At 51.6% G+C, this 57,671-nt stretch carries 55 protein-coding genes and 1 pseudogene (2 of these 56 running past the window's edge); 13 read left to right on the forward strand and 43 right to left on the reverse strand.

The features are described 5' to 3' along the window. The 12 genes in view from ACI1P1_RS05535 to ACI1P1_RS05590 are tightly spaced (at most 27 nt apart) and all read right to left on the reverse strand, a layout consistent with a single transcriptional unit that may run on beyond the window. Positions 1 to 1,424, reverse strand: partial view of a radical SAM protein gene (locus ACI1P1_RS05535; RefSeq protein WP_416215378.1) — the 5' portion only. 154 nt of this gene lie to the left of the window's left edge; the window shows 1,424 of its 1,578 coding nt (coding positions 1-1,424); it begins with the start codon at positions 1,422 to 1,424; its stop codon lies beyond the left edge, outside the window. After that, positions 1,408 to 2,925 (reverse strand): class I adenylate-forming enzyme family protein, encoded by a 1,518-nt coding sequence (locus tag ACI1P1_RS05540; RefSeq protein ID WP_416215379.1) that lies wholly within the window; start codon positions 2,923 to 2,925, stop codon positions 1,408 to 1,410. Before ACI1P1_RS05540 ends, ACI1P1_RS05535 begins: the two co-directional genes overlap by 17 nt. Next, a complete protein-coding gene (locus ACI1P1_RS05545) occupies positions 2,926 to 3,174 on the reverse strand; it encodes an acyl carrier protein (RefSeq protein WP_416215380.1) in 249 nt (82 codons plus the stop codon). Continuing rightward, complete coding sequence (locus ACI1P1_RS05550) at positions 3,167 to 4,084, reverse strand: hypothetical protein (protein ID WP_416215381.1); 918 nt, start codon at positions 4,082 to 4,084, stop codon at positions 3,167 to 3,169. The genes ACI1P1_RS05545 and ACI1P1_RS05550 overlap by 8 nt, the downstream gene beginning before the upstream one ends. A 17-nt stretch (positions 4,085 to 4,101) precedes the next feature. Continuing rightward, complete coding sequence (locus ACI1P1_RS05555) at positions 4,102 to 5,241, reverse strand: nucleotidyltransferase family protein (RefSeq protein WP_416215382.1); 1,140 nt, start codon at positions 5,239 to 5,241, stop codon at positions 4,102 to 4,104. After that, positions 5,238 to 5,900 (reverse strand): dTMP kinase, encoded by a 663-nt coding sequence (gene tmk / locus ACI1P1_RS05560; protein WP_416215383.1) that lies wholly within the window; start codon positions 5,898 to 5,900, stop codon positions 5,238 to 5,240. Before tmk ends, ACI1P1_RS05555 begins: the two co-directional genes overlap by 4 nt. A gap of 4 nt (positions 5,901 to 5,904) precedes the next feature. Continuing rightward, positions 5,905 to 6,903 carry a pyridoxal phosphate-dependent aminotransferase gene (locus tag ACI1P1_RS05565; protein ID WP_416215384.1) on the reverse strand — a complete coding sequence of 333 codons (999 nt, stop codon included), beginning with the start codon at positions 6,901 to 6,903 and terminating at the stop codon, positions 5,905 to 5,907. A 2-nt stretch (positions 6,904 to 6,905) separates the two neighbouring features. Beyond that, the gene (locus ACI1P1_RS05570) at positions 6,906 to 8,132 is read right to left on the reverse strand and encodes a TrpB-like pyridoxal phosphate-dependent enzyme (RefSeq protein ID WP_416215385.1); all 1,227 of its coding nucleotides are present in this window, start codon (positions 8,130 to 8,132) and stop codon (positions 6,906 to 6,908) included. Next, positions 8,116 to 8,967 (reverse strand): inositol monophosphatase family protein, encoded by an 852-nt coding sequence (locus ACI1P1_RS05575; RefSeq protein ID WP_416215386.1) that lies wholly within the window; start codon positions 8,965 to 8,967, stop codon positions 8,116 to 8,118. The genes ACI1P1_RS05570 and ACI1P1_RS05575 overlap by 17 nt, the downstream gene beginning before the upstream one ends. A gap of 27 nt (positions 8,968 to 8,994) precedes the next feature. Further along, positions 8,995 to 10,848 carry an S-methyl-5'-thioadenosine phosphorylase gene (gene mtnP / locus ACI1P1_RS05580; protein ID WP_416215387.1) on the reverse strand — a complete coding sequence of 618 codons (1,854 nt, stop codon included), beginning with the start codon at positions 10,846 to 10,848 and terminating at the stop codon, positions 8,995 to 8,997. Then, positions 10,838 to 11,446, reverse strand: a complete 609-nt coding sequence (locus ACI1P1_RS05585; RefSeq protein WP_416215388.1) for an orotate phosphoribosyltransferase — start codon at positions 11,444 to 11,446, stop codon at positions 10,838 to 10,840. The genes mtnP and ACI1P1_RS05585 overlap by 11 nt, the downstream gene beginning before the upstream one ends. A 3-nt stretch (positions 11,447 to 11,449) precedes the next feature. After that, entirely contained in the window at positions 11,450 to 12,955 is a 1,506-nt protein-coding gene (locus ACI1P1_RS05590) for an IMP dehydrogenase (protein ID WP_416215389.1), read from the reverse strand. A gap of 347 nt (positions 12,956 to 13,302) precedes the next feature. Here ACI1P1_RS05590 and ACI1P1_RS05595 point away from each other — a divergent pair, with 347 nt between their 5' ends. Further along, entirely contained in the window at positions 13,303 to 14,064 is a 762-nt protein-coding gene (locus ACI1P1_RS05595) for an AraC family transcriptional regulator (protein WP_416215390.1), read from the forward strand. Between the two features lie 5 nt (positions 14,065 to 14,069). Beyond that, positions 14,070 to 14,327 (forward strand): acyl carrier protein, encoded by a 258-nt coding sequence (locus tag ACI1P1_RS05600; protein ID WP_416215391.1) that lies wholly within the window; start codon positions 14,070 to 14,072, stop codon positions 14,325 to 14,327. A 3-nt stretch (positions 14,328 to 14,330) separates the two neighbouring features. Here ACI1P1_RS05600 and ACI1P1_RS05605 read toward each other — a convergent pair whose 3' ends face one another. After that, positions 14,331 to 15,233, reverse strand: a complete 903-nt coding sequence (locus tag ACI1P1_RS05605) for a hypothetical protein (protein WP_416215590.1) — start codon at positions 15,231 to 15,233, stop codon at positions 14,331 to 14,333. 410 nt (positions 15,234 to 15,643) lie between these two features. Between ACI1P1_RS05605 and ACI1P1_RS05610 the strand changes: the two genes are divergently transcribed. The 3 genes and pseudogenes from ACI1P1_RS05610 (at position 15,644) to ACI1P1_RS05620 (ending at position 16,469) form a co-directional block, all read left to right on the forward strand. After that, positions 15,644 to 15,844: a hypothetical protein gene (locus tag ACI1P1_RS05610; protein WP_416215392.1), complete on the forward strand. Its 201-nt coding sequence runs from the start codon at positions 15,644 to 15,646 to the stop codon at positions 15,842 to 15,844. Between the two features lie 37 nt (positions 15,845 to 15,881). Further along, positions 15,882 to 16,205 (forward strand): annotated as a pseudogene (locus ACI1P1_RS05615) (transposase); the annotation flags it as partial. Positions 16,206 to 16,211: 6 nt separating this feature from the next. Next, the gene (locus ACI1P1_RS05620) at positions 16,212 to 16,469 is read left to right on the forward strand and encodes a transposase (protein ID WP_416215591.1); all 258 of its coding nucleotides are present in this window, start codon (positions 16,212 to 16,214) and stop codon (positions 16,467 to 16,469) included. A gap of 586 nt (positions 16,470 to 17,055) precedes the next feature. On the opposite strand, the gene ACI1P1_RS05625 is transcribed toward ACI1P1_RS05620, so the two are convergent. From ACI1P1_RS05625 to rpiA, 3 genes are all read right to left on the reverse strand, one after another. After that, a complete protein-coding gene (locus ACI1P1_RS05625; RefSeq protein WP_416215393.1) occupies positions 17,056 to 17,598 on the reverse strand; it encodes a hypothetical protein in 543 nt (180 codons plus the stop codon). Between the two features lie 194 nt (positions 17,599 to 17,792). Beyond that, on the reverse strand, positions 17,793 to 18,536 hold the full coding sequence (locus tag ACI1P1_RS05630) for a nucleotidyltransferase family protein (protein WP_416215394.1): 744 nt from the start codon (positions 18,534 to 18,536) through the stop codon (positions 17,793 to 17,795). After that, positions 18,533 to 19,222, reverse strand: coding sequence for a ribose-5-phosphate isomerase RpiA (gene rpiA / locus ACI1P1_RS05635; RefSeq protein ID WP_416215395.1), 690 nt, complete (start codon positions 19,220 to 19,222; stop codon positions 18,533 to 18,535). The genes ACI1P1_RS05630 and rpiA overlap by 4 nt, the downstream gene beginning before the upstream one ends. A gap of 204 nt (positions 19,223 to 19,426) precedes the next feature. Between rpiA and ACI1P1_RS05640 the strand changes: the two genes are divergently transcribed. Together ACI1P1_RS05640 and ACI1P1_RS05645 are read left to right on the forward strand one after the other, a co-directional pair. Continuing rightward, positions 19,427 to 20,401, forward strand: a complete 975-nt coding sequence (locus ACI1P1_RS05640) for an HD domain-containing phosphohydrolase (protein WP_416215396.1) — start codon at positions 19,427 to 19,429, stop codon at positions 20,399 to 20,401. Positions 20,402 to 20,420: 19 nt separating this feature from the next. Continuing rightward, complete coding sequence (locus ACI1P1_RS05645; protein WP_416215397.1) at positions 20,421 to 20,963, forward strand: GNAT family N-acetyltransferase; 543 nt, start codon at positions 20,421 to 20,423, stop codon at positions 20,961 to 20,963. A gap of 35 nt (positions 20,964 to 20,998) precedes the next feature. Here ACI1P1_RS05645 and ACI1P1_RS05650 read toward each other — a convergent pair whose 3' ends face one another. Genes ACI1P1_RS05650 through ACI1P1_RS05665 form a run of 4 tightly spaced genes read right to left on the reverse strand, consistent with a single transcriptional unit; the run spans position 20,999 to position 23,645 of the window. After that, positions 20,999 to 21,556, reverse strand: coding sequence for a YdcF family protein (locus tag ACI1P1_RS05650; protein WP_416215398.1), 558 nt, complete (start codon positions 21,554 to 21,556; stop codon positions 20,999 to 21,001). Positions 21,557 to 21,567: 11 nt separating this feature from the next. Further along, on the reverse strand, positions 21,568 to 22,026 hold the full coding sequence (locus ACI1P1_RS05655; protein WP_416215399.1) for an NUDIX domain-containing protein: 459 nt from the start codon (positions 22,024 to 22,026) through the stop codon (positions 21,568 to 21,570). A 38-nt stretch (positions 22,027 to 22,064) separates the two neighbouring features. Then, positions 22,065 to 22,748 carry a rhamnogalacturonan acetylesterase gene (locus ACI1P1_RS05660; RefSeq protein WP_416215400.1) on the reverse strand — a complete coding sequence of 228 codons (684 nt, stop codon included), beginning with the start codon at positions 22,746 to 22,748 and terminating at the stop codon, positions 22,065 to 22,067. Between the two features lie 36 nt (positions 22,749 to 22,784). Next, positions 22,785 to 23,645: an SDR family oxidoreductase gene (locus ACI1P1_RS05665; RefSeq protein WP_416215401.1), complete on the reverse strand. Its 861-nt coding sequence runs from the start codon at positions 23,643 to 23,645 to the stop codon at positions 22,785 to 22,787. Positions 23,646 to 23,841: 196 nt separating this feature from the next. Here ACI1P1_RS05665 and ACI1P1_RS05670 point away from each other — a divergent pair, with 196 nt between their 5' ends. Together ACI1P1_RS05670 and spoIIP are read left to right on the forward strand one after the other, a co-directional pair. Next, entirely contained in the window at positions 23,842 to 25,119 is a 1,278-nt protein-coding gene (locus ACI1P1_RS05670; RefSeq protein WP_416215402.1) for a hypothetical protein, read from the forward strand. Between the two features lie 412 nt (positions 25,120 to 25,531). Next, positions 25,532 to 26,815 (forward strand): stage II sporulation protein P, encoded by a 1,284-nt coding sequence (gene spoIIP, locus ACI1P1_RS05675; RefSeq protein ID WP_416215403.1) that lies wholly within the window; start codon positions 25,532 to 25,534, stop codon positions 26,813 to 26,815. A gap of 144 nt (positions 26,816 to 26,959) precedes the next feature. Here the strand turns inward: spoIIP and ACI1P1_RS05680 are convergent, their stop codons facing one another. From ACI1P1_RS05680 to ACI1P1_RS05765, 18 genes are all read right to left on the reverse strand, one after another. Beyond that, the gene (locus ACI1P1_RS05680) at positions 26,960 to 27,832 is read right to left on the reverse strand and encodes a carbohydrate ABC transporter permease (RefSeq protein ID WP_416215404.1); all 873 of its coding nucleotides are present in this window, start codon (positions 27,830 to 27,832) and stop codon (positions 26,960 to 26,962) included. 5 nt (positions 27,833 to 27,837) lie between these two features. Continuing rightward, positions 27,838 to 29,367, reverse strand: coding sequence for an extracellular solute-binding protein (locus ACI1P1_RS05685; RefSeq protein ID WP_416215405.1), 1,530 nt, complete (start codon positions 29,365 to 29,367; stop codon positions 27,838 to 27,840). A 48-nt stretch (positions 29,368 to 29,415) separates the two neighbouring features. Next, positions 29,416 to 30,372, reverse strand: a complete 957-nt coding sequence (locus ACI1P1_RS05690) for an ABC transporter permease (protein WP_416215406.1) — start codon at positions 30,370 to 30,372, stop codon at positions 29,416 to 29,418. Positions 30,373 to 30,556: 184 nt separating this feature from the next. Next, on the reverse strand, positions 30,557 to 32,842 hold the full coding sequence (locus ACI1P1_RS05695; RefSeq protein WP_416215407.1) for an AraC family transcriptional regulator: 2,286 nt from the start codon (positions 32,840 to 32,842) through the stop codon (positions 30,557 to 30,559). Between the two features lie 294 nt (positions 32,843 to 33,136). Beyond that, a complete protein-coding gene (locus ACI1P1_RS05700) occupies positions 33,137 to 33,826 on the reverse strand; it encodes a DUF7002 family protein (protein ID WP_416215408.1) in 690 nt (229 codons plus the stop codon). A 785-nt stretch (positions 33,827 to 34,611) separates the two neighbouring features. Further along, positions 34,612 to 35,361 (reverse strand): AAA family ATPase, encoded by a 750-nt coding sequence (locus ACI1P1_RS05705; RefSeq protein ID WP_416215409.1) that lies wholly within the window; start codon positions 35,359 to 35,361, stop codon positions 34,612 to 34,614. Between the two features lie 405 nt (positions 35,362 to 35,766). Continuing rightward, positions 35,767 to 36,651 carry an alpha/beta hydrolase gene (locus tag ACI1P1_RS05710; RefSeq protein ID WP_416215410.1) on the reverse strand — a complete coding sequence of 295 codons (885 nt, stop codon included), beginning with the start codon at positions 36,649 to 36,651 and terminating at the stop codon, positions 35,767 to 35,769. A gap of 108 nt (positions 36,652 to 36,759) precedes the next feature. Continuing rightward, positions 36,760 to 37,479: a class I SAM-dependent methyltransferase gene (locus tag ACI1P1_RS05715; protein WP_416215411.1), complete on the reverse strand. Its 720-nt coding sequence runs from the start codon at positions 37,477 to 37,479 to the stop codon at positions 36,760 to 36,762. A 14-nt stretch (positions 37,480 to 37,493) separates the two neighbouring features. Beyond that, entirely contained in the window at positions 37,494 to 37,706 is a 213-nt protein-coding gene (locus ACI1P1_RS05720; RefSeq protein WP_416215412.1) for a hypothetical protein, read from the reverse strand. Between the two features lie 174 nt (positions 37,707 to 37,880). Then, on the reverse strand, positions 37,881 to 38,450 hold the full coding sequence (locus ACI1P1_RS05725) for a hypothetical protein (RefSeq protein ID WP_416215413.1): 570 nt from the start codon (positions 38,448 to 38,450) through the stop codon (positions 37,881 to 37,883). Positions 38,451 to 38,523: 73 nt separating this feature from the next. Beyond that, on the reverse strand, positions 38,524 to 39,621 hold the full coding sequence (locus ACI1P1_RS05730) for an AI-2E family transporter (protein WP_416215414.1): 1,098 nt from the start codon (positions 39,619 to 39,621) through the stop codon (positions 38,524 to 38,526). A 132-nt stretch (positions 39,622 to 39,753) separates the two neighbouring features. Then, a complete protein-coding gene (baiCD, locus tag ACI1P1_RS05735) occupies positions 39,754 to 41,691 on the reverse strand; it encodes a bile acid Fe-S flavoenzyme BaiCD (RefSeq protein WP_416215415.1) in 1,938 nt (645 codons plus the stop codon). A 182-nt stretch (positions 41,692 to 41,873) separates the two neighbouring features. Continuing rightward, positions 41,874 to 42,458: a TetR/AcrR family transcriptional regulator gene (locus ACI1P1_RS05740; RefSeq protein ID WP_416215416.1), complete on the reverse strand. Its 585-nt coding sequence runs from the start codon at positions 42,456 to 42,458 to the stop codon at positions 41,874 to 41,876. An 87-nt stretch (positions 42,459 to 42,545) separates the two neighbouring features. After that, positions 42,546 to 43,730: a Gfo/Idh/MocA family protein gene (locus tag ACI1P1_RS05745; protein WP_416215417.1), complete on the reverse strand. Its 1,185-nt coding sequence runs from the start codon at positions 43,728 to 43,730 to the stop codon at positions 42,546 to 42,548. 69 nt (positions 43,731 to 43,799) lie between these two features. Then, positions 43,800 to 44,186 carry a D-ribose pyranase gene (gene rbsD, locus ACI1P1_RS05750; protein WP_416215418.1) on the reverse strand — a complete coding sequence of 129 codons (387 nt, stop codon included), beginning with the start codon at positions 44,184 to 44,186 and terminating at the stop codon, positions 43,800 to 43,802. Then, a complete protein-coding gene (locus ACI1P1_RS05755) occupies positions 44,183 to 44,392 on the reverse strand; it encodes a hypothetical protein (RefSeq protein ID WP_416215419.1) in 210 nt (69 codons plus the stop codon). The genes rbsD and ACI1P1_RS05755 overlap by 4 nt, the downstream gene beginning before the upstream one ends. A 297-nt stretch (positions 44,393 to 44,689) precedes the next feature. Further along, on the reverse strand, positions 44,690 to 45,865 hold the full coding sequence (locus tag ACI1P1_RS05760; protein ID WP_416215420.1) for an aminotransferase-like domain-containing protein: 1,176 nt from the start codon (positions 45,863 to 45,865) through the stop codon (positions 44,690 to 44,692). A gap of 715 nt (positions 45,866 to 46,580) precedes the next feature. Beyond that, positions 46,581 to 48,056, reverse strand: a complete 1,476-nt coding sequence (locus ACI1P1_RS05765; protein WP_416215421.1) for an FAD/NAD(P)-binding protein — start codon at positions 48,054 to 48,056, stop codon at positions 46,581 to 46,583. A 301-nt stretch (positions 48,057 to 48,357) separates the two neighbouring features. Here ACI1P1_RS05765 and ACI1P1_RS05770 point away from each other — a divergent pair, with 301 nt between their 5' ends. Beyond that, positions 48,358 to 49,440, forward strand: a complete 1,083-nt coding sequence (locus ACI1P1_RS05770; RefSeq protein ID WP_416215422.1) for a Gfo/Idh/MocA family protein — start codon at positions 48,358 to 48,360, stop codon at positions 49,438 to 49,440. A gap of 550 nt (positions 49,441 to 49,990) precedes the next feature. Here the strand turns inward: ACI1P1_RS05770 and ACI1P1_RS05775 are convergent. The 3 genes from ACI1P1_RS05775 to ACI1P1_RS05785 all read right to left on the reverse strand — a co-directional run bounded on the left by ACI1P1_RS05775 (position 49,991) and on the right by ACI1P1_RS05785 (position 52,873). Further along, the gene (locus ACI1P1_RS05775; RefSeq protein ID WP_416215423.1) at positions 49,991 to 50,443 is read right to left on the reverse strand and encodes a hypothetical protein; all 453 of its coding nucleotides are present in this window, start codon (positions 50,441 to 50,443) and stop codon (positions 49,991 to 49,993) included. 93 nt (positions 50,444 to 50,536) lie between these two features. Then, a complete protein-coding gene (locus tag ACI1P1_RS05780; RefSeq protein ID WP_416215424.1) occupies positions 50,537 to 52,363 on the reverse strand; it encodes a glycoside hydrolase family 13 protein in 1,827 nt (608 codons plus the stop codon). A gap of 48 nt (positions 52,364 to 52,411) precedes the next feature. After that, entirely contained in the window at positions 52,412 to 52,873 is a 462-nt protein-coding gene (locus tag ACI1P1_RS05785; protein ID WP_416215425.1) for a GNAT family N-acetyltransferase, read from the reverse strand. Between the two features lie 125 nt (positions 52,874 to 52,998). Here ACI1P1_RS05785 and ACI1P1_RS05790 point away from each other — a divergent pair, with 125 nt between their 5' ends. Together ACI1P1_RS05790 and asnB are read left to right on the forward strand one after the other, a co-directional pair. Next, positions 52,999 to 53,142 carry a hypothetical protein gene (locus ACI1P1_RS05790; protein ID WP_416215426.1) on the forward strand — a complete coding sequence of 48 codons (144 nt, stop codon included), beginning with the start codon at positions 52,999 to 53,001 and terminating at the stop codon, positions 53,140 to 53,142. A 163-nt stretch (positions 53,143 to 53,305) separates the two neighbouring features. Then, positions 53,306 to 55,150 carry an asparagine synthase (glutamine-hydrolyzing) gene (asnB, locus tag ACI1P1_RS05795; RefSeq protein ID WP_416215427.1) on the forward strand — a complete coding sequence of 615 codons (1,845 nt, stop codon included), beginning with the start codon at positions 53,306 to 53,308 and terminating at the stop codon, positions 55,148 to 55,150. Positions 55,151 to 55,574: 424 nt separating this feature from the next. On the opposite strand, the gene ACI1P1_RS05800 is transcribed toward asnB, so the two are convergent. Beyond that, entirely contained in the window at positions 55,575 to 56,207 is a 633-nt protein-coding gene (locus ACI1P1_RS05800; RefSeq protein WP_416215428.1) for an XTP/dITP diphosphatase, read from the reverse strand. A gap of 6 nt (positions 56,208 to 56,213) precedes the next feature. Then, positions 56,214 to 56,966 (reverse strand): ribonuclease PH, encoded by a 753-nt coding sequence (gene rph / locus ACI1P1_RS05805; protein WP_416215429.1) that lies wholly within the window; start codon positions 56,964 to 56,966, stop codon positions 56,214 to 56,216. 367 nt (positions 56,967 to 57,333) lie between these two features. Here rph and ACI1P1_RS05810 point away from each other — a divergent pair, with 367 nt between their 5' ends. Next, a protein-coding gene (locus ACI1P1_RS05810) for a TetR/AcrR family transcriptional regulator (RefSeq protein WP_416215430.1) crosses the window boundary here: on the forward strand, positions 57,334 to 57,671 show its 5' portion. The gene runs 292 nt beyond the window's last position; only the first 338 of its 630 coding nucleotides appear in the window; the start codon lies at positions 57,334 to 57,336; the stop codon falls past the right edge of the window.

Raw genomic sequence — 57,671 nt, forward strand, 5'->3', positions numbered from 1 at the left:
TAAGAAAACCTAAAATCGGGCACGCAAACACTTTCGTATATACCAAAAAGCAACTTATCTATACATTTTAAAGCTTCTTGTACGTCCATACTGCAATGCTTCCAATTGTACCCTGCTCCTTGAATAGCCAATTTCCTTTTGTCACGTTCGACAGGTGCTAATGAAGAATAAAACCACAGCAAAGGAATAACAAAATCCGGCTTCGTCTCATTAATAAAATTGATGGTATGATCTATAGAGCAATGATCCTCACCCGGAAATCCAATAATTAGTGAAGCAATTGTCATAATATCATATTGCTTTAATAGCTGAATTCCTTGTCTGTAATCACTCACACTTACTCCCTTATTCATTCTGTCGAGCATGTCCTGATCTCCTGATTCTATGCCCAAGTAAACCCCTCTGCACCGAGCTTCCTTCATGAGCTTAACGGTTTCTTCATCTAGATATTGGCATCTAATAAAGGAAAACCAGTGGAATTTGTACTTTTTTTGAATTATTAATTGTAATATCTCCTTAAACCTTGATAGAGGGACATTAAATGTATCATCAGAGAAAAACACAGTATTAACATTGTTGCATGCTGCTATACTATTCAGTTCATCTTCAACATTTTTTATGCTGAGCGATCGATGGGAGCTCTTCCTTCGAGGGTGTGAGCAAAATGAACAGGAGAAGGAACAGGATGCCGATGCCATAGTAAAAATCGGTCCATGCAATTGGTCCGTAAACAATCTCCAATCGACTCTGCGAGAATAAGTCTCATTTTCTATATTCACTAAAGAGGATTTGACAAAGTGCCCATTTTCTTTGTAGAAGACATTGTTACCATGACCTAATGCCTTTTGTTGTACGACATGCTCTATAATTTCACCGATAGCTCTTTCAGGAGAATGTTCCGCAACATAATAATCTCCCCCTAAACTGTTTAGTACCGATTGCACATAGTGATCAGGCTGACTATGATTGGTTTCATTAATAATTACATTCCCGGATAAAATAATCGGCACATGAAACGAATGGGTTTTAAAGAAGGAAATCATATCACGAATCGGAATGATCGAATGATACATGTCGGTAGGAATGAGGATCGTATGAACATGCTTTTTAGCAAGGATATCGATAATATATTGTTTTTGACGTTGGAAGGAATCAATCATTTCAATCTGAAACTCTTTTTCATAGAGATAGGTAGCTATAGAAGCTATTTCTCTAGGAATACTATCGCATTCACTGTATGGCATACCTAAATATCTACTGCTGAATTCTCCCAATGAATAGGGATTGTTTTCAATATAAGCACAGTTTTTTAAATTATATTCATACTCGCTAGTGCTGCCACCTTTAAGCCGGATATAACTTAAATGTCTGGCTACGTCCATTTCATTACATCCGACAATCAGACAATTAATGGAGCTTTTCATGCCGATCCTCCAAATCACACATGGCAGAATATAGTTCCTTCCGTAAAAGCTTGCCTGAGGCATTCCGGGGAAGATGGTCTACAATAGCAATTTCATCTGGCCACTGATAAGGCTCCAGTTTTTTACGGCATATTGCTAAAATATCACCATTATTCAACTGGCCTTTTACTTGCGGTACACATGCTATACAAACCTGTTGGCCATACTTCGGATTGGAACGTCCCCATGCTGCAATCTCCTTGATCTCTGCACATTCCAACAATGCATTTTCAATTTCCTGAGGATAAATATTCATTCCTCCACGTATGATCATTTGATCCATTCTACCGACAATGAACAAAAAGCCATCCTCATCTTTATAGGCTAAATCACCCGTACGCAAGTATCCGTTAACCAATTTAGAATGTGTTAGTTGCTTGTCTCTCCAATATTCCAACATAACGTTTGGCCCCGCCACCATTAATTCCCCTATCTGGCCTGTCTCAGCAGTACTGCCATCCTCGCTACAGATATTTACAGTTACACTTTTTAAAGGTAATCCAACTGAACCTTGCTTGCTTTGAAACAAAGCCGGCTCTAGATAAGCCACTCTTGGCGAAGCTTCAGTAAGTCCAAAGACATTATAAAAGTCGACACCTGGAAAGCATTCTAGCAGCCTATCAGCAATTTGTGGAAGAAGACTCTCCCCACTGACCACAATCTTATTTATAGATATTTCGTCTTGCTGTTTCCTAAAAACGGACAAATTATACAGCATGGTTGGTGTTCCGCACATGACTGTGCACTTTCTCTGCTTCATTACAGATAATAACCGTTTTGGATTAAACCCATCATCGTAAAAGGTTACTTTACATCCGGATAGCAATGCATGTAAAAATTCACCAGTCATGACTGCCGCATGATAGAGAGGTCGGCAAATTAAGATTAAGTCATCCTCATTCAAACAAAAGTAGTCCGCAATATCAGCTAAATTGGAAATGATATTATGATGACTTAACATGACTCCTTTAGGCGAACCGGTTGTGCCCGATGTAAACATAATCATAGCCAGTTCGTTTTCAGCCATTTCTTCCTCCGGTTGTGCTAATAACTTAGATGGTGTGGATACAGCATCATCATGAAAAGAGAGGATCTTAATTTCCTTTTTGGCTGTTAATTTTATGATTTCAGGTGGTAAAACAGCCAAATCCGATAAGATAAGATCTAACTCTGCCTTATCAATGACTTGGCAACAGTTCAAGATTCCGTAATGCAAAGACATGGGAACTACTGTGCAGTGGGCTGCCAGAATTCCTAAGGTGCTAATAGCATCGGTGTAGGAGCGTGAATGTAAGAAGCCAATCCTGCTGCGCGGCGAGGTGGTCATGGAAATCTGAATTGCTAATGATTCAGCCTTATTCAATATCTCCCCATAAAGCAGTACCTCCCCCTTATCCAAAATTAAAGCTTCTCTGTATTCATAAAGCTTAAGTCTCTCCTTCAGGACCGTCCATAAACTCACTTATGCCCCCTCCAGCGACTTGTTAATCAGTAATAGAAGATCTCCTACATTTTGTAGTCCACTTGGATTTAAATCAGATTCATCAAATGTAATATCAAACCGTTCTTCTAGTGAAATCATGATATCCACAAGTCTAAGTGAATCCAGTCCCAATTCATTCCTTAAGGAAGTGCTTGCTCCAACTTGGAGTCCCTTTGCTCCGATAGCTCGACTTTCAATCACTTCTACTACTTGCTCTATATTAGCCATGTATACCCTCCTCATTTAACTTTATAATCCAGGCCATTTCCAAGTTCACCATTTCCTCGAATTGGTCATTTATGAATTTGTAATTAATCTTGTTTCTTAATCTGTACATTTCAACCATGGCATACAACCGGTCAAGACTATTAATTACTGTAGCCAGATCCTCTTGTATCCCAACGATTCTTATACCGTATTCACCGGCAAGCCAATGAAGCCACGCTATTATTCGCCTTCTGGATATTCTGACAATACCTAAAGCGTCACGAAGATAAACAATACTCTTTTCATCAAATTGAAGCATATCGTCTATGTTCCAGTAAGGTAGGCGTTTACTTTGGCTTGCAATGAATTTCATTTGATCTCTGCACTTTTCTAAATACGAAGATCTATTCAAGCCGGCAAGTAGCTTGAGTTCAATCACGGTACCTTGATAGGCCTCATGAACAGCTTCATAGGAGAGTTCAATTAATCGCCGCGGTACATCATCAAGTGCATATATTGTCTTTTGCTCTAATCCATAAAGAGCTATAAAATGATCCTCTCTCCATGGTATTATTTCGCCACTGCGAGGTAGTTTTTTGGGATCAACATGAATAAAGATAGGACACCCTCGGTGAATAGAATGTTCCAGTGTAATTAACATGTTGCTAAAACTTTCTTCCTGACTGTTTATCTCAGCAAAATCCAATTTGCTGCTAACAACCTGAACACGGTCCAAACCTTTATAGTAGGAATATTCTATTTGTAATTTATAAAAGGACAAAACGGTATCATACAAGTCGATATAACTTTCGACATAAGCAGCCTGATAGGGTGCATTCAAATACTTAAGTGCAGAGATAAACTGATTTTCTATACACGTTATTCCATAAGTATTCTGCAGTAAGTCTATAGAATAGTTGAGGCGGCTCATAGCAGCTCCTTCTAGAATCAGACACGTATAAGACTATCAGCCCGCTTCATATCAAAGAAACGGTCTAATAAGTTCTTTTCCCATCTGTATCGAATACCTGGATTAGCAGCATCTACAATTTCATTGAGATATGAAAGATCATCAGGCTTGATTAGCTGCAGCGCTCCTATAAAACCAACATCATCATTCAAAACCGGAAAGAATAATCGGGTATACTCCAGTGCATAATAGCATTCCTTACTAATTTCATAGTTTACTGCAATTCGAACAAACTGACCCCAGTCGATCATTAAATCAGGGGCTGTAATAAAGCCATAGATATCTGTAAACTTATACAAACTCAAGTCCCTTTGTCCTTGGACCCATTCCAGAACATATGCTTCCTTGTATAAGTGAACACATAGATGCGCAAGGAAAAATTCAGTTTTTAGCGATTTAATACTTTGCCCCACATCCAGACTATAATCTTCCGTCTGGTTCAAAAAAGCAGCAACAGCTTCACCTGTACCTTCAGACACCCAATCCAGAGAGAAATTAATATCAATTTCAATAACATTCAGCCCTGGTTCGTCCGTTTTTTTGAGAAACGGTACAATCTCCCCATAATTCATGCGATAGTTCAAGATTTCTTTTCGGGTGGCAGACCTAATCTCGTTTCTTGTACGATCGAAGAAGCCTTGAATAAAGCCCAACTCTTTTAGTATGTTTCCGCATTGTGTCAGATCATCTGAATTTACCAGCAAATCGATATCATTGGAAACTCTACAACCGGGTGCATAAATAGAGTGGGCTAGAATGGATCCCTTAAGAAATGCATGAGGTAAGCCATTGGCGACCAGCTTTTCTGCTACTTCGCACAATACCTGTCTACAAACAGTTGTTCTAATGCTTTGCATCTCTTGAATCATGTACAATCCAAAACGGAACTCTCTATTGAATACAGCTCCAACTTGAGAGATGCACATTTTGACCACATCATAAGCGATTCCAGCAACCCTGTTATACGTCAAGTGGCCCATAACTGCTGCCCAGTCGGTTCTGTTATCTTTTAATTCACAAATCCGCTCAATTGCAGGATTACGAAAATTGACCAATTGCATGACTAACTCTTGTTCTTGTGTCAGCTCAGCATAATGATTTTTTGGCATACATTTCATTTTATTCCTCCTGTTTTGACCAAATCTAACTTCTGGTTAATGACCAGTTGGATTTGTCCAAAAGCCACCTGCGGATCCTGTTTCGAAGTATCTATCCGTTTTATATCCGCCTCATTCAGAAGTCCTCTGAACTCATTCTGGTATTTGGTCAAATGCTCCCGCTCCACATAAGCATCCTTCCATTCCTTACGGACTCTAATCCTTTTTTCGACCAATTCATATGGAGCATCGAACAAAAAGGTAATATCCGGCTCAACAATATGCCTGCAAAGATCAAAAACCCAGCCTTCATCTCTGTACCCCCGGGCTCGCATAGTAGCAATCATTGTAAATATATACCTGTCTGTTATTACGATCTTCCCAGCTTCCAGTGCAGGAAGGATAATTTCATGAATGTGCTGCAATCGGTCTCCCATTAGCAGGCACATCAACGCTCTGTAATCTATCTTGCTACGCTCTTCCGGGTGAAAGATATAGCGTTCGAACAAAGGTAACTCCCGACTCTCTTGTGTAGGCTGCTTGGTTAGCAAGACTGGCAGGCCCTTTGATGATAAATACTGCTGCATCAAGTCAATTTGCGTCGTCTTACCTGTACCGTCAGTACCGCAAACAGCGATTAGCTTACCGGGTAAATTGTGTTTCTTAAATGTGATTTGCATTTTTCTACCTCCGGGATACCAGTAGTTTCAGTGCATTGATCAGCAATTCATTTTCTTGTCTTCTGCCGATCGTAATTCGAATAGCCTCACAATCGGATTCTATTAACCTCTTTACTTTGATTCCATGCTGTTCTAGCATACTCTGCAGCCAACTTTCCGTATCCCACACATAAATAAAATTAGTTAAAGTCGGCACTGCTTTGTAACCTAACTGGCTCAGTTGTTCATAGACCCATACTCTTTCAAGATGGACCTGATCACGAACTTGGTTAAAATAGGTGAGATGCTCCAGACAACTTTTTGCTGCTGCCTCAGCGATCCGGTTAATGTTCCAGTTGGGGAGCTTGCTTTGAAGCCATGAGGCTGTTTCCTCCGTACCAACGGCAAATCCCATCCGTAAAGAAGCCAAGCCATAAAGCTTGGAAAATGACCTGACCACCAATAAGTTGCTCCATTGATTGACAAGGGTCAAAGCAGTATATTCCTTATTATTGGGAACATAGTCCATATATGCCTCATCGACCAACACTAAAACATTGTCTGGAACCTTGGACATAAATTCATTTAATTCTTTGCTTGTAAAAACAGTACCTGTCGGATTATTAGGGTTACAAAGTATAATCAGCATGGTTTCCCTGTTAATATGATCTACAATAGCCTGTAAATCCACTTTGTAATTTCGGTCCAATGGCACTCTGCAAGCAGGTGAGCCATGAATGTTTTCCAACTCGCTGTACAGAACGTAGGAGGGCCATGGGTAAATTGCCTTTCCGTTTTCACCCAAATAATCCATATAAATGCGTTGAATCAATTCGGAGGAACCGTTGCCCAACACTAGCTGATTCTCATGGAAGCCCAGCCAATCTGCCAATACTTCCTTTAATTCTTTATATTCCATATCTGAATAAAGGCTTGTCTCATTAATATGATTTACCAGTCCGGCGAGAACAGGAGAATCAGCATATGTAAACAGATTTTCGTTCAAATGCAATCTGGTTGTCATGATTAATCTTCATCCCTGATAAATTTTCCATATGCATCAAGATCAAGATGCCCGCAACCGGTAACAAGGGCCAATATGACTTTTCCTGTTCCATGATAGGTTTTCGCTGTTTCCATGACTGCTTGGATCGTATAGCTGGATTCCGGTGAGACAAGAAATGACTCCAGTCTGGATAACTGTATCGCTGATTTCATGGAAATTTCCTCGTCATAAGCAACGGGGCGAATCCGCTTTTTATGAACTAAGTAAGAAATAATGGGTGATGCAGCATGATATCGGAGTCCCGAAGCATGCATATGCGAGGGTTGATATTGGTGTCCCAGCGAATACATTAACAACGGATTGCTCTCTCCTTCACCATCAGCATAATCATACTTGTATTCACCTTTAGTTAAGGTAGGAATGGCGGCCGATTCGGTAGCGATGATTTCGGTAGAATCGCACAAATCAATAAAGGGTACAGCCAAACCTCCAAATGAACTGCCACCACCAACACAACCTATCACAGTGTCTGCCTTTATGCCCATCTCTTTCAGTTGAGCAATACTTTCCAATCCGATAACGCTGTTATAAGTCAATGTAAAATCCAACAAGCTGCCCGCTATATTCATTCCGTTATCAATCTTTGAGAGAACCTCAAAAACCTCTGAGGTTGCTTTGGCAATGGATCCTGAGTCATTCCCCATTGCCAGTTGCTGCTTTCCATATTGAGTAATCTCTGATGGAGAAGGATAGACCTTAGATCCATATACCTCCATAAGCTTGCGTCGCAGCGGCTTTTGATTAAAGCTTGAACGCACCATAAAAATCGTTGATTTCATGTGAAATAAACAACTTGCCAATGAAGCAGCAACTCCTGTTTGCCCAGCCCCTGTTTCCGTTATAACTTCCTTTCGGCCTTCAATAGAACCAAAATAAGCTTGTGGGATAGCCGAGCTAATTTTGAAGCTCCCGTTTGGTAGTAAATCTTCTCGTTTGAAAAAAATTTTACAATCCGTACCCAAATACTCTTCCAGTTCCTTTGCCCTCGTGATAGGAGTGGGCCTTCCCAACATGTTGTAGACCCGGTTTACTTCTTCTGGGATATCGATATACTTATCCGTGCTTTCCCAATGGCTCAATACGTGTTCCGGGTAAAGCCACAAACTGTCAGAAAACTTCTCATATTTGTAAATACGATCCAAATCTGCTTTGTTCACAAGTGATCTTGAATTAAACCAGCTCTTCATTATAACGCATCTCCATATCCATACAGGTATTGTATGCAAAATCGTAGATACTTGTATTAGCCGCTCCCAGCACCTGAAATTTGCTTTTAAAAACGGCATCGCTTAAGCTTGTACTTTTAGACGGTATATCCGTAATCGGGATACCTATCAAGCTGGTAACCAATGCCCCAGCTTCCTCAGCGATGAACGAAGATGCCAGCACGTCCACTAATTTTGCGGTATAGCTCAAGTCAAGAAATAATCCACAATTCCCAATAGCCAAACAACACAAATCAAGTGAGGCACAGCCCATAGCCCGAAAACTCTTTATTCGCTGCGTGATGGCAGACAAGCAGTTTAATTCGGTCACATTCCGAGATAGGCCAACGTAAATAGCATCAACTTCCCGTATACTTGATTGCTTCCTGGTATAGAATCTGGAGCCGTTACATAAGGCACCCTTACCCTTTACGGCGCTGTAGTAATTACCGGAGACCAGGTTAACCACATAAGCTGCTTCTACTTCCAGATGTGGATTTAACACAGCTATCGTAACTGCATAATAAGACAAGCCCATCTTAAAATTTTGTGTGCCGTCTAAAGGGTCAACAATCACAATATAACCCTCATTTCTCAACTGGATAATACCTGATTCTTCACTATAGATAGATTGAACAAACGGCTCCTTGGCAAGATGCTTAATAATAATGTCTTCAAAGAGTTTGTCAATGTATAACGACATCTCCCCATAAGCATTGACCTCGTTGGTTGTTTCGATCAGTTTTCGGGAACGACAAGATACATGCCGGAGCTCTGAACTCAAGACAGATAGATTATTGATAAATTTTTCAAACAAATATGGTCACCTCTTATCTTAGTACGTTTAAAAATGGCAAAAACATCTTTCGCCGGATAAAGCTACATTAATGTGCAATGAATTGAATGTTTTGATAATCTCCATATCATTGGTTGCACCACCGGGCATAATAATCCATTCTATCTGATGATCGGCTAGCAATTGAGATGGATTTTCGAAAGGAAAATTACCATCTGTAGCCATAATACTACCTTTTATATTCGTAAAATCCCTGTAACGAGAGCTTGCTCTATAGAGAGCAAGCTCTACAGCAGAAATTCCATCTTGATTACCTGCGCTAACAGCAAGTACATGTTTGCTGTTAACAATGACAGCGCTGTTAGTTCGGCTGTTAACAGTCAAATACCATGCAAACAACATATCGCTCTTTTGTTCTCCGGTGAGGATGGTCTCATCACCGGTACAATAAAAGCTAAAATCCCCAATAGTTTGCACTCTGCTGGTGAACGGATCCTCCTCAGCATAAGAACCATTGCAAAATGTATACCGTTCCAAGTAGGTAGCAGGCGTATCTCTGAAAGTCGATATTTCCTGCGTACTGCTTATCGAGACTAGTCTTGGAGTTGCCCGCGATACAGTATTGCTATTAGTCATGAATGCCAAGGCATCAGGCTCCCATTCCGCTGCAGCAATCACATCAAACCCATGTTGCAAGATAACTTGGAGAAGGCTTGCATTCATCTTGCGGTTTATAGCAACTGTGCCTGTACGGGCAGCTGCAGGATCCGCCTGTAAAGCCTTCATGTAGAGCATTTCAAGTGGTTCTTCACCATAGCTAGCCCCTGTCACTAAGCCATGCTTGATGATCACTACAGCCGGATTCAGCTGATATTTAAGAATTCTGGATGCCTTATCTATGTTTTGAAGGTCGGTTAAAGACAACATATTCTGTTTCTCATGGGAAGACGATACGAGAGTCCATCTGGGCAAACCTGAATCATTCCATCTTGCGACCTGATGGGGGTTATGCCCATAGCGCAACTGCTTTTCACTCTGTTCATCGAATAGCTGCACTTTGTTGGAGCTTGCAACAAGCTCGGAGTCTGCTCTGGCTGATTCGAGACCCACACTACATTGGCAACCTTTTTGCTTAGGGATGGCAGCTATCGTCCACTCAATCAACCTAACCAAATTTTCTTTATGCTTGGCGTATGCTTCAATGACATCCTTATGCCCTGAATGGCTATTCATACCATGCGCGGCACCCAATATATTGGCGTAATCTGTAATCAGGCAGGCAGAGGTGTAGCACATTCCTAACTCTCTTGCTAATACAACCTCAGGATAATGAGTCATGCTGATCAGATCATACCCTGAACGAAACCAATCTCTGTTTTCAGCCCGCGTGGAGAATCTTGGACCTTCAATTACAAGCAATACTCCATCTTCTCGCACATTTAATTGAAGCACACGCCCTGATTCGATAAGTGCTTCTCTCATTTCTGAACAATAGGGGTCGGATACGGAAATATGTGTGGTTACGGGTCCGTCGTAATAGGTATCCGCACGATTCCAAGTTTTGTTAACAAATTGATCACAAATGACAATATCTCCAACATTCCATTCTGCTCTAAGACTGCCGACCGCACCGGTAGAAATAATTCGTTCTACTCCTACTTGCTTCAATGCCCACAAATTCGCTTTATAATTGATCTTATGAGGAGGAATTTGATGATCATCTCCGTGTCTTGGGAGAAATGCCACTGGAAACCCGTTTATCTCAGCGATGGTAATGGGTGCGCTTGGAGCCCCGTAAGGAGTTTCAATTAAAACTTTTTTACTCGAACCGTTCATATGATAAAATCCGGAGCCGCCAATTACTGCAATTCTGAGCCCGCTTACCTTATATCTATTCAGCATGGAGCAGCTTCCTCTTCAAAAGAATATTATGATCGATCCATTCCTTCAGAAGATCAGTTGTACATAACGAAAACAACTCCAAACCCTCGGCCTGAAGCAGTTCACTGGCACCTTCACATCGGTCCACTATTGCACAAAACCCTTTTACGGCTACCCCTTGCTGGCGTAAAAGTCTGCTGGTTCTCAGCGCAACACTTCCCTTGCCGATTACATCGTCTACAAGTAGTACGGTGGAATTATTGTTTAATTCGCCTTCCACCATATGGCTGAAGCCATGATCTTTCACTGCCTCCCGGATGAAAAAACCATCCAATGCATACCCTTTCATTGCCGCTAGAGTAATCATTGAACCAACTAAAGGTAATGCTGAAGCTACTTCTCCACCGACATGAGATACCTTAAGCCTGATAGCAAGGTCAAGCATTCGATTCGAACAGGCCAGGAGGACACCCGAATCCAGAACCATCCGTCTGCCATGGACATAATAGTCACAGCTTCCTCCAGATTTCCTCTTAAACTGGTCAAACAAAATGCTTTGCTTAACCATATCGATCAGTTCGTTAACATTGTGAGCCTTTATATCCAGCATTGTTGTCACCTGTTAAATTTCCTTTAGATTATTTTCCTTAAGAATTACATCATGGGCGCCACCTTCTCTTATACTTGTGGAAGAGACCAACGTTATTCTCGCCTTCTGCTGGAGTTCAGGAATCGATTTGGCACCACAATTGCACATGGTAGACTTCATTTTATTAATTGTGAGGTTTACATTTTCCTTTAATGCTCCTGCATATGGAACATAGCTATCCACGCCTTCTTCAAACTCCAGCTCCTTATTTCCTCCAAGATCATAACGCTGCCAATTTCTCGCTTTGTTCGAACCTTCTGCCCAGTATTCTTTCACAAAATTAGAACCAATCATCAGCTTTTTGGTTGGACTTTCGTCAAAGCGTGCAAAATAACGCCCCATCATAACAAAGTCAGCCCCCATTGCCAGTGCCAAAACAATCTGATAATCATGAACAATTCCACCATCGGAGCAAAGGGGGATGTAAACTCCTGTTTTGATAAAGTATTCATTTCTTGCCTGCGCAACTTCAATAAGTGCAGAGGCCTGCCCTCTTCCGATTCCTTTCTGCTCTCTCGTAATACAGATTGAGCCGGGTCCAACACCCACCTTAATAAAGTCGGCTCCCGCCTCGGCTAGAAATAAAAAACCTTCCTTATCCACAATATTCCCTGCACCAACTTTAACCTTTTCCCCATATGTGTTTTTAATCCACGATAACGTATCACTCTGCCATTCCGTAAATCCATCTGAGGAATCGATGCATAGAACATCAGCTCCCGCTTTCAGTAATGCTGGTACTCTCTCGGTATAATCCCTTGTATTGATGCCTGCACCTACCAGCAATCGTTTCTTATCATCAGATAGCTCATAGGGGTTTGCTTTATGCAGTTCATAGTCCTTACGGAATACCAAGTGCAACAGTCGCTGTTCTTTGTCAATGACCGGCAAACAATTTAGCTTATGCGCCCATACCAAATCATTGGCTTCCGACAGAGCTATCCCTTCTTTACCTACAACTAGTTTATGAAATGGGGTCATAAATTCCTTGACCTTCTGAGAATAATCCGCTCTGCTGATTCTGTAATCACTACTTGTTACCATTCCAAGCAGCCTTCCATGAGAAGTACCATCATCCGTTACTGCAATGGTTGAATGCCCTGTTTGTTCCTTTAACTTAACTACATCAATCAAGCTATCCTCAGGCCTTACATTGGCGTCACTAACAACAAAACCAGCTTTGAACTTTTTCACTTTACTGACCATCTCAGCCTGGGCTTCAATTGATTGAGACACAAAAATAAAGGATAGACCGCCATTTCTAGCTAGAGCAACAGCCATACTATCATTCGATACCGCTTGCATAATCGAAGAGACCAGCGGGATGTTTAACCGTAGTTCCGATTCTTCCCCTTGTTTATATTTCGTGACTGGTGTCATTAAATTAATGTTGTCAGGTACACAATCCTTTTTAGTCAAATTGGGAAGAAGGAGAAACTCATTAAATGTTCTCGACGGTTCCGCATAATAAAATGCCATATCATGATCCTCCTGCAATCAGGTCAGTTTTCTTCAATTTTTGTTAAATAATTCGAGTCAAAAACTCACTTTTTATATATTCTAATTCGGAACTATACTATTTTCAATAAAAATTGTTGAAATCTGTAAATCCAGGTGTATGTCTGTAGATTAAGGCAAAATTAATCCTCCCCATTAGACATTGTTATTGTAACGTGAATTTTGGTATTGTCATTCACGTGGTCAATTGTGTAATCTTAACCTACAAAAGCTAGCAATATCTCCATATTGTTTCATCATCGATGTATTGTTATTGACAGAAAATCTTGCTATAGTATTTAAAAATACAAAAACAGGATATGGTGTTAATGGTTAATATTATTTCCATTGTCCCCAATGAATGCCTCCCAGCTGGCCGAACGTTGCAATTCTTTATTACTGATACCGATTTCGTTTACATTGAAACATTAAATTCCCTTCGCGTGATCTGGGGAAAATGTCATGCGAGGCTTGATGTCGGTGATTGTGTGCTTACACAACGCCTAGATTTACATAACTGTGGCCCAAATCCTACGTTTATAAGAGTTGTCAAGCTCCACATTGACACCAAGATTTCTTTTAGCCATACACCCTTCATTTCTCAATTTTACCCTATTAAAGGAGCCTTATTACGAGATCTGTTCTCTCCCCTGTTTCAGGATTATTCACGAATAACAGAAATTGAGAAAATGGCATCCCAACTGCTGGAACAATGGTCAGCCCCCCCCTCCCAAGAGTTAATTCATTCACAACCCAAGCCCCATGGATCAATTGATGCACGATTAATTAAAGTTAATCGTTACTTGCGCCACCATTGTGAGGAGATAATCACCCTACAACAATTGGCTGAATTTACAAAATGTAATCCTGTTTATTTGAGCAACGTATACTCAAAAGTTTTTCAAATTTCACCAATGAAGCATCTCCAGAAGATGAAGATGGATAAAGCAAAGATCCTGTTGGAAACAACTAATATGAGCATAAAAGAAATATCCAATCGGTTAGGTTATGTATCCGCTTCACAATTCTCTGATTTATTCAAACGACATAACGGAATTACACCCTTACTATTCAAAAAAATTCGAGGCTGAATAGTATGAAAAATGAGATAATTCCCACAATAAGTAAAATAATTGGATCTGTTCTCTCGATCCAGCCTGAGTCAATAACCAGCTGTATGAATTTGAGCTTAGTCGGACTAGATTCTATGAAAACGATAATACTTATTGTTGCATTAGAAACTAAGTTTGAAATTTCATTTGATGATCATGAGTTACTATACGAACATTTCAATACTTTATCTAAAATCACAAAAGTTGTATCCACTAAATTACTAGACAGTGAAAAGTTCTAATGGCTAAGAAGCCAGAAAATCGGCATCATCATCAAGGCGCTGCTGCTGGGACAGGATTATTTTCGTTATGCTCAGATGCGGGTTTTGAGCAAACAGGCGGAAAATGGATTTGCGCAAATACGCCATGACCGTTGCCTCCGAAACGATACCGGTACTGGGTGTCCGCAGATATCGAAAGAACCGCCCAGACTCCCGCGAGGAATACCGGATCGCTATCAACTGAAGCACTTTCATGGCGATACAACTGCACATCACATACCCTTCAATCGCTTTGACCGTCAGGCAAATGTCCCGTTGCACTTTCTCATCTTCCACCAGCTCCAACGGATGAACCTCGTCCTTCTTCAAATACCGGTTGAGCTTCGGCATGGACTTGCTCCAGAAATGGTAGTTGAATCCGCCGATGGACTGCTTCAGCGCCCGGAAGGTACATTCGATCTTGAACCGGGCGGCATACAGTTCGATGATCTCGACCGGGTCCAGGGTCAGATCGGTGCTGACCAGAATGGAGCATCGCCCGTTCATTTTGACCAGCACAAACCGCAGCTCCTGGTACCCCCTTTGACCCCACAGCAAATTCAGATACAGGTAGCTTACCGCTTCTTCTTTGCCATACACGCTCACGGTAGCGGATTGCAACGCGGCAGCGCGGCTTTGAAACAGCTCGGCCAGTGCCACCTTTGCCCCTTTTTTTCGGGGACGGCCCCGGCCTGTGGCAGGTGTACCGGGAGGTTCATAGGCAACGGCGTTGGATTTGGCCTTGGTCACCAGATCCATCCGGGCACTGCCGGATCGGTTCCACTGGTTCAACCGCTGCAAAGCGGGAACCGTCAAAAAAAAGTACCGATCTAGGAGCAACAACGCTTGACCGAAGGCACGGGCTGCGGCATAGCCTTGGTCGATCATCTGAACCACATGGGACTCCTGTCGATCCGACTGCTCGCTCCATCCAAAAATCCTCTTCACCCCCATCCTGAAGATTCACAAACAGGGGCAGGCAGAACCCTTTCCGGGGCGTGCCCATCAGAATGCCGATAGCGCCGAACAGATGGCCGAAGATGTACTCCCCCTTGGCGGAATTCTCTGATTCCTGGTGGAGCTTTTTGACTCCGGGCATCCGGTTGGCTTCCTTGCCTTGTTTGCAGCCGTCCCCCACCAGGATGACCTTTTAGCGCTTTTTCGTCCCGAGCTAGCGTTACTTTCGCTTGACGTACCCCCGGTACGCCTGCGCAAAAGTGCCTTGCCATGAACAAAAATTTGGCTATTAGCTGCTCCCCTCGGAGTTTTCAGACACGCCCTAGTTACAGGAGTACCAGATGAATTTCAACCCCCTGGTGAAAGTGAACTTTAAGGGCGGTGACCTCACTTCCGATTCCAGATTGCTTTTATACAAGTCTTTCGATCATAAGCTGGGTTTGTGCCAAACCGTAAAAGAGAGACTGATCGTCAATGATCACGTGGTCCACCGGGATCATCCCAACTCTGAGGTAGTCCTTCAAAAAAATATCAACACGTGAGCGGATATCATACCGATGATCATGCCAGTTTTGCTTTGACGGGTTGACAGGCGATTACCTGAAGGCCCAACTGCGTCCCGGCAATGTATACACCTCTCGTGATATCGTCTCGTTTATAAAGCCGCTGTTTTACCGCTATGAAGCTTTGGCGTCAGGCGCATTCATCCTGATTCGAGGGGATAGTGGCTTTTCCGTCCCGGAGCTGTACGAGTTGATTGAAGCCCTGAAGAAGCACTACGTCATTCGTCTGAAAGCCAATGCCCGACTTCAAGCTCTTGCCCAGGCCATCCACTCGCCTGGGTCAGCGCCAGGTCTATATGGCGGAGGTTCTGTATCAGCTAAAAGCTGGAACCGCCAACGTCGTGTCGTGATTAAAACCAATGAAGTCAAACTGCAAATCGCCATGTTGGCGTACAATTTCAATAACTGGTTTCGCCATCTTTGCTTGACGGAGAGCTTGAAACTCAGTCACATGGAAACGATTCGCACCCATCTGGTGAAAATAGCGGCCAAACTGGTGCATTCGGGAAGATACTGGACCTGGAAGCTGTGCAGCTCCTGTGTGTACAAGGAAGCGTTCAAGCAAACATTAGAAACGATTGGTCGAATTCCACGGCTGGAGTGAAGGGGGACTTAACCCCACTGACAAAGTATCTGCTGGTGGGGTTGTTAATGATTTTATGTCGGATCGAAATTTGATTCATATTATTCCTGGGGTTTAGGTTTTTCTCAGCCACGACTGAGTTATGAATATTATGATACCCTTCACGAAGCACTCTTGAACTATCTCTCGCATCTACATCCTTGTAATAGCTGGTTTTACAGTTTCTGCTGGTTTCGTAATATCCAAATTTTCCACCAACTTATTCTCACCTGCCCCCTACCCCCTCCTCGGGATCCGCCCCACCACCCTTCCTGTTTTTTCATCTATGATCTCAATGTATAGTCCCTCGAACGTCCGCTTTAATTCGAATAGCTCCTTGGTGGCCTCCTCAAGAGTTAACGGGCCAATTAATCTGATGTTGCCATGACAAATAAAGCAGTATGACGACATGGGTTCCACCTCGTATTAGGGTATTATGTATACCTAATACAAAAAGATGGGATTTCCTGTATTTCGCACATTTTATTTCCGACAAAAAAAGCCCCGGCGGTTGACAGGAGCTTCTCTATTTCGATTTTTTGATTCCTATTGGATCATTGGAGTACGGCTATTCTATATAATCCATATCAAATTCCTTCTTCAATTGGCTGAACACCGGATCATCCTCCTCCACATCATACGACACACGTCTATCTACAAAATCCGATAACCACGCATTTTCGCCCGTGCTGCCATGATCCACAAGAATAATTTTTCCCGAAACTCTGCGAAGCAGGTCGTCCATGAGCTTGAGCCTTGCCCGTTCTTTAAGAAGAGAAGCCCCTTCCAAAGGATACAACACGGCATGATCCACTTCGAGCGGACTTTTATCCCACGAGTTTTCCCGGATGGTGTCTATGTACAAGGTATGGTTTTCCAGCCGATAGGGTTTGCCCACCTTGAATTTGATATCGAAATGTGCATAATACACTTGAAAATTATCGATGTAATTGGCTCTGAATAAAATGTTTAGCCCCGCCTCCTGCTTAACGAAGGTTTCCAGCGCCAGCACACGCTTCCGGTATTCATTGGTGCCCGTCAATAGAGCAACTTTTTCGTTCGAATCCATAAATTCCGCTAAAGCGGCCTCTGCTTCTTTGCGCGTATTCATAATCCCGCTCCTCATGATCTCTATTTTTTCCAAGGGTGTGTTTGCAAACTCCGAGGGGAGCAGATTTTGCCGAATTTTCGTTCCAAACAAGGCACTTTCGTGAAGGCGTACCGGGGGGTACGTCAAGCGAAAGTAACGCAGGATGGGGCGAAAAGGCGGTGAAAGATGCCCTCAAGCGGGTTTGCAAACACGGCCTAGCTGTTTGTCCTGAAGATGTGCCTCACTTCATCTAAAGCCTCATGGGTCCCGATATCGTATATCTCCCCTTCGCCGAAATAAGCCCTTACGTCCCTGTGATGGATGAGCCATTCCGGAAAACGGCTTGGAGAATCCGGATTATGGCCCGCACTCAGGTAGTCCTTGATCAGCGGCAGGGTTTCCTTCTTATACAGATAGATGGCGTAAACCCCAATATTCGACTGTGGGACAAGAGGTTTTTCCTCAAACGACAGGATGTGTTGGCCGGCATCCAATTCAACCACACCAATGCTCTGCAGCTCCTGAAGGTTATCCGTCTGCTTGACCAAGACACAATCCCGTTCTGATTGGTCAAAAAACGCAATAAATCCGCTCAAATCCAAGGTAAAGATATTATCCCCCGCCAATACGAGCAGGTCTTCTTCAATGTACTCCTGTTCGATGGCAAACTGCATGTCGCCTATTGCTCCTAATTTGTCTTCAAGGGATGCTGTTCCGTCATTAACAAGCCTGATTTCTTTTTTGAACCGGCGCGCCCCAAGCCATTCCTCAAAAGCATGTATGTATTTATCATTGGTCACGATGATGATTTGTGAGATCCGGTCAATATTCTCTAGCTGTTCAATAATAAAATCCACTACTGTTTTTTCACCGAAAATGGGCAGTAATGCCTTCGATTTATTCAGCGTCAGCGGGTATAAACGTGTGGCGTAGCCGGCGGCCAGAATTAAGGCTTTCATGAATGTCCACTCCTATTTTGCGGTTCCAAAATTTGAATTGTCCCATCCCCATAACCAACAACCACAGCTGTTGGCATACCCACAAACAAACCGTTCTCCACCACTCCCGGAATAAGGTTGATCTGCTGCTGGAGCTCCACCGGGTTTAGAATCTCCTTAAAGCTACAATCCACGATCAGGTTGCCGTTATCCGTTATAAACGGACTGCCCTGCACCATCCGTACAACGGGCTCACAGTTCAATTCCTGTAACCGGTGAATGGTTAAATTCGAAGCAAACGGTACGATTTCAACCGGCAGCGGAAAACGGCCAAGACGGTGCACCCGCTTTGTTTCGTCCACCACCACATAGAATCTGCTGCTGTTGCGGGCCAGAATCTTTTCTCTCAGGAGGGCCCCTCCCCCGCCTTTGATCAAGTTTAATTGATCATCCACTTCATCCGCTCCGTCAATGGTGATATCGATATGGTCAATACCGGAGAAGGGAACCAGCGGAATTCCCAGCTGTCCGGCCAACGCCTCCGTGCTTGCTGAACTGGCAACCGCCCGGATCGTTAGTCCTTCCGAAATCCGCTGCGCGATTTTTTGCGTAGCCCAAAATGCCGTCGAACCGGTGCCCAGCCCCACGATCATTCCGTCCTCCACAAACTCCACCGCTTTTTCAGCGGCCACCTGTTTGGGGTTCATCGATTCTCCTCCTTTTGTCCTTTCCCCTTATCATAACCCTATTATAGAGGCTTTGCGTCATCCAGAGATGGAATGAGGCCCATCCGCATGTTAATTTGGGACTATATAACAAGAGGAAAATAGCCTCGCATTCGGTGCGGGGTTTTTGATATAGTATTCATTGGATGTTTACCCTATTGAATGTTGAGTACAAGGAGTCGCCGCATGAGAATCATTCATATATCCAAATATGACCACAATACGATGCAACTGGCCAAGCCGATTTTTGACCACCACCGCCGGGTGCTGCTGGCAGCGCATCATGTCATTCACCCCAAATATCTGGAGAAGCTGCTGCAGATCGGCGTCCGCCAACTGATCGTGGAGGATTTCGAAACCCGCGGCATCACCTTGGAAGAGATGATCGATGTCCCCACCTGGATGGATGTGGTGGCGGTGGTGGAGGAATTTTTTAACTCCCCCAAAAAAGGCGTTTCCTTCCCCATCAAAAATTTGCTGGCCGCCGTGGGCAGGCTGTTAATGGAAATCCGTAACCATCCCGTGCTGCTTCCGGTTCCCGAGCAAACCCTGCCGGACCCGCTGCGGCCCTATGCCCATGCGGTGAATGTGGCCTTGCTGGCCTTACAGGTAGCACGGAACCTGGGCTACAATGAAATCATGATGCGGGATGTGGCCGTTGGCTGCCTGCTGCACAATATCGGATCGGTCATCGTGAAGGACCCGGCCGAATACCCGGAGGTTGGCTTTAATTTGATCCGGAGCATCCGCGAATTCAGTCTGCTTTCGGCTCACGTCATTTTTCAACACCGGGAAAAAATGGACGGCACCGGCTATCCCCGCAGACTATCGGGAGATACCTTCCATGAATATGCGCAGATCTGCGGCATCTGCAGTTTGTATGAGGAGCTGATTTCCGACAAGGACATGCCCCCGCATATGGCGATGGAGCACATCATGACCTTAAGCGATACCGCCTATCGTATGGATATCGTGCGCGCCTTCGTCAATTCCGTCCCGTCCTACCCGCCGGGCACGAAGATCGGGATGCAGGACGGCCAAGAGGCCATCGTCATCAAAATCACCGAGCACATGCAGCGCCCCGTCATCCGTTATCTCTCCTCCGGGGAGGAAGTATCCCTGGCGGACAACCCCACCCTGATTATCGCTAAAAGCTTATAAGTGCCTGAGGAGGAAAACCATGGTACAGCCTTATCGAATAACGCAACCCGCCACAACCGACGGGTTTGAAGTGGCCATTGCCCAGTTCCGGGATACGGAGGATGTGATGGCTCTATTGGTAGAGATCGCAGAATGGCTGAAAAGCCGCGGGTCGACGCAATGGGCAGGATTGCTTGAGGGCAAGGACTCCCATCATACGGCAGACGCTATTCGGCGCGGGGATGTTTTGGTGTTCAAGCGGGATAGTGAAATCGCCGGTATGGTTCTGCTGTTAAGCAAACCAAGTCAATGGGACCGGGAGCTCTGGGGAGATAAAGCCTTTGACGGCGACGGAGCTGTGTATCTGCATCGGTTAGCGGTACGCCGGAAATACGCCCGCACCAGGCTGGGCCGGACGATTCTGAACTGGTGCACCTCCGGCATCCACTTCCCAGGTAAAACATGGATGCGCCTGGACTGCATCGCGGACAACAGCACCCTCAATTCCTTTTATGCAGACAACGGTTATGTCTATGATGGAGCAAACAGCGGCTTTTGTATGTACTATAAAGCAATGGATTGAACACTTCCCCGTCAGCCTAGAGCTGGCGGGATCTTTTATTTTCTGACCCAATTAGGAATGTGATGGGCGAAATATTGGCCCACTTTGGTAAGCTCACCCATGACCTTTTTGATGTTATGCTCCTCCAGATACCAGTTGTCCTTGGTTATGCCTGTTTTGTCCGCAACCGGACATACCATAAACGTGGTTGACTGCGGGAAAACGGTCTGATAGGTCAACAAGGACCTCCGGGCATGGTAGGATTTGCAGACCAGGATTACCCTTTGGACAAGAATGCCATGTTGTTGAAGGACCTTCCAGGAAAACCTGGCGTTTTCGAAAGTATTGGAAGCCTGGTCTTCCCTGAGGATGACCTCTTGTGGAACGCCACGTCCGACTCCAACCTCCCGGAGAAACTCCCATTCCGTAGACGCAACATTCTTGGTCGGCCCCCCTGACGGCAAAATATAAGGGGCCAATCCCTGATGGTACAAGTCAGCCGCTCTTTCCATAAGCTGAGGATGGCTTCCGCCCGGAATCAGAATCACATCCGCGGGTTCAAGCGCAGTTTCTACAAACATAAACTCTGTAATGCAGTCAAAAGGGTAGGGCATATTTTCTCCTTTTATGTCCTCAAAGTGGATGTGAGATTCTTCCGAAGGTCTTCAAATACCGGCCGTTGGACAGAACTGATTTGCTCCAATTCCATGTCCTCTAAATGGAAAAATTGAAGCTGCAGGGATTCTCGAGCTTCATCCTGAAACAGCAGGGTTTGCCCGTCCTGGCCCAGCTTTCCTTCCAAGTTCGCTTCCGCATGGAACAAAAACATGACGAACACAACCTGATTTCCATCCGGGTAGGTATACTGCATTCTCTCTCCGCTATAGACAGCATAAAATTCGGACTTGATAACCTCCAACCCCGTTTCTTCAAGAACCTCCCGCTTCATCGTCTCCTCAACTGCTTCGCCAGGCACCATGCCCCCACCGGGCAATCCCCAGTTTCCGTAATCCGACCTTCTTTGAAGCAGGATTCTGCCCGCTGTATCTTTAATGATCGCTCCTGCGGTCACGATAATTTTCATGGGTGAGATGGGTTCTTCCCTTCGTGTAACGTATGAAATCATTTCATCAAGCTAACCAACGGCTGCAGCTGCAGCTCCCTGATGCCCTCCGCAACCAGTCGGGCCATCTCCAACGCGCCTTTTTCCGAGAAGTGGGTGTTATCCTGGACGCCTTCCGGGTAATTGGGGTGTTCACCAGGCTGCAGCCACAGGAAAAAGGCTTGGGAGGGCTCCTCCCCCGTCTCCTCCAGAAGCCTCCGGCTCCGCTCCGTCATATCAATAAACGGCACCGAAAGCTCGGCAGCCAGCTCCCGAACTGCGGACGGATAGCTTCCATGGCTGTCCTTGATCCGCCCGCCTTCGTCAAAAGCCCGTCTATGTATGGAGTTGAGCAGCACGGGATGGGCCCCGGCATTCGTGGCCACCTCGATATATTGCTTCAAGTAGTCCTTATAGGTTGTGGAAGGTTCTGTATATAAATCCTCCTTGGGCTTTTCGTCGTTATGCCCGAACTGGATGAAGAAAAAATCGCCCTCGCGGATCGCATCGGCCACCTGCTGCAGACGGCCCTCGTTTATGAAGCTTTTGGAGCTGCGGCCATTGGCGGCTTTATTGTCGAACTCCACTTGATCGGTAAAAAAATCCGGCAGACGCTCCCCCCATCCCGTTTCCGGTTTTTTGTCCGGCAGCTTGGTGGCTGCGGTGGAATCCCCCGCAATGAAAATCGTGATCTTTCTGCTCATATTGCATAACTCCTTTTTCGTAAATCATGTCGTATTTTATTCCTGCAGAGCCCCTCTGATATGCTCGCGGAGGGGTGTTTCGGAGCCGATCAACCGTGCCAGGTCGCTGCCGCCCCGCTCCATTTTGCCTTCGGATACCGTGCTGTAGATATAGGCCGTCATCTGGGCCACGGCTTCAGGCAATCCGGCCTGAACGAGCATACGCTTCTCTTCCTCGAAGGAAACTGCCTGGTGGGCCACCGTTGTGCCGGAAAGCTCAGTCAGCAAACCGGCCAACTCATCGAAGCTCCAGGGTGCGCCGGAGACAAGGGTGTAGGTTTTGTTTTCGTGGCCCTCTCCTGTGAGCACCGTTGCCGCGGCTAATGCCAGGTCATACCGGCTTACCGCATTCACTCTGCCTTGACCGGAATTGGTGATGATACGCCCGGAGCGGAGATTGGCCTGGACGGCGGCAGGGTTCACGAAAAACTCCAGATAACCGGCGTTGCGAAGAAAGGTATAGGGAATTCCGGCAGCGCGTATGGCATATTCGGTGGCCAGGTGAACAAGAGCGAAGGGGTTGTCCTCGGCAAAAGCAAAGCCGGTATAAGCGATATGCCGGACACCTGCATCCCGGGCAGCCTTCACCACCTGGGCATGCTGGACCACCCGTAAGGCATCGTCCATGGAGGGGCTGGAAATGAACAAAAGCTTGGTTCCGCCCTGGAATGCTGACGCAAGGGACGAAGGATCATCGTAGTCCCCCTGCCGGATTTCAACTCCAAGCTCCGCAAGGGCAGCGGCCTTCTCCGGATGGCGGGCAACGGCAACAATATGAGCGGCCGGAACGGTTTGCAGCAGATGACGGATGACATGGCCGCCAAGCGCGCCGGTTGCGCCGGTTATGACTATTTTCATAGGAGGATGTCCTTTCATATGGGAATTAACCTGATATACAGAGTGTACTGCCTTATCCAATGTATGGTAAAGACTCAATTTTCCGGGCGGTAGCAAAAAGACAAGCAATCAGGTAAACTTTGAACCATGAGGCAGGTATGTTCCATCTGAAAGGACGTGCTGCAAATTGAACGGGCTTTATTCCAGGAAAGGCGATGTGTCTCATCCGGACTTTGAAAAAAAGGCTCCGGGTATTCTCCGGCTGCTTACAGGTGCTGTGCTGGGTGCGGTTATAGCTGTGGCTTTGATGCTACTGTTGGTGCTGTTGGCGGATGTTTCCTTGGCGCGGCAAATGAATGAGCAATTTCCCCTGTTGGCCCGGCTGGGAGAGATACCGCTGTTTCAAAATTGGCTGGAGCAGCTGGACATGATCGGTATGCCTGAAATCATTATGTATATGAATCTGGTACACGCCAAGCTTGCTGTCTCGGGCTTGTCTGACCTGGTATCCGGCGGTATGGGGCTCCATCTGAAATGGCTGCCCCTCCTCCTGTTCCCGTTGGTATCGCTGACCGCGGGAGGGTATGGAGCGGCCCGCTGGTTTGGCCATTCCAAGCCGCGGGGAGCCTTGCCGGTTTCCCTGGCTATCGGAGGGATGTACGGGCTGTTTCTGCTGGCGGCCGCTTCCTTCGCCGGGTTCCACAGCCAAGTATCCACCCAGGTGCTTTTTACCTCTTTGAAGGGAACGGTGGACTACTCCTTTTCCCCTGGGGAGGCCTTCCTTCACGGGCTGCTATTTGGCACGCTGTTCAGCTTGCTGGGGCAGACGCTCCACGGCAGAAGGCACCGGAGCCAGTTGGCGAAGGGAGCCTTCCGTCCGGTGACATCCGCGCTGCTGGCTACAGGCTGGGGGTGGGCGGCTGCTTCTGCGCTCATGCTGATCATGTGGCTGGCCCAAGCAGGGGAGAATGGGACGCTGCGGACGGGATTGCAGCTGATGCCGCAGCTGGGCGGGTATGCCTGGGGTGTGGCCAACCTGGGAGAGCTGGCCCTGGTAACCCGCAGCGGACAAACAACAGCCAGCGTGTGGGCGGGTGTCACCGGCACTGCCGGCGGCGGCCCGGACCCGCTGCTCTCCGGGGCCGGATACCCCATTGTGGCCCGGCTGGTGCTGGTGATTGCGCTGGCCGTGCTGGTGTTGCCGGGGAAGAAGCTGGCTGCACAGCCGGGGACGCTGCGGGAGAAGCTGGCCCAGGCGATTCCGTTCAGCCTGGTATATGCGCTGAGCCTGGCCTTTCTGGCGTTTGTCTCCGAGCTGGAGATTACCTTCCACGGCGGGGCGCTTTCCCGGTTTGAGGCCGGCGGGACGGCGTTCTCCGCGGGTTTAGGGGTGCTGCCGGTGTTTTGCTCGTCATTGGCGCTGGCTCTTGTGGTGCTTGGCGCCTGCTCAGTTTTGTTTAAGAGAGCAGACGGTGAGAGGCAGAGTATTGGTTAGCACGGGCAAGTCTGCGAGGAGCACTTGAAGGTGAGGCGTGCGGAAGTTGTTGGTGGAGAGCGGCATTTTCTAACGGCGGTGAGCGCCGCTATTTTGCCCAAAACGTCATTCCAAAAAATCTAACGGAAGCAGGAGCCGCTATTGGATCACATTGGGGCCGTAAACCGGCAAAATGGAACAAATAGCGGCGCTCACTTCCGTTAGATTTTTTATTCGGCTTATTGGGGCGGAATAGCGGCTGTAGCTTCCGTTAGAATCGCGGGGGACATGAACGGATTCAACCGGCTGCCCCCGCAGGTCCCCTCTTTCCAGCGGAAAGCGACTTTTTCTCCCATTACAGGCAGGAATACCACACACGCTGTCGAATTGTTGTTCTCAGCCAACAATTATCAGTGAGAGGGGATTCTTGCAATTGCGGTATCATGTTCTGTGTGGAATTGTCGTTAGCGGATTGTTGTTCGGCAGCGCCCATCCGGCATTCGCCGCAGGCCCGGTCCGGCTGCCATCCGCCGCCACCGTCTCCTCCGGCGCAGCCGCTGCTGCCTCGGTGCCCCAACAGCTGGTCAAAATTACAGACGTCACCAACATACGGCAAACCCCCAGCTTGGACGCCCCCGTGGTCAAAAAAGCCCAGCCCGGGCAAACCTACGCAATTGTTGAAACCGTGGCAGGTCCCGGCGGCGACTGGCACAAGGTCGTATTGGGCGAGGATAAAACAGCCTACGTGGCCAGTTGGGTTGTAGAAACAGCCGAGAACAAACCGGGGAAATCTTCAACCGGCCAGGAGAAACCTTCAACCGGCGGGAAGCAGCCGGAGCCGTCCCGCACGATTCTGAACATTATCGACGTTACCAATGTGAGGGCGGAGCCCGATCTGGAGAGCGCCGTTGTAGCCAAAGCCCAGCCGGGGCAAACCTATACCGCCACCGGCACGGAAGGAGCCTGGTATAAGGTAAGCATGGCCAACGGAAAAACCGCCTACATTGCCAGCTGGGTGGTGACGGCTACCACTTTATCCGGCAGCGCGGGCCAAAGTGCAGGTCAAAGCGCAGGCGGCCAGGTGTTTATCTACCATACCCACAACCGGGAGTCCTGGAAGAATGTAGCCGGCAGTAAATCCGGAAGCTCGGTGGACGACGCCAAAACTAACATTACCCTCGTGGGCCAGGAATTGGGCCGGGTTCTCCAGCAGAAGGGGGTCCCCGCCATTACCGCCAACGACGATATTGCCGGACGGCTGGTGCTCAAGAACCTTTCCTTTACCCAATCTTATTCCGAGTCCCGCAAGACCATTCTGGAGGCCAAAAATACCAATCCGGCCTTATCCTACTTGTTCGACATCCACAGGGATGCCGACGTGCCGCGCAGCCAAACGACCGTCACCATTAACGGCAAGGCGTATGCCCGGATCATGTTCGTCGTCGGGACAGGCAATCCCGGCTATGAGGACAATGCTGTTTTTGCCGAAACCCTGAAAGAGCTCCTGGAAAAGAAATACCCCGGGCTGTCCCGGGGCATTCTGGTGAAGAGTGCGCATCAGGGGAACGGGGAATACAACCAGTCCCTGTCCCCCACCAGCCTGCTTCTGGAATTCGGGGGTGTCAATAACACTCTGGAGGAAAATAAACGGACAGCAGCAGCCTTCGCCGACGTGTTCGCAGACTATTACGCTTCCGTACAAAGCAAGTCCAAGTAACAGCAGCCCGACCCTCCATCCGCTCCAGCCATCCAGGCAGGGGGCGGATTTTTTTCGTTTACAGCCCGGTTGTGTTCGGTTCGCCAGGTTCTTTCCGGTTGCCCCTGATTTCTCCCGATTCCATCCGGTTGCCCCCGGCAGCCGTTACCCCTTCACCGAGCCCAACGTCAAACCCTTCACGAAATATTTTTGCAGGAAAGGATACAAAATCACGATGGGCAGGGAGGCCAGCACCACCGTAGCCATCTGAATGGTTACCGGCTGGGGCATAATCTCTTCATTGGCCATAGCGGAATAGATGTCCGCCTGGCCCACCAGCACCACCTGGCGCAGCAGGATCTGCAGTGGCCACAGGCCGGATTTGTTGAGATACAGGATGGCGGAGAAGTATTGGTTCCAATTGCCGACGGCGTAGAACAGGGTAAAGGTAGCCAGGGCCGGCAGGGACAAGGGCAGCACGATCCGCACAAAAATGCCGAAGTCATTGCAGCCGTCGATGGTGGCTGACTCGATGATGCTTTCGTGAATGGATTCGAAGAACTCCCGCATGACCAGAATGTTGAAGGCGGAGGCGGCGGAGGGAATCACCAGCGCCCACAGGGAGTTCATCAGCCCCGTAGCTTTGACAACCAGGAAGGTGGGGATCATGCCCCCGGAGAACAGCATGGTGAAGAGAATCATCAGGAGAAGCGGCCGCCTGCCGCTGAAGCTGCCCCGGGAGCATACATAAGCGGTTAGGGAGGTGACGGCCATATTCACCGTTGTGCCCACCACCGTGATCCATAGGGTATTTTTCAGCGAGGTGAAGAAGATCCCCGTGTTAAATATATACTTATACGATGACAAATCGAAGGTTTCCGGCCATAAAATCAGCTTGCCCGACACTACCTCCTTGGTGCTGGCCAGGGATTGGGCCACTACATTGACGAAGGGCAGCAGCGTCAGTAGAGAGGCGAAGCCCAGCACCAGGTAGATGAGGCTGTTGAAGATCAGGTCAAACCGTCTGGACTGCGGCATGGACCTCACCTGGCCTTCCAGGCATCGGTGTATTCCTGCATCACCTTGCTGCCGCCCCGCGCCTTCCAATCCTCGAACAGCTTATCGATGCTGTCCACGGGCGCTTGGCCCATCACAATTTTGGCGATGCCGTCGGAAACAAATTTGCTCAGGTCGGAGCCTTTTTCCGCCATGGTTTTGGAGATCAGGCCCTCCACTTCATTCAGATACGGCTTGCCCTCCAGCGCCACCTTGTAGGAAATATCCTTCATCCTGCGGATCTCCTCCGAATCGGTGCTTCCATAGATCCATTGGCTTGTAGCCGGGGGATTGGTGAGGCTGTACAGGCTGGGTCCTTCCGTTTTGCCAAGGTCGGTCAGGGTTTTCACGCCATTCTCCACCTTGTGGTGGGTACCTTCCACACCCCAGCGGACGAAGGTGGCGCCTTCCTCCCCAATCTGGTCATCCAGGATCTTCAGAATCTTTTTCACCTTGGCCTCGTCCTTGCCCGCATCCGCCGAGATGGCGAAAATTCCGAAATACCCGGAGAACTTCATATATCCCTGGGAGCCGTCCGCATTCTTCAGCGGTGGCAGCGCCACCAGCTCAAACTTCGGATTGACCGCCCTGGCTTTTTCGTAACGGGCCGCTGTGAAGAAGGTATAGGCGCTGTTTCCATACACGCCCGCCTTGCCCAACAGGAAATCATCCTCCACCTGCTGGTCCTTCTTGATGGCGAAGTCCTTGGCAATGATGCCCTCCTTGTACAGCTTGGCATAGAAGCTGAACGCCTCCTTCGCCTTCGGGGTAAATTCCATGGGAATGAGCCCGCCTTTGCCGTCCTCCACCCAATTGCCCGCCAAGGCGCGCATACCCGAGGACACCGCATTGACGCCGATTAACCCCGCATCGCTCATACCCACAGCCAAGCCGTAGGTATCGTCCTTGCCGTTGCCGTCCGGGTCCTTCTCCTTAAAAGCCTTCAACACCGTATACAGCTCGTCGTAGGTTGTCGGCACGTCCAGTCCCAGCTTATCCAGCCAATCCTTGCGCATGACGATGGTGTGTCCGGGTACCCCCCGCAGCCGCGGAATGCCGTAGATATGGCCCTTGTAGGTGAGAATTTTCTTCAGATCCTCCGGAATTTTGGCCAGGTTGGGATATTCCTTCGAATCAGCCATGTATTTCTCCAGAGGGATAAACTGGCTGTTATCGATGGCGTTGAAGTAGATCTGGTCCAAACCGGGAAACAGCAGGGTATCCGGGATATCCCCGGAGGCCAGGGTAACCCCCAGCTTGTTGTTGTACTCTCCCGATGCCACAGGCATAAATTCATAGTCGATGTTGTAACGCTCCTCCAGCGCTTTTTTGCCGGAGCCGTTCTCCGGAGGGGCTGCGCCGTAGAGAATGTTCATGGCCCGGATCTTGAGCTTCTTCTCCCCGGCCTGGGAGGCGCCGCTGTCTGCACTCCCGCCGCTATTGCCGGAGCAGGCTGCCAGAAGGGACAAGGACAATACTGCACTAAGACCAACCGTTAACTTTTTATTCAAATCCATACACCCGCCTTCTTCAGGTAATATCTTCCGATCCGATTATCCAGCCTGTCAATAAATGCCCTTCTCTCCCACCCGGCGGGCCAAATAGTTAGCCGATACGATGAGCACCATGCCCACAACACCCTTCAGAAGCCCTACCGCCGTGGTAAAGCTGAAGTTGCCGTTGACCACACCCACCCGGTACACATAGGTTTCCAGCACCTCGCCCACCTCGGAAACCGAGGAATTCAGCATCAGGTATACCTGCTCGAAGCCTACGTCCAGCACACTGCCCAGCCGCAGAATAAACAGCATCACAATGGTGGATTTGATACCCGGCAGCGTAATGTTCCAAATTTGGCGGAGGCGTCCGGCGCCGTCGATTTTGGCCGCTTCATACAGCTCCGGGTCGATCCCGGTGAGCGCCGCCAGATAAATGATGGTGCCCCACCCGGATTCCTTCCAGATCACCTGCAGCACCAGCATGCCCCGGAACGTATCCTTATTGGATAAAATGTTGATGGGATCCAGGCCCCAGGCAGCCAGCAGCGTATTGACGGACCCGTCGCTTTTGAACAGCATGTAGAAGATGCCGCCCACCACCACCCACGACAGAAAATGCGGCAGGTACAGCGCCGTCTGGATAAACCGCTTGATAATGGGGCTGGCAATTTCATTGAGCATAATGGCCAGCACGATAGGAATGGTGAAGGCGAATACAATCTGATACGAGCTGATAATAATGGTGTTCATAAAATAACGTCCGATATCCGGGCTTTCCACAATACGCCGGAAATTGTCCAGCCCTACCCAATCGCTTCCCAGAATCCCCTTGGCAGGCACGTACTTCTGGAAGGCGATGACCACACCCAGCATAGGCACGTACTTGTAAATCACCAGAAACAGGATGCCGGGCAGAGCCATCAGCCATAGATACCGTTCCTTTACCACCCTGCGCAAAAGGCGTTTATGCCGGTTGGCGGTCCTGCTTGCGGCCGGATAACCGGCCTGAGTTTGTGCTTCCATGTTTTCTCCCCCCTTTCCGTGGACTCATCGTAACGGACGGAAGAGGAGGCGTTCAATACACCATATTTACTGCATTCCCTCAAAAGTGAAGCGAGGCTCTGAAGCGGATTCCGGGTATTTTTGGGGGAGCCCCCTGCAAAAAAAGGGTGTTTGGCAGCTGAGTAGGTCGCTTGTTTTGCAACCGTTATTCCTTTTCCTGCAAAAGCTGCTTCCGGTAGCTGCCCGGTGTGAGGCCGGTGACTTTTTTGAAGAGGCGAATGAAGCTCTTCACCGAGCCGTACCGGAGCTTGTCGGAGATATCCAGCACCTTCAGCTCCGGATTGGCCAGCAGCTCCTTGGCTATGCCCACCCGGTAATCGATGACGTAATCGACGAAATTGACACCTTTGATCTTTTTGAACATTCGGCTGAGCTGGAAGGTATTCAGGGAAACCAGGTCCGCACACAGCTGGAGGGAAAGGTCCTCGTCATAATGGCCATGGATATAGTCTGTCACTGTGGCGATCAGCTGCTCCTCATGGCTTTGTTTGTTGGCCTTGCTCGCGTTGTCGCGGAGGCGCTGGAACAAGCCGGTGCAGAAGTAGGTCTCCACCTCCAGAAGTGTCCGTTGTTTGGCCAACTCCAGAATCCACTCTTTCACTGGCGTCTCCGCCAAAGCTCGCCCGTATTGCTTATCCGCCGCATTCCACAGCTTGCCGGAGAGGCTGGCGAAATAACCGAACATCTCCTCGGGCACCAGGGAATAATTGTCCCGGATCAGCTCCATCAGCTGCCCGAAGCATTCCTCGGAAGCCTCGGGGTGGCCGGACTCCAGCTGCAGCAGAATCTCCGCCTCATAAGCCTCCAGCTCATCCGCCTCCGCCGAATATGACGGATCCAATTCATTGCACAGGATCACCTGGTTATGTCCGTAAATAAAGCTGTAGGTTAGCGCTCTCATTCCTTCTGAATAAGCGTCGCTTAAGCCCGTCAGCCCTCCGGGGGAATAGCTGGCGGAAATGACACAGGACAGCTTAAGGTAGGTGCGGATGGCGTTCAACACTGCTTCCCCCCTGCTGCGGAGAGCCTCTGTCCCAGAGGCGCCCTCCGTCTCATGAATGACGGCAAACAGACCCGGCCGCATCATCAGTATTTTCACCCGGCCCCCGTTACCGAGAACCTCCTCTGTAATATTTTGTACGGCAAAATAGTAGAGAAACTGATCGCTCCTGGAGAACTGGCGCTCCAATTGCAGCTGGTCCAGCTCCACCAGCAGGAGTGCAATTTCCCCGCTGCCAAAATCCAGCTCCCCTTGGTAGTGGGTGTCCCTGAGGTTGCCCAACAGGAGCTGGAACAGCGCGTGGTTTTGCATGTCGGCCATGGCAGTCCGAAACCGTTCCTGCAAAGCCTCGTTGTCCTCCTCCACCGAATCGATGTAACTGGCAATGAGGCTGAATTCGTTCTTGTACTTCCACGTATTGCCGTGGCTGAAAATCCGCTTGGTCAGCCGCTGAATTGGCGAATACAAGCTTTTGCTGGCGGCCACCGCCAGAGCCAGCGCCAGGATTACCAAGCCTAGACTGATGGTGAGCAGGAGATTCCGCAGATGTACGGAGGGCTGGGTCAGGAGCTCCAGCGGCACCGCCGAAACGTAAAACCAGTCCCGATACGGGGAATATTGCCCGTTGATCAGCAATTTGGTTCCGTTCAGCTCGGATTCGAACTCAGCTTCCTGTACACGCCCTCCGAAGGACAGCCGGTTCAGCAGGCTGGAGGTCTCCAAGGCTTTTCCGATCCGGCTTGTCCGGGAATCCATCAGGACGGTTCCTTCCCGGTCCAGCACAAAATATTCCGTCCGGGGGTCCTTGGCGCTGAGCATGGTCCGGCTGATGGCCTCCGCATCCAGATACACAATGATGGCTCCTTCGATCTTCCAGGTTTGTTTGTTCTGGATGGGGCGGGTATACGCCAGGAGACGCCCCGGCAGCCGGCTGTTGATATTGGTTCTGGTGTTGACCCAGGTTCCGTTTACGGCATTCCGGGCGCTCCTTAGAACGGTAGGGTCCATAAACGCCTCCTCGCTCAGAACCCCTTGGGTAGGGGTGAGCACCTTTCCGTAGGCGATATTATAGAAGTCGATCTCCGCCACATGCTCCAGCCCGCTGCGCAGATTATTCAGGGTATTGTACAGGTCCCAAATCATGGAATAATTCTCGTAGCTCAGGTCGGATTGTACGATTTGGTTAAAAATCGAATTCTGATAGGAATATTGCAGGAGCAGATTGTCGATTTTTTTGAACTCGCCGTTCATTTCCTTCTCCAGATTTTTGAGGATGGCGGCATTGTTGGCAAAGGTCATTTCCGTTACGGTGCTGCTGCCGTATGCCGCCGCGAACCAGCCCATCAAGGCAACAGGCACGCTGGACAGCAGGGCCAGATAGATGAGGAATTTCATGCGGACGGATACCGAATAGGCAAATTTTCGCTTCATTTTTTTCTCCCCTTATGAGCTGCAAGGAAATTAGTACCACTTTTGATGACAAAGTCTCCGTGGGTTTAGGAGCTTTGTCATCAAATTAGCGGTACTTGAGCGTTTGCGTAAGCAAACGCTACTTCGTAAGCATAAGCTTTATTTCGTTGCAGTCTCTTATGCGTCTCTTCTGCTGTACTTATCCGCTTTCATTGTAGGCCAATCCTTCTGTCTGTGCATCCGACTTCACGCCAAAAAACACTCCCACTTCTTGCAGGAGTGTCAAAAACCCGTAAATATAGTGTATTGCGCCGGTTAAGGGCGGGTTGGCGGCTGCAAATCCTCCAATGGTCTCCGCAGGCGGCTCCAGCTGTCCGGCAGCTCCTCGCCCGGTTGAATGTAGATGACCCGGAGCAGCTGTGCAATTCCGGTTACCCGGCCGTCGGCCAGCACCTCCTTGATCTCCGGGACGGAGGCTGGTGTATCCGCCCGGGTGCTGCTGCCGAATTGGTGGAGCGGCAAAAAAAGCTCCGGGCTTTTGCGGTAGGAGCACCGGTGGGGAAACCGCGGCGAGCTCCCCGAATCGTAGCGGGTGAGCCGGATGTTGGCATAATGGGCAGCCAGAAGGAGCCGGGTATCCAGCGCCAACACGCAGAATCGGCTGTTTGGTTCACGCCGCCGGTAAACCTCCAGCATCTGTAGGCAATCCCGGACGGTGGGCCAGAAAAAAACATGTCGGTTCAGCCATGAGCGGAAGTCCTCCTGGCTAACCCCTTCGGCCATCATGCTGTCGGCAATGCGCAGGTGGGGGTTGAGGATCGCGATCCCGGCCGGGTGAAGGATCTCCACCGGTTGAGTCCGGCGGTTATCTGGACCGCAGGGATGCAGCGAGTTTGCCGACAGAAGCCTGTCCGAGCTGATGATGGAAGGTAGATTGGCCACACGGGTAAAATGGTACAGCAGCGGGCGCATCCGGGCAATTTTCTCAATAATGGCTTCATTCATAATGATCCTCCATGCGGGTAATTTCCACTGTGGCGGGGACAACGTCAAATTTGGTGCGGGCGTCAACTTCTATTTTTGCGGACCAGCTTTCTTTTGTGCGGGCGCCACAGTTTTCCTCATGCTTGTCCAACTTTCCTTCGTGCGGGCGCCACTACTAACGGGGGATAAGGGAAATCCTCTTTCCCTTGTTCCGGTGGTTTTTGATGCGAATAGGTGTGCGACGAGGAAATAGAGGAACATAAGCTGCCGTTAGCCCACCAGAAAAGGCTGTCACGCCCGATTCGCGGAAGAATGCCTTCTACTATCGTTCCCGGTATAGCCACATATGTTCCTGTGAAGCAGGGAACACCCATTTGGTCGCTTCTCCATTGACCATAGGTGAGCCCTGACCAGAAATAACGGAAGCTCTTTTCCGTTATTGACCCGGGTTGTCTCCGCTGACTAGCAATAGCGGAAACCGTCTTCCGCTATTCTTGCGGCATCTCTATCTTTTCCGGGGAGGCGGGCGGCATAACGGAAATTCGCTTCCGTTAATCGTCTCCTCCATACTGGGGGAACAACAATAGCGGAAATTCCCTTCCGTTATTTTGTCACGCTCCCGTTGTATCTACCCACAAACTTCCTATTTCAGAACCTCAGCTAGTTGGGAACCAGCTATGGTGCCATCCACCGGGCCAGTGAAACAAAAAAACGCAGAGATGATGGCCCTACGTTCTTTTTACCGGATCGTTCCGGCTCCAATTATTTTATGTCTGCGCCGTTTCGGCCAACGGATGATTTGCCGGCTACTCCAGCAGCTCCCGCAGCATCCGCTGCCTATTGTTAACGAACTCCTTGGTAATCAGGAAATGTTCCGTCTCCTCCAGCGTCTTAACCTCAATGCCGGAGTCTCCCAAATCATAGAGGATGGAGTCCGGGTACGCCATGAGTATGGGAGAATGGGTGGCAATGATGAACTGTGCGCCCTGCTGCACCAGTTGATGGATCCGGGAGAGCATGGACATCTGCCGGGAAGGGGACAAAGCCGCCTCCGGTTCATCCAGGATATAGAGGCTGTTCCCCCGGAACCGGTGAAGGAAGGTGGCGAAGAAGGACTCTCCATGGGACTGGTGATGCAGGGACTTGCCTCCGTAGGATTGAATGAGCGGCGGACCAAAAGACGGCTCCCGGTCCAGCAGCTCAATCTGGGTCGCCACATTATAGTAGCTTTCCGCACGGAAAAAGAAACCGTCCTTCGCCTGCCGGGCACTGCGCACTAGCCGGAGATCCTCATGGAGGGGCGAATGGCTCTCCCAGGTGGAGAAGGCGAAATTGCGTGTGCCCCCCTCCGGGTTAAAGCCCCAGGCTACAGCAATCGCTTCTAAAATGGTGGACTTGCCCGATCCGTTTTCGCCGATCAAATAGGTCACCGACGGATGGAATTTCAGCCTGTCCAGCTGCCGGATAGCAGGCAGGGTGTATGGGTAGCTTTGTTCTGAAGGTACCCGTCCCGTTTTCCATTCCACCGCCCGCAAAAACGCCTCACCCTGAGCCATCGGCTTCACTCCTCTCCATCCCGCCAGATTTAGGGATCAAAAACTAGTTAGTTTGACTAATCAGTCACCCACACGTTGCCTACGCCTATTGATGCACCAGTTTGTCCGATTTAGCCTAATGGCTCCTGAATATCCGCCTTCTCCCTAACTCTGTCCGCGCTAACGGAACTCAGAGGCGCTTACACGCCAAAAACAGGCTGCCAAAATCGGTAACGGAACTGAGACGCCCTTAGCCGATAAAAAAGCCCACGCATGCGCTCATTCCAGCCTCTAAGAGCCTCCTGGTTCCGTTAGGTCGCGATTTCAACCAAAATTAGGCTCTAAGTGCTTCTGAGTTCCGTTAGAACTCCGCCCCGTCCGCGCCATCCATAATTCTACCCATCAGTCTATCCATAAGTCCTTCCCTCAGCCCATCGTACCATATCCATGGTCCGCCAGAAACCGGGCGGTCAGCAACATGGTCTGCTCCACAACCTCGTCAGGGGACTTGTAGTTGGTCAAAGCGAAGGCATGCTGGAGGCCGGGAAGCAGCACCAGCTGCCCCTCCACTTCCAGGCCGCGCAGCCGCACGGCATATTCGGCGCTGTCCTCCGGCAGTACCACCGTGTCCTCCAGCCCATGCACGGCCAAGGTGGCCGGATGTGCTCCAGTAAGGTGGAGCAGCGGAGACAGCTCCCGTGCTCTGCGGTGACGGGCCAGCCACCGGTCTGCTTCCGAATCGCCGTCCGGATCCGAATCCCCGGGCTGTTCTACTCTCATTTTCCACTTGGAGAGCAGTTGGGTAATCGGATTGTACAGCACCAGAAACTGCGGCACACAGGAGACGGCCAAATCCGCCTCTTCCTCCTCCACATGGCGTAACGCGGTGACAGCAGCAGCCAAATACCCGCCGGCGGATTCGCCGGCCAGCACAAGCTTGTCCGGGTCCCCGCCCCAAAGCCCGGCATGCCGGCGCACATAACGGACCGCAGCCTTACAATCCGCAACACATTCCGCCAGTGTGACCGCCCCATCCGCAGGCGCTCCTTCCTCTCCTGTTTGCATCAGCCGGTAATCCACCGTAAAGCAGGCGAAGCCCCTCCGTACAAAGTACCGGCAATACGGCAGCAGCATCTCCGCACTGCCTCCCGTAAATCCGCCGCCATGAATAAAAACCAGGCACGGCACAGGGGCACCGGACACCGATGGCTTCATGGCCAGCATCCGCAGCGGGATTCCATTGCGTACTCCGTAGATGACGGTTTCCGCCTGATCCTCTGGTAAAACACTCCAATCCTTCGCAATCTCCATGGGTTGGTTCAGACTCCTTTTACAAAAGCCGGATTTAGGGTTATCGATAACCCTATTGTGTTCATTATAGCATCGCCAACCCTAAGCGCATATGAAAATTACGTCCCGTTACCCTTTCTTGCGCCACAGGGAGGCCGACAGAAACGGCACGCCAAACAACCCCTCCGACGCATCACACTCCTTCATCTCCCGGAATTCCACAAGCTCGAAGGCTTCTCCCATAATCTCCAGCAGCTTTTCCTGGCTGTACGCCTGCCCGCCCTTCATGCTGCGCTCCCGGTATACCTCCCAATCCGAATGGTCCAAAGCTCCTCCTATCTCCGCAAACCCCGGAGCAAAGCAGGTTAACCCGAAATACCCCTGCGGCTTGAGAGCCTGGCGGATCATCTCCACATACCCTACCCTCCGGTGCGGCCACAGATGGTGAAGGCAGCCCGAATCGTAAACCAGATCATACGCCGACGGCTCCACCTGAAGCTCATATACCGACTTGCACTGGAACCCGATGCGGATGTCACGCTCTGCCGCCCGCTCCTTGGCCCAGGCAATGGCCTCCTCCGATATATCCACAGCATCCACCTCATAACCATGGGCTGCCGCATAAATGGCATTCCGTCCGGGGCCGCAGCCCAGCTCCAGCATACGCCCGCCCTGCAACCGGCCGGATTCCACATACCCAACCAGATTTTCATCAGGCGCATCCACAAAAAAAGGCACCTTCTTCGTCCGGTCCTGATAAAACCGGTCCCAGAACGGTGCCGGCTCCCGCATCAGAGAATCCAGCATCAACAGCACATCTTCGGAATTACGAATCACTTCAATGGACATGTGCAAACTGCCTCCTACCTTACCAGCACGATAATAGAAAATAAAAGCATGATCAGCATCACCGTCATCAGGAAGATGCCGATAAAACGGATGAATGCAGGCAAATGGCGCCAATCCACCTTTTGGAGCGGCCGTCCGCCTTCGATTCTTTGGGCATGTTCGAAATCTGTCCGAAATCCGGGCTCAGTCCCCAACCGCTCCGTGTCTCGGGTTTCATGAATATTCAAGCGCCATCCCCTCCGCTTCAAGTCCTGTCTCCAGGGATCCATGCACACTTCTATTTTACCACATTCATCCATCTATCAGAGAAAAAAAAGTGCCCCAATTGCTCTTAGGATCTGTAAAATCCTAACGAGCAACTGGAGCACCATGCGCCAGCAGGCAGCCAAAAACCTATACCCTTACAGAAGAGACGATTGACGGATATCCAACCGGGCGGCGACTCCCGCAGGATTGGCAGGGGTTCTCGCTCCTTCGAAGTTGAAGGCGATAATCACCACATCATTCCGGCCCCTGCGCAGGAAGCTTCCAATGTTGAAGGTCCGCCCAGGGTTAAAGTTGGAGGTCTGATTGGTCGGCGCGTCATAAACCAGCGGTACGCCGTTAATAATTACGGTGGCGTAGTTGTCCACGGCCAGAAACAGGGATGCGGACAGAATTCTTCTCCGTTGGGACAAGGTAAACCGGGTGGACACAATGGCATTTTCCCGGCTTAAATTCCCGGAATACCAGACGTAGCTGGCGTTGGTTACAGGAACCCAATCGGGATTACGGTCAATAACCGCCGCGTTGAACCAGGAGCTGTCCGTGCCTATGGATACGGTCCGCTGGGTAATCACCGGTGTGCGGGCCGTGTGGAATTTTTTCACTTGCTCCCGGTACATCTCCATCAGCCGGCTTTTGGGCAAACCTGCGCTGCGGGGCCGACGGATGATTTTTTTGGCGATAGCGGTGCCAGGGCGTGCCTTCATCTCAACCACTCCTATCAGTATATGAATGCATTACATAGCATCATATGAACGATAGAAGCCGGAGGAGCGTGTGTCAGCCCGGATGCACCTCTTGAGCCTTCGCCTTTTTCCATTCCAGGAGATGGGTCAGGATAATCTTGAAAACAGCATAGACGGGTACGGCGAACAGCAAGCCCAAGGGTCCCATAAAGGATCCCGCCGCCAAAAGCAGCAGAATGATGGTCAAGGGATGGATATTGAGCCCCTTGCCCACGATCAGCGGGGACAGCAGATTGCCTTCCAGCTGCTGGGCGATGACGGTCACGATCAGCACCTTGACCGCAAGCGCCGGAGATTGGGCCAAGCCCACCAGCACAGCGGGAACCGCGGCCAGAATAGCCCCGATATACGGAATCACATTGGTCACCATGGAGATCAGGGCCAGAATAATGGCGAACTTCAGGCCGATAATCGAATAGCCGATCCACAGGAGGACACCCACGCATAATGCCACCGTAAATTGGCCGCGGATGAACAGCCCGATGGTTTTGTCCAGATCCTCCAGTAGACGGCGCATTGGCTCCCGCCGTTTCAACGAAACCAGACGGAGAAAACCCTCATACATCCTGTCCCCGTCCTTGAGGAAATAGAATAGCACAAAGGGCACCATTACCAGCACCAGCACAAGGTTCACCACCACCCCCAGAAAACGGGACAGATAGCCGCTGGTAAAATTAAGAATGCCCATCCCGATTTCCGAAGCCCGGGCCGCCAGCTCATCAATATTGATGTTGGAGCTGGACAATAAGCTTGCAAACCGCTCCGATTGAATAAGCTCATAGCTTCCCGTAACGGCACTCTGGATAAATCCCGGCAGGCTGGCCGTCAATTGGCCGAATTGCGCTTGAATTTTGGGTCCGATCGTCACCATCAGCAGTGTCAAAATCCCGATCAGAACCAAATAAACGGCAAGAATGGCAAGAACCTTGGGAACCTTGCGGGCTGTCAGCAGCCTTACGGGAGACCGCAGCAGAAAGAACAGCAGGCCTGCGATAATCAGCGGTGTCAGCAGGGTTTGGATGATGGTAATCAAAGGACTGAGGAACACATAGTTGATTTGGGAGCCGACCCAGATCAACAGAAAACCCAGCAGGAGCCAAAGTCCCGCCCGAAACAGCTTATGGTCAGGCATACAGTCAAGGTTCTCCAATCATTTTTTTGGGAAATACGCAATGCTTGTACTATTGTACGTCTATCCCGGGGAAAAGGATTCAAAAAAAGGAACAACCATTTCGGTTGTCCCTTGTTATGGCAATGTAAAGCACTAGATGGCACGTGCCACTTCGTTGGCTTCGGCTACCGCGTTTAAGGCCCTGCGGGCACGGACGGCGTCACCGATGGCATGGCAGGGAATCCCGTTGGTTTCACAATAAGAGAGGATTTCTCCGAAATTCCGCGATCTGGCGCCGATGGCCACCACAACCGTATCGCAGGGGTACTCTGCCAGCTGACCCTTGCTTTCAATAACAATCGCATCCTCCCGGATCTCCACACACTTGGCCTCGGTCAGAATAGCGGCTCCGGAGGCGTGCAGGCTCTCCATGACACAAATGGACCGCAGCTGTCCCAGATCCTTGGCCACCTGCTCCTGCATTTCGACTACGGTCACGGAGGAGGCGGAGCCGTGCACGTATTCCGCTACCTCCAAACCAACCAGACCACCGCCGATGATTACCACCCTGCCGGATACGGCGGTTTTTCCTGCCAGCACCTCATGGGAATTGGTCACATGCGGAAGCTGTCCGCCGGGAACTCTCAGCTGCATCGGCTCCGCGCCAACAGCAATGATCACCTCATCAGGCTGCAGCCCGGCGATCAGCTCCGGAGTAACCGGCGTGCCCAGCCGGACCTCGATCCCTTCCCGTACCGCCTGCCGTCCCATAGCCAAAGCCGCTTCCTTCATCTCTTCCTTCCGCGGCGCTTCACCTGCCAGGGCGAATTGTCCGCCCAATTCCTGCGACGCCTCGCAGACGATGGGATGGTGGCCTCTTTTCTTCAGTACCATCGCCGCCTCCAGACCCGCAATGCCTCCTCCGGCTACCAGCACCCGCTTGGCCCGGGCTGCCGGGACCAGCTTGTATTCCGCTTCCTTGCCCAACGCCGGATTCCGCAAGCAGGTGATGTACGGCACTTCCGTAGACACAAACCCGTCGTAGCATCCCTGGTTGCAGCCCACACACCGGATGATACTGGCCGCATCCCCCGCCATCGCCTTGTTGCAGAAGTCGGGGTCCGCCAGCTGCGCCCGGCCGATGACTACCATATCCGCCTTATCGCCGGCCAGAATCTCCTCCGCTTGGGCAGGATCGTTGATCCGGCCTACAGCCACGGTGAGCATCCCCGTTTCCTTGCGGATCCGGGCGGCGTTCTCCACGTTGAAGCCGCGGGGCAGGTCGATGGGAGGCACTTCATAGATAATGGCCGATGACGAAAAATTACCCCGGGATACATCCAGCACATCCACACCTGCCGCCCCGGCCATGCTGCAGAAGCGGATCACCTCTTCGATGGTGAGGCCACCCTCCAGATAATCGTCATGGGCATCCACCCGCATAAACAACGGCATCCCTTCGGGAATATTCCGCCGGATGGCACCGATGCACTCCAGCAGGAACCGCGCACGGTTTTCCAGACTTCCGCCATATTCATCCGTCCGGCGGTTGAAGAAGGGGCTCAGGAAGGAATGGGGCGTATAGTTATGCCCGGCATGGAACTCGATGGCATCGAAGCCCGCCTCTACGGCCCGTCTGGCACTTTCGCCGAAGGCCTCCACCGCCTCCCGGATAGCGTCCAGGTCCATACCGGGTATGGTGTATTCCGTCCCCGGCACAGGCACAGGGCTCGGAATCATGATCGTCTGTTCCGGATCACTGCCTACCGCCATTCCACCCAGCCAAAGCTGCACACCCGCTTTTCCGCCTGCCTCATGAATGGCATCCGTCAGCTTCTTCAGACCGGGAATGTACTTGTCCTCGGAGATGGCCAGGAACTTCTTCGGAGACGCCTTTGCGGATACGGAGCAAACCTCCGAAAAATTCAAGCCACAGCCGCCCTCCGCCCGGGCTACATGATAATCAATCACCTGCTGGGTCACAAACTTGTCCTCGGTGGCCATTTTGGTGCCCATCGCCGGAAACATTACTCTATTCTTCAATTCCAACTCTCTTATCCGGATGGGGCTAAAAAGTGTATTGTACGCCATTGTCCATCGTCCTCCTCGTATGTTGTGTCTGTATAAATGCGGACTATGTTACGTTTTTCACAATCCAATGCAGGGTTGGCTGTCCGCTAGTTGATATCTCCACTATATCGGTGCGGATTCGTTAAATCAATATGTTTAAAACACTTTGTTTGAACATTTTGCAAAAAAAGAGCCAAGGTGCATCACCCGGATCTCAGCACCTTGACCAGCAGCTTCAGATAAGTAAGCCGGTCCTCTTTTTCTCCCAGCAGGGTTTCCTTGAAAACAACAGAGCTCTCATCCTCCGTGGGATAGTTGACGGCCGACATGAAGATCATGTACTTGCGGGTTTGCTCCGCCTCACTTCCGGGAATAAGGTCCTGCAGCAGCTTGCCGAGCCGTTCACCCAGCTCCTGGGACATGGCGACAATCCTGCGGGAGGTTTCATCCTCCCCCGCCAGTCTCACAGAGTCCCGCAGGATCACCATATTGCCGGGAAAGCGCAGGGAATACTCCATAATCTCATTGGCGGCCAGCACCAGCTTCTCCTCCGGCCCATATTCCTCCTGCTCCAGGATATCGAATACGGTCCGGGTGTTGGCCATATAAAATTCCTTCACCATCCGTACCATTTCTTCCTTCGTCCGGAAGTAGTAGTTGATGGCGCTGACATTCACATTGGCTTCCTTGGCGATGGCCCGGATGGAGATGTCGCAGGTTTTGTTGATGCCCATCAGATACTGCGCCCGGTCCAGAATCCGTTCCTCGATGCTCTTCAGTTCTCTCATGGCCCACCTCATAAATGGTTACGTCTGCTCCATATTATAAGGAGAATCGGCGGTTTTCACAATGGAGGGCCTTAGCGGCGGCACACCCTAGTCGCAATGAACCTCTACCCAGCCTCCCGCCCGGTGGCTGGCCAGCACCGCATCTGTAATGCACATACTCCGGTGGCCGTCGGCGAAGGTGGCGAAATCCCCTTTGTCCTGAAGCGGGTCCTTCCCCTCCCGGATAAAGGAGTAGAAGTGAAACATCATATTCCGCAGGGAATCCGGCCAGCCTTCGTTATGCCCGCCGGGATAATGGGGAGCGGACAAGGCCTCCGGGGCGAACAGCGCCGGGTCGGACAGGAGAATTTCATTGGGGCGGTCCCGGTGGCCCACCCACAGCTTCTCCGGCTCCTCCTGGTTCCAGAAGGCGGACTTCAGGCTGCCCGCCAGCTCGAAGGTCAGGCGGTTTTTGCGGCCGGCGCTGACCTGGGAGACGGTAAAGGCGCCTTTGCCGCCACCGTCAAACTGCAGCAGAACAGAGGCATAATCCTCGGTGGACACCGCCACCGGCTCACCCGCCTCCTCCGCCTCCGGCGTGTCCTCCCCCGCAGCGGCCTGCCGTTCATAGGTGTCCTTCTTTTGGGCAGGTTTGATCCGGACCGGGAGCACCGTCGCCAGGTCCGCGCATACCCGGGTGATCTTCTGGCCGGTTACATATTGCACGGTATCGCACCAATGGGACCCGATATCCGCCACTGCCCGGGATTCCCCGCCGACGGCCGGATCCAGCCGCCAGTTGTAATCCGTCTCCAGCAGGAGCCAATCCTGCAGATAGCTGCCGTGCAGCAGATGGACCTTCCCCAAATCGCCATTTTGGACCATATAGGCCAGCTGTTTAATAATCGGATATTGCCGGTAGTTGAAATTAACGCCGTGCACCACCTTATTCTCCCGGGCCAGCCGCAGCAGCTCCCGGGTTTCCTGGGTGGATATGGCCAAGGGCTTTTCTGACAGAATATGCTTCCCGGCAAGGATCACTTCGCGGTTAATGGGAAAATGCAGATGATTGGGCGTACAGTTGTGGACCACCTGAATCTCCCGGTCCTGGAGCATCTCCTCGTAGTGCGTGTACCAGCGGGGAATGCCCAGCTCTCTGGCATGGACCTCCGCCGACTTGGCGTCGGGCTCCACCAGAGCGGCCACCTCGACAAAGCCCAGCCTGCGGACAGCCTCAATGTGGGCAAGACCAACGAACCCGGTGCCGATTATACAGGCTTTAATAGGTTTCATACCAAAAAGCCTCCTTGTGGCAAGATAGGAATCTTTACCCCAAAAAGGCTCCAGTGGAATCTCGGTGACTCAGCCGGACACAATGATCATATTAGCGTAGGGAGTTGCGTCTCCTGTTTTGATGACGGCGCGGGATTCCGGGGCGATCTGCTTGAACTCCAGATGTGGCACGACCCGGAGATGTACATGGGGAAACCGTTCCTTAAGCTCCCGGTAACGCTCAGGACTGGCCCCGGTCATTTCCTCCGCAATTATGACGGTGTCGATGATGAACTCCCCGTCGATGGCTGCCAGCACATCCATAACCGTGGGAATGCCGGCTACGAGTCCTAAGTCAATCCGTTCCACACCCAGAGGCACCGGAAAACCCCGGTCGGCGATGGTCATCAGATCCGTATGCCCGGTTTCGGCCAACAGCCGGCTGAGGCCGGGATGAAGAATGCCGCTTTTTTTCATACTTCCTGCCCCTCCTTCAGGACCCGGGACCGCTGCTCCAGAGTAATGCTTTCACTGACCGTTGGGGCCGGGCGTTTGTAGTAGAACCGGTTTGCCTTCCCGTCAGGCACAGGCACAACAGACACCAGCTCCCAGCCCTCCTGACCCAGCCTTGTCAGTTCGTCTTCGGTGTGGGAAACGAGGTACTCCCATTTGGTACGTTTCATGCTGCTCCTCCTTTATGCTATCTTTGTGGTTGGGGTTATCGGTAACCCTAAAGGTAGCACCCGGAGCTTTGTTTTGTCAATTCCCCCTTCCCATACCCTGTTTCGCTCCCTTATGGTCCATTATCCCTTTGACTCAGGAGCTCCATCAATTGGGTCTCGAAAAAAAATACAGCTGCTCCGCCCCGGACAAGCCGGTTACTGGCGGAACAGCCGTATGGAATGGCAGAAAGGAGTTAAGGAATGAAATTACTGACTTACGAAATGGAATTGCTGAATGCACGCAGATGCTGGCCCTTATTATTGAACCTGAGCCAAAATCTCAATGCCTTGTTTGATCTGCTCGTCCGACGGTGTGGAATAGTTGAGACGGAACGCGTTGCAGGGTTCATCCTCCCGGATCAGGAAGGCATTGCCCGGTACTACGGCTACTCCTTGGGCGGCAGCCTTCTTGCAGTAGTCGATCATGGAGATTTCCTTCGGCAGGGTGCACCACAGGAACAGCCCGCCCTCAGGCACGGTATAGGTGATGGCCGGGTTAAAATGCTTCTTGATGCTGTCCAGCATCAAGCCGCTTTTGCGCCGGTACACGTCACGGATGAGGGAGATATGGCCGTCGTAGTCATATTCTGTGAGGAACTTGTAGGCCAACAGCTGCGGCAGCATGGCCGTATGAACATCCTCACCCTGCTTGGCCACCACCATTTTGTTCATGATGGCGTTGGGGGCCAGCACAAAGCCTACCCGCAGACCTGCGGAGAGGATTTTGGAGAAGGAGCCGACGTAAATGACCAGGCCGTCCTCGTCCATGGATTTCAGGGTAGGCAGATCCTCGCCCCGGAAGCGAAGCTCTCCGTAGGGGTTGTCCTCCAGAATCATCACGCCATATTCCTTGGCCAGCGCGTAGATGGCCTTGCGTTTTTCCAGACTGGTTGTGATGCCTGTAGGGTTCTGGAAGCTCGGGATCAAATAGAGCATCTTCACGTTGGGCTCTGTCTTCAGGGCATGCTCCAGCGCCTCGAGGTTGAGGCCGTCCTCCTCCATCGGCACACCGGCCAGCCGGGCGCCCAGGGAGCGGAAGCTGTTCAGCGCACCGATGAAGCTGGGGCTTTCGCAGATGATGGTGTCCCCTTCATTGCACAGCACCTTGCAGGCCAGCTCGATGCCCTGCTGGGCACCGGACACCACGAACAGGCTGTCGGACTCCCGCTCCGGCCCCATACTTGCGGCGAAGCGTTGGCGGATCACCTGCCGCAGCGGGGTATAGCCTTCGGACAGGCCGTATTGCAGGGCGGCGACAGGGTCCTTTTCCAGAATGGCCTGGGTAAAGGAGCGGATGGCTTCTACCGGGAAGGTCTCCGCTGCCGGATTGCCCGCGGAGAAGGGAATGATGCCCTTACCCTCGCTGGCCTTGAGGATCTCCCGGATGATGGAAGGCTGCAGACCCGAGATGCGGTTAGAAAAGGAATATTCCATGGACAATAGTTCCTCCTTATGTCAATCATTCTTCCATCATACCGTATTTTGGACGCGGCGTTAATACCCTCGCATCTCCTTAGCCGCTTGCCCGCTTCTTCGCCGTGAAGCAGACGGATAGGGGCAGCAGCGGTGAGGGAGCGGAGTTCACGGAGTATGCGGCGTTATAGGCGGGGCTGCTGACTGACCCCCGTGCACACTGCCGGCGGAAAAGCTAAGGGACGTGGGGGACCTTATTTGGCGGAAAACTGGCGCTTCTGAAATCTAACGGACTCAGGCGACCTTATTTGAGGTAATCAGAGGTGTTTGGGCCTATTGGGGCTGAAATAACGGCTTCTGCCGCCGTTAGAATATGGAAATGGCATATTTGCTGCAAATAGCGTCTCCCACCGCCGTTAGATTCCCGCTGCCTCTGTTTAGCCATACCCAACTCGATGCTGGTCAACCAAATTAGTGTTTGCTGGTGAAGCCTCCAGTTTGGTGCTGACCACCAAATTTGTTACTCCCCCTTCAGTTTGGCGCTGACAACCAAATTTGTTACTCCCCCCTCAGTTTGGTGCTGACCACCAAATTTGTTACTCCCCCTCAGTTTGGTGCCGCCTCCCATTTGGGTCACAGCCCTTCAACTGCCCTTGCCGCGCACAATAAGGACGCCCACCTCCGCCGGAAGTGAACGCCTCTCTTCTTTTCTATGTTGTGTTTGCAAACACATGCCCTATCCCTGGAACTCTTCCTCCCGGTAAGCGAAGAAATTCTCCAGCGTTTCTTCCCGGTTGTCCGTAAACAGCTGGTCGGCGATGGCGGCCGCCAGCTTAGGCACCGCGTTCCGCGTGCCGGAAATAGCCGAGGCAGACAAGCCGCAGCTGGCCAATGCGGAATAATTGAAGATAAACACCCCGTGCAGCAGCTTCTTTCCTTCCTCGTCCCGGCCCGACAGGGCGAAACCGGGAGTCAGATACGGATGGGCATCCAGCAGCAGGTTGGCCGTTTCCGGTGGAGCCGCGTAGCGGTCCGCCCATCGGGCCGCATGGGGCTCCAGCAGCCGGAGCTCCGGACGCAGGCTCAGGTCGCTCAGCAGTCCGGTGCTGATAATCAGGAAGTCGAAGCCAAAGCTTCCTTTGGGAGTGGTCACCCGCACCTCCTCCCCCTGTTCCGCCACGTCCAGCCATGGTGAGCCCAGATGCAGCCGGAAGCCCGGCCATGCCGCCGCCCGCTGGTAGGTATCATTCGTAGGAGGCTGATTAAATGTGAAAAAGTGAGCGATTACCGCATACTTCTCGGCATCCGATAAGGTATGGTAGCGTTCGATCATGCCGGACACCTCCATCTGCCGGATAGGGTTCACCGCAGGCAGCTTGTCGCGCCGCACAAACACATGCACCTCCGCCGCCCCTTCGGTCAAGGCATAATTGGCGTTGTCGAAGGCCGAGGCGCCGCCGCCCAGAATGCCGATCCGCTTGCCCCTCAACGCCTCAAAATCAATCCGCTCCGAGGTGTGGGCGTAGCGTTCCTTGGGCAGCTGCTCCGTAATCATCCGCGGCACATGCCATTCCCCGCCGCCCTGGATGCCGGTGGCCAGCACCACCTTACGGGCCAGAATTACCTCCGGCGCTGCTTCTCCCCGGATCCCGCTGCCCGCCGCCTTTTGCCCGTCAACAGAACCTTCCTCCCGGCTCTCCCCGTTAACCGCTCCCGACTCCTCCAGATGCAGCCGGTGCAGTCCTTCCCCCAACGGCTCCACCAGGGTCAGCCTCCGGCTGTTGCGCACCGGCAAAGCCAGCACCTGCCTGAACCACCGCAGATAGTTCATCCATTCGCCCCGGGGGATTTTATCTACCTGCTCCCAGCCCTCCGGGCCATGCTGCGCCTCCCACCACGCCCGGAAGGTTAGCGACGGCACACCCAAGTCGATGGAGCTGAGATGTTTGGGGGTACGGAGGGTTATCATTCTGGCATACGTGTCCCATGGGCCCTCCAGCCCTTCGGGATTCTCATCGATGACCAACACATTGTAGATCCTTTCGCGGAACAGTCCGAAGGCTGCACCCAGGCCGCTTTGGCCGCCGCCGACAATCACAACGTCATATACATGGCCCTCCGGACGGGAGGTTGGCTTCACCCAAGCGGGTCCGCCGAAAGCGATGCAGGACAGATCATGCTTCACACGCCGGTTCAATTCCTCCAAGCTCATGCTCCCACATCCTTTGATCCATAATGGTGGTCTGGTATTTCCTTATTATAGCTGCAAAAAACCTCCATGAAAAATGAAAAAGCCGGAAAGAGAAGGACAGATCCTGCAGATTTCGGGTTTTCTGATTGCTAGTGCCGGACATTATATTCATTAGGGTACCAAATATACGGATTTTGAAGAAGAAAAATGAATACATTTGTTGCGGAATGAGAAACGGGCATGGAAGCTGTTTTTTGCTTGTCCGCTTCTCCCGTGCCATACTTGTACCTATAATGTTTATATAAAAAAGGAGGCAGTTAAAATGAAACAGGCACAATTTTCCATTATCGGGGGCGCCGGCTTCCGGGCACAAGCCTTCCTGCGGATTGCCCGGGCTTTGCCCAACCACTTTCGTGTAACCGGTCTGGTGGTCCGCCAAGCGGAAAAAGGACAGGCCATGGAGGAGGAATGGGGCATCCCCTCCTACCGGACCGTGGAGGAGCTGCTGGCTCAGGGACGCCCCGACTTTATTGTAGTGTCTGCGGGGAAGGATGCTGCGTCGGAGATTCTGCCTGATCTGGTGGAACAGGGCATTCCGGTGCTGCTGGAGACACCTCCCGCTTCCGATTTGGCAGGACTTCATCAGGTGTACGAGCAGCTGATATTGCCGGGAGCACGGGTTCAGGTGGCGGAGCAGTATCATCTGTCTCCCCTTCATGCAGCCAGGCTGGCTGTTATAGGACAAGGAAGGCTGGGGAGGGTGACGGAGGCCACCGTTTCCATTTCGCAGTTTTATCACGCCATCAGCTTAATGCGGAAATATTTGGGCATCGGGTATGAGGATGCGGAAGTAACAGGCATGAGGTTTCTGTCTCCGCAGGTTGCCGGACCCGGCCGGGCAGGTGTGCCGCAGGAGGAGAAGCTGGTGCAGCAGCCGCGGGACCTGGTGTGGTTCCATTTTGGCGACAGGCTGGGGATCTATGACTTTACCAAGGACCAGCACCGCTCCTGGATCCGTTCCAATCATGTTTCGGTAAGGGGAGAGCGGGGCGAGATCACGGACCGGCGGATGAATCTGCTGATGGATTACCAGACGCCGCTTCCTCTGGAGCTCAAGCGGGTAAACCGGGGAGAAGAGGAAAATTTGGAAGGGTATTTTCTGGAGGGGATTCTTGCGGGGGACAGCTACGCTTACCGGAATCCCTATACGCCGGCCCGGCTTCTTGACGATGAGCTGGCTATGGCCGCATGCCTGACCCGGATGGCCGAATATGCCGCCGGAGGCAAAAGCTTCTACAGCCTGGCCGAGGCCTGCCAGGATACCTATCTCGGCTTCGTCGCTGAGGAGGCCATCCGCACCGGCAAAACCCAACGCACCGAACCGCAGCCGTGGGCTGAACGGTAAGACGAGTGTTGGGGGACACCTCAGTCCACCTCTGTCCGCCATCCTGCAAAAGTGCAGTTATTTCTAGCGCATTCCCTCCACGGAGGCCCCGAAATGCAAAAGTGCAGTTATTTCGGGCCAACTGGAGCATTTGGGGGGAATGTCCGCGGATTAACTGCACTTTTGCAGTTAAAGCGGCATAAAAGCCACTTTCGCGCAAAAATAAATGTATTTTTGCAGGATAGGGAAGCGTGGTTAGTGGAAACAAATGCATCCTTTCGCAAAAAGGGTACCTTTGCAGCATTCAGGAGGCACGATTAGTGGGGCTGGCGAATCCTTTTCGCGTCAAAGACAATCTGCAGCATACAGGAGGCACGATTGGATTAGTTTAGTGGTGCATCCAAGCGGTAAGCGGACGCCAAAAAAAGCAGGGATCGCGTCCCCCCTGAGCTGCGCCCCGCAGATAAGCACCTTTGTTCAAAGGTGCCTACCTGCCAAGCGGACAACAGCCCAGCGGGAAACAGCCCTGCTTCTTTTTCAACTGCTCACCTATACCTGCCTGCTGCCTCTCTTACACCGGCCCGTCGGGGCCGTCCAGCACATCCACCACACCCACAGCGATAGCGCCTACTGCGGCGGTATAAACCAGTCCCTTCACGCCGTGCTTCAAAAGCTCCTTATCCTTGTCGGCGATGCCCTTGGCCACATTACCCGCATTCTCCGCCATTCCGGTCAGCACCTGGCCCGTTCCCTTCACCGTCGCATTAACGGCAGCGCCCAGGTCCTGTATCCCTTCCTGCCGGCGCGCCTCATCCCGGGCCAACAGGCCTGCTGCCGTATCCCAGGTGCCGCTGGCCAAGTCGCCTACCGTGCGTCCGGCAAAGCGGCTGGTTTTCTCCACGCCGTCGCCGATTTCCTTCACGAAATTGCTCCCCGTCAGCTCCCCGACCACCCGGACAGTGCCGCCCAGAACCAAACCGGTCAGCTCCCCGGCGGCGTTGCCTATTCCTTTTAACAAACGCATATGCGTGTCCCCCTCCATAGCCGTCCGTGCGGCAGCCTCGCCAGTCACGGGCATAATATTACCTAAGTATACGCACCGGACAGCCGCAGCGTTTCAGGACTTTTCCTTTTCCGGCAGCTTCACGTCGGTTGGCAGAGGCGGCGGTGCCGAAGCCGGAGCTGCTGCATTAATTGGCCTCACCTCGGATGCTGCGGGCAGAGCCTCCCCCACCGCTTCCTCCTCCGGCTTGGTCTGCAGCACAGGCGCTGGCAGCGGACAGAGCTTATACACCCGTGCCTCGTATGCCCGCAGCGGAAACCGCTCCACCTTCTCCTTCACGTCCACAGGATAATTGGCCAAAAGCAAATCGCAGCAATCGTACCGGATATACTCCGGCAGCACAAACTCCGTCTCCTGCGGAAACAGGTTGGCGACAATCAGCAGCACCACACTGTCCAAGGTCCGGGTGTAGGCGTAAATCTGCTTATCCTGGGGCAAAAGCAGATCGTACACCCCATACACCGCCGCAGCACAATCCCGGCGAAGCTCAATCAGCTTCCGGTAATAATAATAGATGGAGTCCGGGTCCTGCAGCTGATTGTCCACATTGATGCCGGTATAATTGGGATTCACCTTCAACCACGGCGTGCCGGTAGTAAAGCCTGCATTAGCGCCGCTGTTCCACTGCATGGGTGTACGGGAATTATCCCGGCCGTTCTTCCAGATGATCTGCATCACCTCGGCGTGGCTTCTGCCTTTTTCCAGCTCGATCCGGTACAGATTCTTGATGGCCACGTCATTGTAATCGTCGATGGAGGCGAACTGGACATTGGTCATGCCGATCTCCTGCCCCTGATAAATAAACGGTGTCCCCTGCATCAAAAAATACATGGTGGCCAACGCCTTGGCCGACTCCCGCCAGTAGACGCTGTCGTCCCCCCAGGTGGACACGGACCGGGGCTGGTCGTGGTTCTCCAGGAAGAGCGCGTTCCAGCCGTCCTTCTCCAGCCCCTTCTGCCAACGGGTCAGCGTCCGTTTCAGAGAACGGAGATCCAGACCACCCTCCAGGCTTTTGCTCCACAGGCCTAAATGCTCAAACTGGAAAATCATATTAAACTTGCCGTGTTTGTCGCTGACCCACAGCCCGGCGTCGTTGGAGCTGACCCCGTTGGCCTCCCCTACGGTCATAATGTCGTAACGGGCGAAGGTCTCCGCCTTCAGCTCCTCCAGAAAGGCATGGATGCCCTGCCGGTTCCGGTGACCCTCAAACGAAGGCACATACCGCAGATTATTCGGGTTGGGGATATCCGGGAAACCCGGCGTTTTTTTGATGTGGGAGATGGCATCCACCCGGAAGCCGTCGATGCCCTTGTCCAGCCACCAGCGCACCATGTCGTACAGCTCGCGGCGCACCTCGGGATTTTCCCAATTGAGATCGGGCTGGCGGGTCGAAAAGATATGCATGAAATATTGTCCGGTCAACGGGTCAAACTGCCAGGCAGGACCGCCGAAGATGCTCTCCCAGTTGTTGGGCTCGGAGTCATTCCGGGGATCGGCCCAGATGTAATAGTCCCGCTTGGGATTGTCCCGGGACGAGCGGGCCTCAATGAACCACGGGTGCTCATCGGAGGTATGATTCAGCACCAGGTCCAGGATCAGCTTCATCCCGCGGGCATGGATCTCCCGGAGCAGCTCGTCGAAATCCTCCATGGTCCCGTACTCCTCGGCCATAGCCTGGTAGTCGGAGATGTCGTAGCCGTTGTCGTCGTTGGGTGATTTGAAGGTGGGACAGATCCAGATCACATCAATTCCCAGCCCCTTCAGATAATCCAGCTTGGTCAAAATGCCCCGCAGGTCGCCGATTCCATCTCCGTTGGCGTCCATAAAGCTGCGGGGGTAAATCTGGTATGCAACTGCTTCTTTCCACCATTTTTTATCCATCTTTATGTCACCTGCCTCTTCTTTTTTTACCCGGATCGGCTGGAAATGTTACAAATATTTTTTCATGGTGATATCCGTGGCGTGATAACCGGACTTTTCATACAGCGCCAAAGCCCGCCGGTTATGGGCAAAAACATGGAGCCCCACCGCTCTGGCGCCCAGCTCCTTCGCCTTTTCCTCCAGGGCCGCCATGGTGTCCTTGCCCAGCCCCCGGCCGCGCCATTCCTCATACAGGGTGATTTCGTAGAGGAACGCCTCACGCTTGCCCGGATCCACATACAGCCAGATATATCCGATCCGGGCGCCGCCCGCCTCTTCGATCATGTAGAGATAATGATCCGCCGTGGCCAGTCCTTCGGGCAGCATCCGGAGAATCGCCTCCCGGGATAACGCCAGGGCCTCCTCTTCCCTCCAGACACCGGATTCCACCTTTTCGGCGGCATAATGGGGAATCAATTCATCCAGAAACGCCTGCAGCTCCGCTTCATTCATAGGAACCAGACTGACCATGCCAATCCCCTCTTTTCACATATAGTTTTTTGTAAAAAGCCTCTTCTGTCCCGTTCATAATTGTTCCAGATTGACGCATACTAAGTCCCTGATGACTCATCCTGCCCCTTAGGAGGTGAACCGCCATGTCCAGCAACACCGTACGCGAGGAAGCCCGCAAGATTCAGGAAGCCTCCGGCAAGCTCCAGCACATGACCACCGAAAGCGACATCAAGAACGAGCTGGAGAAAATCCGCCAATACTGCACCGCCATCGAAGCCCGCATTTAAGCGGAGACACTTCTGCCGCCGCGTATTTGCCTCAACCCGAAGCCCCGAAGCCGGAACCGAACCCGGCTGCCGGGGCTTTTCTCTTCGGGGAGGACACGCAACTAAGCCTACCCCACCGCATAGAGTATACAATCATGTTCGTTAGAGAAAGGGTGAGGCAACCGTGTGCGGAATTACCGGATGGCTGAATTGGCAAAAAAACCTTACGCAATTTCCCGATGTGCTGGAGGCCATGACGGAGACACTGGCTCCCCGGGGACCCGATGCTGCAGGCTCTTGGATCAACCACTACTGCGCTCTGGGGCACAGACGGTTATCCGTTATGGACCCGGCGAATGGCGCACAGCCCATGGTGCGGGTATTTGGTGAGGACACGTATTCCATCGTATATAACGGCGAGCTGTATAATGCCCCCGAGCTCAAAAAAGAGCTGGAGGGGCGCGGCCATGTTTTCCGGACCACCTGTGATACGGAGGTGCTTCTGGTTGCCTTTATTGAATGGGGCCGGAGCTGTGTAGACCGGCTTAACGGGATTTTTGCCTTCGCCGTATGGAGCGACAAGGACGAGGCCCTGTATCTTGTGAGGGACCGGCTGGGCGTCAAGCCGCTGTTCTATTCCTACCGGGACGGGGAGCTGCTGTTCGGCTCCGAGCCCAAGGCGATCCTGGCACATCCGGATTTCAAGGCGGAGGTAGATCAGGAGGGCATCTCCGAAATCTTCGCCATCGGTCCCGCCCGGACCCCCGGACACGGCGTGTACAAGGGAATGGCGGAGCTGAAGCCCGGACACTGCATGGTGGTGGACCGCAATGGCCTCTCCATCCGGGCGTACTGGACGCTGGAGAGCAAACCCCACGAGGAGAATGTGGAGGAAACGGCGGAAAAAATCCGGGAGCTGCTCAAGGATACCCTGGAGCGCCAGCTGATCTCCGATGTGCCTGTGTGCACCCTGCTGTCCGGCGGCCTGGATTCCAGCGCCCTGACAGCACTGGCCTCCGCCTATTACACGGCTAACGGGCAAGGGGTGGTCCCCACCTACTCGGTAGACTACGTGGACAACGATAAAAACTTCAAATCCAGCGCCTTCCAGCCCAACGCCGACGCCCCCTGGATCAAACGGATGAGCGAGCATCTGGGCACCATCCACCATGCGGTGGAATTCGATACGCCGGAACTGGTGGAATCCCTTCGCGCCGCAGTCATCGCCCGGGATATGCCGGGAATGGCGGATGTGGACGGTTCGCTGCTCCTTTTTTGCCGGGAAATCAAAAAAGGCGCCACTGTGGCGATCTCGGGGGAAGCCGCAGACGAAATCTTCGGCGGATATCCCTGGTTTCACCGTCAGGACGCCTTGGAGGCGGATACCTTCCCCTGGGCGCTGAAGGTGAAGGATCGTACATCGGTATTGTCCTCCGAGGCCGCGGCCTTCATTAATCCGGAGGTGTATGCGAAGAACCGGTACCAGCAGGCTTTGGCGGAGGTGCCCTATCTTCAGGGTGAGAATGAAAAACAACGCAGAATGCGGGAGATCTCCTACTTGAACGTAACCCGCTTTATGCCGACGCTCTTGGACCGCAAGGACCGGATGAGCATGGCCAGCGGCCTGGAGGTGCGTGTTCCCTATTGCGACCACCGGCTGGTTCAGTATGTATGGAACATTCCCTGGGAAATCAAAACCGCCGGGGATCGGGAAAAGGGCATCCTGCGCAAAGCGCTGAAGGGCATTCTGCCCGACGATGTGCTGTTCCGCAAAAAAAGCCCCTACCCCAAAACCCACAATCCCAACTATATGAACACGGTCCGCACGGAGCTGCGGGAAATCCTCCACGACCCGTCCTCCCCGCTGCTGCCCCTGGTGAACGTAGCCGGATTGAAGGAAATGACGAAACCCGACAGCCCCAGCTCGGACTTCCCGTGGTTCGGTCAGCTGATGACCGGTCCCCAGCTGTTCGCCTTCCTGATCCAGGCGGATCATTGGCTGCGCACCTACAAAATTTCGGTTGTGTGAGGCGGCTTACTTCGAGACACGCACAACGCTGTCTTGGACAGTGGCAATGTCTGGTATGATAGTATGATGATAGCGGACGACAAATGTACGCTATTCTGAATCTCAGGCTCATTTGGAGTAAATAACGACGTAAAATGTCTGCTATCCCATCAAAATGGAGCCCAAAAGCAGCCAAATTGCGAAATAGCAGACATTGTTTGCCGCTTACATGTACCATTTAGCGCCGTTGAGCCAAATAGCAGACATTGTTTGCCGCTTACATCCGGGAGACCTCTTGATGCACGCCGGATACCTCCCGTTTACACACTGGAGGCCTATCGGTACATGCAGGAGACCTCCCGTTCCACACTGGAGGCCTCCCGAAAAAGTCCCTCAGGGGTCCTAGTCCTAGTCCCATGGAGAACCGCCGTCGGATAAAAGATGATCAATAAACGAGTTCGATCAGCTGCCGGAGCGCCTTGCCCCGGTGGCTGATTTTGTTTTTTTCCTCTACGGTGAGCTCGGCCATGGTTTTGCCGTATTCCGGCAAATAGAAGTACGGGTCGTACCCGAAGCCGTTATGGCCCCGGGCCTCCCCGAGAATATAGCCGGGACAGCGGCCTTCGAAGCGGGCATGCTGCTTGCGCGCAGGATCGGCCAGCACGATGCAGCACACAAAATCGGCTGCGCTCCATACCGGCGGATGACCCACCGGGAGCTTGTCGGAGGGAAACGTCAGCTTCTGAGAGAGCTCCCGCAGCAGCTTGGCGTTATTGTCGGCATCGTTGGCCTCCTCGCCGGCATACCGGGCGGAGTATACACCCGGCTGCCCGTCCAAGGCCTCCACCTCCAGACCGGAGTCATCGGCAATCACGGGAACCTGCAGAAGATCGGCCACATAGTGAGCCTTGATCAATGCATTTTCATAAAAGGAGCTGCCCGTTTCCTCAATCTCGGGAATCCCCTCATAATCGTCCAGACTGTGGATCTGGAAGCCTCTCTTGGCAAACAGCTCCTCCATCTCCTTGACCTTGCCTTTGTTGCGGGTGGCGATCACTACCACCTGTTGTTTGTTCATAGGCTCTTAACACCTCGCTTTATCTGATCCGATGAGCTCCGCTACCGGACCTAACGCTTCCTTCTGCAGCTCGATCATCCGATTGACGCCCAACTCGCCCAGACCCAGAAGACGGTCCAGCTCCTCTCTGGAGAAGGGGGCCTCTTCGCCGGTGCCCTGCAGCTCCACGAACTTGCCGGAGCCGGTCATCACCACGTTCATGTCTACCTTGGCCGAGGAATCCTCCTCATACTTCAGGTCCAGCATCGGCACACCTGCCACCACTCCCACACTGACGGAAGCGAGGAAATCCCGGACCGGGAATACAGCCAGCGGCTTTTCCTTACAGAGCTTGTGAATGGCCAGAGTCATCGCCACAAAAGCTCCCGTGATAGAGGTGGTTCGGGTGCCTCCGTCGGCTTGAATCACGTCGCAGTCCAGGGTGATGGTGCGCTCCCCCAGCTTCTCCAGATCCACCACGGAGCGCAATGCGCGTCCGATGAGCCGCTGGATTTCCATGGTGCGACCGGACAGCTTGCCCTTCACCGATTCCCGCTGGTTGCGGGTTTGGGTTGCCCGCGGCAGCATGGCATATTCCGCCGTGATCCAGCCTTTTCCCTGCCCCTTCATAAAAGGTGGTACACGCTCCTCCAGAGTTGCAGTGCACAGCACCTTGGTATCCCCGACTTCAATCCATACGGAGCCCTCCGCATGCTTGCTGTAAGGGGTAATAATCTTCACCGGCCGGAGTTCGTCCGGTTGTCTTCCGTCTATGCGCATTCGTATATGCCTCCTGTAATGGGGTTGCCCTGTCATGTCCAGCATACGCGTAATTGCCAATTGCTGTATCGACAAACACAAGTATACCTCATTTTAGCAAAGGTTACGCCCCCTTGCACCACAGGATTATAGGTTCATTACCAACGGAAGCTCCATAATTATTGTTAACCTTACCGGGACAGGGGTAATCGGCCACTATCATTTTCAACAGGAGCATCTCCTTGCTCCATAAATGACGTTAACTGGTGGATAAAGTTGCTGCCCCAGGCCCAAATTTCCCCAGATTCAGACAAATGATTATTGGCAGTGCGGCTGTGCTCCGTTATAATGAGGCTAACAAGTGTTAGCCGGAAGGGGTTGGACATACATGAGCAGCACCCGGGAGCGGATTATTCTGGAGGCGCTGCGGCTGTTTGCGGTCAAGGGCTACGATGGTGTGTCGGTCCGGGACATCGCCGGTGCGGTTGGCGTCAAGGAAAGCTCGCTGTATAAGCATTTTGCGGGGAAGCAGGCTATTTTCGAGGGCATTATCGGCGAGTTTCCCAAGCGGTATGAAAAAATGACGGAGGAGCTGGGCATCAGCCAAACCGATCCTGCACAGCTGGCGCAGCATTATGCGGCTATGCCGGAGGAGGCGCTGCTCACATTGGGGGAGCGGCTGTTCCTTTTCTTTTCCGAGGATGAATTTGCCTCTTTGCTGCGGAG

The sequence above is a fragment of the Paenibacillus mesotrionivorans genome (assembly GCF_046098205.1).
In the GTDB taxonomy this organism is placed as follows: Bacteria; Bacillota; Bacilli; order Paenibacillales; family NBRC-103111; genus Paenibacillus_AR; species Paenibacillus_AR mesotrionivorans.

Bases quoted from the DNA above. Each gene is read 5' to 3' on its own strand.
- ACI1P1_RS05545 (WP_416215380.1), bottom strand. From the start codon at position 3,174: ATGGCTAATATAGAGCAAGTAGTAGAAGTGATTGAAAGTCGAGCTATC.
- ACI1P1_RS05550 (WP_416215381.1), bottom strand. From the start codon at position 4,084: ATGAGCCGCCTCAACTATTCTATAGACTTACTGCAGAATACTTATGGA.
- ACI1P1_RS05555 (WP_416215382.1), bottom strand. From the start codon at position 5,241: ATGAAATGTATGCCAAAAAATCATTATGCTGAGCTGACACAAGAACAA.
- tmk (WP_416215383.1), bottom strand. From the start codon at position 5,900: ATGCAAATCACATTTAAGAAACACAATTTACCCGGTAAGCTAATCGCT.
- ACI1P1_RS05565 (WP_416215384.1), bottom strand. From the start codon at position 6,903: ATGACAACCAGATTGCATTTGAACGAAAATCTGTTTACATATGCTGAT.
- ACI1P1_RS05570 (WP_416215385.1), bottom strand. From the start codon at position 8,132: ATGAAGAGCTGGTTTAATTCAAGATCACTTGTGAACAAAGCAGATTTG.
- mtnP (WP_416215387.1), bottom strand. From the start codon at position 10,848: ATGCTGAATAGATATAAGGTAAGCGGGCTCAGAATTGCAGTAATTGGC.
- ACI1P1_RS05590 (WP_416215389.1), bottom strand. From the start codon at position 12,955: ATGGCATTTTATTATGCGGAACCGTCGAGAACATTTAATGAGTTTCTC.
- ACI1P1_RS05595 (WP_416215390.1), top strand. From the start codon at position 13,303: ATGGTTAATATTATTTCCATTGTCCCCAATGAATGCCTCCCAGCTGGC.
- ACI1P1_RS05600 (WP_416215391.1), top strand. From the start codon at position 14,070: ATGAAAAATGAGATAATTCCCACAATAAGTAAAATAATTGGATCTGTT.
- ACI1P1_RS05605 (WP_416215590.1), bottom strand. From the start codon at position 15,233: ATGATCGACCAAGGCTATGCCGCAGCCCGTGCCTTCGGTCAAGCGTTG.
- ACI1P1_RS05610 (WP_416215392.1), top strand. From the start codon at position 15,644: ATGAATTTCAACCCCCTGGTGAAAGTGAACTTTAAGGGCGGTGACCTC.
- ACI1P1_RS05625 (WP_416215393.1), bottom strand. From the start codon at position 17,598: ATGAATACGCGCAAAGAAGCAGAGGCCGCTTTAGCGGAATTTATGGAT.
- ACI1P1_RS05630 (WP_416215394.1), bottom strand. From the start codon at position 18,536: ATGAAAGCCTTAATTCTGGCCGCCGGCTACGCCACACGTTTATACCCG.
- rpiA (WP_416215395.1), bottom strand. From the start codon at position 19,222: ATGAACCCCAAACAGGTGGCCGCTGAAAAAGCGGTGGAGTTTGTGGAG.
- ACI1P1_RS05640 (WP_416215396.1), top strand. From the start codon at position 19,427: ATGAGAATCATTCATATATCCAAATATGACCACAATACGATGCAACTG.
- ACI1P1_RS05645 (WP_416215397.1), top strand. From the start codon at position 20,421: ATGGTACAGCCTTATCGAATAACGCAACCCGCCACAACCGACGGGTTT.
- ACI1P1_RS05650 (WP_416215398.1), bottom strand. From the start codon at position 21,556: ATGCCCTACCCTTTTGACTGCATTACAGAGTTTATGTTTGTAGAAACT.
- ACI1P1_RS05655 (WP_416215399.1), bottom strand. From the start codon at position 22,026: ATGAAAATTATCGTGACCGCAGGAGCGATCATTAAAGATACAGCGGGC.
- ACI1P1_RS05660 (WP_416215400.1), bottom strand. From the start codon at position 22,748: ATGAGCAGAAAGATCACGATTTTCATTGCGGGGGATTCCACCGCAGCC.
- ACI1P1_RS05665 (WP_416215401.1), bottom strand. From the start codon at position 23,645: ATGAAAATAGTCATAACCGGCGCAACCGGCGCGCTTGGCGGCCATGTC.
- ACI1P1_RS05680 (WP_416215404.1), bottom strand. From the start codon at position 27,832: ATGCCGCAGTCCAGACGGTTTGACCTGATCTTCAACAGCCTCATCTAC.
- ACI1P1_RS05685 (WP_416215405.1), bottom strand. From the start codon at position 29,367: ATGGATTTGAATAAAAAGTTAACGGTTGGTCTTAGTGCAGTATTGTCC.
- ACI1P1_RS05690 (WP_416215406.1), bottom strand. From the start codon at position 30,372: ATGGAAGCACAAACTCAGGCCGGTTATCCGGCCGCAAGCAGGACCGCC.
- ACI1P1_RS05695 (WP_416215407.1), bottom strand. From the start codon at position 32,842: ATGAAGCGAAAATTTGCCTATTCGGTATCCGTCCGCATGAAATTCCTC.
- ACI1P1_RS05700 (WP_416215408.1), bottom strand. From the start codon at position 33,826: ATGAATGAAGCCATTATTGAGAAAATTGCCCGGATGCGCCCGCTGCTG.
- ACI1P1_RS05705 (WP_416215409.1), bottom strand. From the start codon at position 35,361: ATGGCTCAGGGTGAGGCGTTTTTGCGGGCGGTGGAATGGAAAACGGGA.
- ACI1P1_RS05710 (WP_416215410.1), bottom strand. From the start codon at position 36,651: ATGGAGATTGCGAAGGATTGGAGTGTTTTACCAGAGGATCAGGCGGAA.
- ACI1P1_RS05715 (WP_416215411.1), bottom strand. From the start codon at position 37,479: ATGTCCATTGAAGTGATTCGTAATTCCGAAGATGTGCTGTTGATGCTG.
- ACI1P1_RS05725 (WP_416215413.1), bottom strand. From the start codon at position 38,450: ATGAAGGCACGCCCTGGCACCGCTATCGCCAAAAAAATCATCCGTCGG.
- ACI1P1_RS05730 (WP_416215414.1), bottom strand. From the start codon at position 39,621: ATGCCTGACCATAAGCTGTTTCGGGCGGGACTTTGGCTCCTGCTGGGT.
- baiCD (WP_416215415.1), bottom strand. From the start codon at position 41,691: ATGGCGTACAATACACTTTTTAGCCCCATCCGGATAAGAGAGTTGGAA.
- ACI1P1_RS05740 (WP_416215416.1), bottom strand. From the start codon at position 42,458: ATGAGAGAACTGAAGAGCATCGAGGAACGGATTCTGGACCGGGCGCAG.
- ACI1P1_RS05745 (WP_416215417.1), bottom strand. From the start codon at position 43,730: ATGAAACCTATTAAAGCCTGTATAATCGGCACCGGGTTCGTTGGTCTT.
- rbsD (WP_416215418.1), bottom strand. From the start codon at position 44,186: ATGAAAAAAAGCGGCATTCTTCATCCCGGCCTCAGCCGGCTGTTGGCC.
- ACI1P1_RS05755 (WP_416215419.1), bottom strand. From the start codon at position 44,392: ATGAAACGTACCAAATGGGAGTACCTCGTTTCCCACACCGAAGACGAA.
- ACI1P1_RS05760 (WP_416215420.1), bottom strand. From the start codon at position 45,865: ATGGAATATTCCTTTTCTAACCGCATCTCGGGTCTGCAGCCTTCCATC.
- ACI1P1_RS05765 (WP_416215421.1), bottom strand. From the start codon at position 48,056: ATGAGCTTGGAGGAATTGAACCGGCGTGTGAAGCATGATCTGTCCTGC.
- ACI1P1_RS05770 (WP_416215422.1), top strand. From the start codon at position 48,358: ATGAAACAGGCACAATTTTCCATTATCGGGGGCGCCGGCTTCCGGGCA.
- ACI1P1_RS05775 (WP_416215423.1), bottom strand. From the start codon at position 50,443: ATGCGTTTGTTAAAAGGAATAGGCAACGCCGCCGGGGAGCTGACCGGT.
- ACI1P1_RS05780 (WP_416215424.1), bottom strand. From the start codon at position 52,363: ATGGATAAAAAATGGTGGAAAGAAGCAGTTGCATACCAGATTTACCCC.
- ACI1P1_RS05785 (WP_416215425.1), bottom strand. From the start codon at position 52,873: ATGGTCAGTCTGGTTCCTATGAATGAAGCGGAGCTGCAGGCGTTTCTG.
- ACI1P1_RS05790 (WP_416215426.1), top strand. From the start codon at position 52,999: ATGTCCAGCAACACCGTACGCGAGGAAGCCCGCAAGATTCAGGAAGCC.
- ACI1P1_RS05800 (WP_416215428.1), bottom strand. From the start codon at position 56,207: ATGAACAAACAACAGGTGGTAGTGATCGCCACCCGCAACAAAGGCAAG.
- rph (WP_416215429.1), bottom strand. From the start codon at position 56,966: ATGCGCATAGACGGAAGACAACCGGACGAACTCCGGCCGGTGAAGATT.